This window comes from Catonella sp., from assembly GCF_057250765.1.
This window is the reverse complement of the sequence record NZ_DBHIEC010000008.1, coordinates 57,672-115,342: the sequence shown is the minus strand read 5'-3', so window position 1 is coordinate 115,342 and position 57,671 is coordinate 57,672. Positions and strand designations below refer to the sequence as shown.

40 protein-coding genes and 1 tRNA gene (2 of these 41 cut by a window edge) are annotated in these 57,671 nt (G+C 41.3%); 34 read left to right on the top strand and 7 right to left on the bottom strand.

Going from position 1 to position 57,671, the window contains the following annotated elements; translation table 11 throughout:
* Positions 1 to 874 carry the 5' portion of a helix-turn-helix domain-containing protein gene (locus tag ACO6HM_RS05980; RefSeq protein WP_485390222.1) on the bottom strand. It extends 317 nt beyond the left edge of the window, so 874 of the gene's 1,191 nt are visible here — the first part of the coding sequence; its start codon is at positions 872 to 874; its stop codon lies off the left edge, out of view.
* A gap of 271 nt (positions 875 to 1,145) precedes the next feature.
* Here ACO6HM_RS05980 and ACO6HM_RS05975 point away from each other — a divergent pair, with 271 nt between their 5' ends.
* From ACO6HM_RS05975 to ACO6HM_RS05950, 6 genes are read left to right on the top strand one after another with little or no spacing between them, the layout of a single operon-like run.
* Positions 1,146 to 2,636, top strand: coding sequence for an MFS transporter (locus ACO6HM_RS05975; RefSeq protein WP_485390221.1), 1,491 nt, complete (start codon positions 1,146 to 1,148; stop codon positions 2,634 to 2,636).
* A 12-nt stretch (positions 2,637 to 2,648) separates the two neighbouring features.
* The gene (locus ACO6HM_RS05970) at positions 2,649 to 4,865 is read left to right on the top strand and encodes a glycoside hydrolase family 2 protein (RefSeq protein ID WP_485390220.1); all 2,217 of its coding nucleotides are present in this window, start codon (positions 2,649 to 2,651) and stop codon (positions 4,863 to 4,865) included.
* 34 nt (positions 4,866 to 4,899) lie between these two features.
* Positions 4,900 to 6,213 carry a glycoside hydrolase family 1 protein gene (locus tag ACO6HM_RS05965; protein ID WP_485390219.1) on the top strand — a complete coding sequence of 438 codons (1,314 nt, stop codon included), beginning with the start codon at positions 4,900 to 4,902 and terminating at the stop codon, positions 6,211 to 6,213.
* Positions 6,206 to 7,999 carry a family 43 glycosylhydrolase gene (locus ACO6HM_RS05960; RefSeq protein WP_485390218.1) on the top strand — a complete coding sequence of 598 codons (1,794 nt, stop codon included), beginning with the start codon at positions 6,206 to 6,208 and terminating at the stop codon, positions 7,997 to 7,999. The genes ACO6HM_RS05965 and ACO6HM_RS05960 overlap by 8 nt, the downstream gene beginning before the upstream one ends.
* A gap of 41 nt (positions 8,000 to 8,040) precedes the next feature.
* Positions 8,041 to 8,892: a sugar phosphate isomerase/epimerase family protein gene (locus tag ACO6HM_RS05955; RefSeq protein ID WP_485390217.1), complete on the top strand. Its 852-nt coding sequence runs from the start codon at positions 8,041 to 8,043 to the stop codon at positions 8,890 to 8,892.
* A gap of 17 nt (positions 8,893 to 8,909) precedes the next feature.
* Complete coding sequence (locus ACO6HM_RS05950) at positions 8,910 to 11,564, top strand: family 78 glycoside hydrolase catalytic domain (RefSeq protein WP_485390216.1); 2,655 nt, start codon at positions 8,910 to 8,912, stop codon at positions 11,562 to 11,564.
* Positions 11,565 to 11,604: 40 nt separating this feature from the next.
* Here the strand turns inward: ACO6HM_RS05950 and ACO6HM_RS05945 are convergent, their stop codons facing one another.
* Both ACO6HM_RS05945 and ACO6HM_RS05940 read right to left on the bottom strand, forming a co-directional pair.
* On the bottom strand, positions 11,605 to 11,994 hold the full coding sequence (locus tag ACO6HM_RS05945; RefSeq protein ID WP_485390215.1) for a helix-turn-helix transcriptional regulator: 390 nt from the start codon (positions 11,992 to 11,994) through the stop codon (positions 11,605 to 11,607).
* 227 nt (positions 11,995 to 12,221) lie between these two features.
* Complete coding sequence (locus ACO6HM_RS05940; protein ID WP_485390214.1) at positions 12,222 to 13,550, bottom strand: MATE family efflux transporter; 1,329 nt, start codon at positions 13,548 to 13,550, stop codon at positions 12,222 to 12,224.
* Between the two features lie 130 nt (positions 13,551 to 13,680).
* Between ACO6HM_RS05940 and ACO6HM_RS05935 the strand changes: the two genes are divergently transcribed.
* Positions 13,681 to 14,283, top strand: a complete 603-nt coding sequence (locus ACO6HM_RS05935) for a TetR/AcrR family transcriptional regulator (protein ID WP_485390213.1) — start codon at positions 13,681 to 13,683, stop codon at positions 14,281 to 14,283.
* Positions 14,284 to 14,298: 15 nt separating this feature from the next.
* Here ACO6HM_RS05935 and ACO6HM_RS05930 read toward each other — a convergent pair whose 3' ends face one another.
* Positions 14,299 to 14,913, bottom strand: a complete 615-nt coding sequence (locus ACO6HM_RS05930) for a TetR/AcrR family transcriptional regulator (RefSeq protein ID WP_485390212.1) — start codon at positions 14,911 to 14,913, stop codon at positions 14,299 to 14,301.
* Positions 14,914 to 15,115: 202 nt separating this feature from the next.
* Here ACO6HM_RS05930 and ACO6HM_RS05925 point away from each other — a divergent pair, with 202 nt between their 5' ends.
* The 9 genes from ACO6HM_RS05925 to ACO6HM_RS05885 all read left to right on the top strand — a co-directional run bounded on the left by ACO6HM_RS05925 (position 15,116) and on the right by ACO6HM_RS05885 (position 31,494).
* Positions 15,116 to 16,018, top strand: coding sequence for an alpha/beta hydrolase (locus ACO6HM_RS05925; protein ID WP_485390211.1), 903 nt, complete (start codon positions 15,116 to 15,118; stop codon positions 16,016 to 16,018).
* Positions 16,019 to 16,139: 121 nt separating this feature from the next.
* Positions 16,140 to 17,369 carry an AraC family transcriptional regulator gene (locus ACO6HM_RS05920; protein WP_485390210.1) on the top strand — a complete coding sequence of 410 codons (1,230 nt, stop codon included), beginning with the start codon at positions 16,140 to 16,142 and terminating at the stop codon, positions 17,367 to 17,369.
* A gap of 123 nt (positions 17,370 to 17,492) precedes the next feature.
* A complete protein-coding gene (locus ACO6HM_RS05915; protein ID WP_485390209.1) occupies positions 17,493 to 19,094 on the top strand; it encodes a GH35 family beta-galactosidase in 1,602 nt (533 codons plus the stop codon).
* Positions 19,095 to 19,111: 17 nt separating this feature from the next.
* Positions 19,112 to 20,926, top strand: coding sequence for a family 43 glycosylhydrolase (locus ACO6HM_RS05910; RefSeq protein ID WP_485390208.1), 1,815 nt, complete (start codon positions 19,112 to 19,114; stop codon positions 20,924 to 20,926).
* A 153-nt stretch (positions 20,927 to 21,079) separates the two neighbouring features.
* Positions 21,080 to 22,570 carry an MFS transporter gene (locus ACO6HM_RS05905; RefSeq protein ID WP_485390207.1) on the top strand — a complete coding sequence of 497 codons (1,491 nt, stop codon included), beginning with the start codon at positions 21,080 to 21,082 and terminating at the stop codon, positions 22,568 to 22,570.
* An 84-nt stretch (positions 22,571 to 22,654) separates the two neighbouring features.
* Positions 22,655 to 24,946 carry a glycoside hydrolase family 2 protein gene (locus tag ACO6HM_RS05900; protein WP_485390206.1) on the top strand — a complete coding sequence of 764 codons (2,292 nt, stop codon included), beginning with the start codon at positions 22,655 to 22,657 and terminating at the stop codon, positions 24,944 to 24,946.
* Positions 24,947 to 24,952: 6 nt separating this feature from the next.
* Positions 24,953 to 27,601: a hypothetical protein gene (locus ACO6HM_RS05895; RefSeq protein ID WP_485390205.1), complete on the top strand. Its 2,649-nt coding sequence runs from the start codon at positions 24,953 to 24,955 to the stop codon at positions 27,599 to 27,601.
* Positions 27,602 to 27,629: 28 nt separating this feature from the next.
* A complete protein-coding gene (locus tag ACO6HM_RS05890; protein WP_485390204.1) occupies positions 27,630 to 30,134 on the top strand; it encodes a glycoside hydrolase family 2 TIM barrel-domain containing protein in 2,505 nt (834 codons plus the stop codon).
* A 43-nt stretch (positions 30,135 to 30,177) separates the two neighbouring features.
* Positions 30,178 to 31,494, top strand: coding sequence for a glycoside hydrolase family 1 protein (locus ACO6HM_RS05885; RefSeq protein WP_485390203.1), 1,317 nt, complete (start codon positions 30,178 to 30,180; stop codon positions 31,492 to 31,494).
* A gap of 319 nt (positions 31,495 to 31,813) precedes the next feature.
* Here the strand turns inward: ACO6HM_RS05885 and ACO6HM_RS05880 are convergent, their stop codons facing one another.
* Positions 31,814 to 32,788 carry an AraC family transcriptional regulator gene (locus ACO6HM_RS05880; RefSeq protein WP_485390202.1) on the bottom strand — a complete coding sequence of 325 codons (975 nt, stop codon included), beginning with the start codon at positions 32,786 to 32,788 and terminating at the stop codon, positions 31,814 to 31,816.
* Between the two features lie 288 nt (positions 32,789 to 33,076).
* Here ACO6HM_RS05880 and rhaB point away from each other — a divergent pair, with 288 nt between their 5' ends.
* The 6 genes from rhaB (at position 33,077) to ACO6HM_RS05850 (ending at position 41,698) form a co-directional block, all read left to right on the top strand.
* Complete coding sequence (gene rhaB / locus ACO6HM_RS05875) at positions 33,077 to 34,477, top strand: rhamnulokinase (RefSeq protein WP_485390201.1); 1,401 nt, start codon at positions 33,077 to 33,079, stop codon at positions 34,475 to 34,477.
* Positions 34,478 to 34,504: 27 nt separating this feature from the next.
* Positions 34,505 to 35,926 carry an arabinose isomerase gene (locus tag ACO6HM_RS05870; protein ID WP_485390200.1) on the top strand — a complete coding sequence of 474 codons (1,422 nt, stop codon included), beginning with the start codon at positions 34,505 to 34,507 and terminating at the stop codon, positions 35,924 to 35,926.
* Between the two features lie 98 nt (positions 35,927 to 36,024).
* Positions 36,025 to 36,846: a rhamnulose-1-phosphate aldolase gene (gene rhaD, locus ACO6HM_RS05865; RefSeq protein ID WP_485390199.1), complete on the top strand. Its 822-nt coding sequence runs from the start codon at positions 36,025 to 36,027 to the stop codon at positions 36,844 to 36,846.
* A gap of 174 nt (positions 36,847 to 37,020) precedes the next feature.
* A complete protein-coding gene (gene argS / locus ACO6HM_RS05860) occupies positions 37,021 to 38,817 on the top strand; it encodes an arginine--tRNA ligase (RefSeq protein ID WP_485390198.1) in 1,797 nt (598 codons plus the stop codon).
* Between the two features lie 90 nt (positions 38,818 to 38,907).
* Positions 38,908 to 40,245, top strand: coding sequence for an ATP-binding protein (locus tag ACO6HM_RS05855; RefSeq protein ID WP_485390197.1), 1,338 nt, complete (start codon positions 38,908 to 38,910; stop codon positions 40,243 to 40,245).
* Positions 40,220 to 41,698, top strand: a complete 1,479-nt coding sequence (locus tag ACO6HM_RS05850; protein WP_485390196.1) for a SpoIID/LytB domain-containing protein — start codon at positions 40,220 to 40,222, stop codon at positions 41,696 to 41,698. The genes ACO6HM_RS05855 and ACO6HM_RS05850 overlap by 26 nt, the downstream gene beginning before the upstream one ends.
* Positions 41,699 to 41,752: 54 nt before the next feature.
* Here the strand turns inward: ACO6HM_RS05850 and ACO6HM_RS05845 are convergent, their stop codons facing one another.
* Entirely contained in the window at positions 41,753 to 43,060 is a 1,308-nt protein-coding gene (locus tag ACO6HM_RS05845; RefSeq protein ID WP_485390195.1) for an HlyC/CorC family transporter, read from the bottom strand.
* Positions 43,061 to 43,269: 209 nt separating this feature from the next.
* Between ACO6HM_RS05845 and ACO6HM_RS05840 the strand changes: the two genes are divergently transcribed.
* The 4 genes from ACO6HM_RS05840 to ACO6HM_RS05825 all read left to right on the top strand — a co-directional run bounded on the left by ACO6HM_RS05840 (position 43,270) and on the right by ACO6HM_RS05825 (position 48,551).
* A complete protein-coding gene (locus ACO6HM_RS05840; RefSeq protein ID WP_485390194.1) occupies positions 43,270 to 44,748 on the top strand; it encodes a UDP-N-acetylmuramoyl-L-alanyl-D-glutamate--2,6-diaminopimelate ligase in 1,479 nt (492 codons plus the stop codon).
* 9 nt (positions 44,749 to 44,757) lie between these two features.
* Positions 44,758 to 46,593, top strand: coding sequence for an asparagine synthase (glutamine-hydrolyzing) (gene asnB / locus ACO6HM_RS05835; protein WP_485390193.1), 1,836 nt, complete (start codon positions 44,758 to 44,760; stop codon positions 46,591 to 46,593).
* 87 nt (positions 46,594 to 46,680) lie between these two features.
* Positions 46,681 to 47,871: a carboxylate--amine ligase gene (locus ACO6HM_RS05830; protein ID WP_485390192.1), complete on the top strand. Its 1,191-nt coding sequence runs from the start codon at positions 46,681 to 46,683 to the stop codon at positions 47,869 to 47,871.
* On the top strand, positions 47,871 to 48,551 hold the full coding sequence (locus ACO6HM_RS05825; RefSeq protein WP_485390191.1) for an aspartate/glutamate racemase family protein: 681 nt from the start codon (positions 47,871 to 47,873) through the stop codon (positions 48,549 to 48,551). Before ACO6HM_RS05830 ends, ACO6HM_RS05825 begins: the two co-directional genes overlap by 1 nt.
* A gap of 3 nt (positions 48,552 to 48,554) precedes the next feature.
* Here the strand turns inward: ACO6HM_RS05825 and pheA are convergent, their stop codons facing one another.
* Entirely contained in the window at positions 48,555 to 49,685 is a 1,131-nt protein-coding gene (gene pheA / locus ACO6HM_RS05820; protein ID WP_485390190.1) for a prephenate dehydratase, read from the bottom strand.
* 120 nt (positions 49,686 to 49,805) lie between these two features.
* On the opposite strand from pheA, the gene ACO6HM_RS05815 reads away from it, so the two are divergent.
* The 8 genes from ACO6HM_RS05815 to pyrF form a co-directional block, all read left to right on the top strand.
* Positions 49,806 to 50,861: a DUF5050 domain-containing protein gene (locus tag ACO6HM_RS05815; protein WP_485390189.1), complete on the top strand. Its 1,056-nt coding sequence runs from the start codon at positions 49,806 to 49,808 to the stop codon at positions 50,859 to 50,861.
* A gap of 12 nt (positions 50,862 to 50,873) precedes the next feature.
* Positions 50,874 to 51,761, top strand: coding sequence for a glycoside hydrolase family 191 protein (locus ACO6HM_RS05810; protein WP_485390188.1), 888 nt, complete (start codon positions 50,874 to 50,876; stop codon positions 51,759 to 51,761).
* A 134-nt stretch (positions 51,762 to 51,895) separates the two neighbouring features.
* Positions 51,896 to 53,419, top strand: coding sequence for a S1C family serine protease (locus ACO6HM_RS05805; RefSeq protein ID WP_485390187.1), 1,524 nt, complete (start codon positions 51,896 to 51,898; stop codon positions 53,417 to 53,419).
* A 386-nt stretch (positions 53,420 to 53,805) separates the two neighbouring features.
* Positions 53,806 to 53,878 (top strand) — tRNA-Gly (locus ACO6HM_RS05800).
* 169 nt (positions 53,879 to 54,047) lie between these two features.
* Positions 54,048 to 55,004, top strand: coding sequence for an ion transporter (locus ACO6HM_RS05795; protein ID WP_485390186.1), 957 nt, complete (start codon positions 54,048 to 54,050; stop codon positions 55,002 to 55,004).
* A gap of 133 nt (positions 55,005 to 55,137) precedes the next feature.
* Positions 55,138 to 56,064 (top strand): exopolyphosphatase, encoded by a 927-nt coding sequence (locus ACO6HM_RS05790; RefSeq protein WP_485390185.1) that lies wholly within the window; start codon positions 55,138 to 55,140, stop codon positions 56,062 to 56,064.
* A 123-nt stretch (positions 56,065 to 56,187) separates the two neighbouring features.
* A complete protein-coding gene (locus ACO6HM_RS05785; RefSeq protein ID WP_485390184.1) occupies positions 56,188 to 57,483 on the top strand; it encodes a dihydroorotase in 1,296 nt (431 codons plus the stop codon).
* A protein-coding gene (gene pyrF, locus ACO6HM_RS05780) for an orotidine-5'-phosphate decarboxylase (protein ID WP_485390183.1) crosses the window boundary here: on the top strand, positions 57,484 to 57,671 show its beginning. The gene runs 730 nt beyond the window's last position; the window shows 188 of its 918 coding nt (coding positions 1-188); its start codon is at positions 57,484 to 57,486; its stop codon lies beyond the right edge, outside the window.

Sequence of the window (57,671 nt, the reverse complement as noted above, 5' to 3'; positions counted from 1 at the left end):
ATTTTCCGGATTTTGTGATATGTTCATGTACAGCCTTTGTCAGTTCCAATATCATATCACGTATATAAGAAAACTGTTCTGAGGAGCTTCGTCCGGAAGCAGCCAATTGGGCGTGGCGCTCGGTGATTTCATCTATGACTATGACTGAGAGTCCGGACTTTTCCGCAGCTTTCCTGACCAGAGTTCTTAAAATTGCTCTAGAAGCCTGGGGGTTACCCTTGTACAGAGAGTCAATACCGCTGTCTACACCGCTTTTTCGCATTTCTAAAAAGGCATTGCCTACCTGTTCTACATTTCCGGAGGAAATCATATTAAGGAAATGATTTTCATAGTCATAACGACGTAAAACCTCCTTATAGTCAGCTGGCTCAGAATGAATTTTTATTATAGGCTTATTTTCGTCAAACAATCCGTGCAGTTTTCTGAAAGAGTAAAGGGGCGAGGACGGTAAAAAGGAACGGATACAGGCTTCAATTTCTTTTTGTGCATGAAAGGAGGAAAGCAGGGGAAGCGAGGTATAGTACAGCTTTAATGAAATGGCATGGGAGGCTAAAAGGCCACGCTCAGCGAGAATAGTCTGCATTTTAATATCATTGTAATCATTTTTTACATAAGGACCCACAAGAAAGGAGTATCCGCAGAATCTGAAAAAAAGCAGGCTGATATCAATCCTGTCAGTAATCTCATAAATGGTGTTCTCTTGTAAGGAATTAAGAAGAAATTCAAGAGCCTGTGCTGTAAATATAGGCTGAAGAGCTTCATTAAAGCAAAATTTACTTTCAAACTCGATTAAAACTTTTTTATCTTCTGTTACAGATAGTACGTTTGCACCAAGAAGATTAGAAACAAGCAGAGCAAAAAGGTTTAAATCCATAAGTATTCTTCCTTCACTTGAAATATGAACAATGCCAAAGCACAATCATTAATATTTTATAGAAAATATTTTCAAATAACGGTATATATTTTCTATCTAATACTATACTACAAAAATTATAATAAATAAAGAGGGTAAAAATAGAAAAAATATACTATAATTAACTTGATTTTTCTAACATGTTTGTATAAAAAAAGCTATAATTACTTCATAAATCCCAGCTGGGATAAATGATTTGAGATAATCGGGGTTTTGGAAAACGGAGGTAAATATGGCTAAGAAACCTACTATGAGCGAAATTGACGGCGTAGCTTACCGTCGGGCGAAATTATGGCAGATTATTTTGTTTGCAGCGAATGGGCTGTGCGGCTCAACTGTATTCATACTGATTAATCAGGCGAGTTATGCTGCTAGCATAGGCTTTGGAGTCGGAACGGCTTTAATCGGAGTTATTCTAACTGCGACACGAATACTGGATGCAGTTACAGATCCACTGTTCGCCTTTGTTTATGACAGGGTGAATACTAAATTTGGAAAGCTAAGAATCCTTATAATGTTAGGATTTCTGATAGAAGCGGTTGCACTTTATCTTATGTTCGATTTGTTTGTGGGTAAGGGTTTTGGAACGCCGGTATTTGTAGCACTGTATATTATGTATGTTATCGGATATACTGTTATAAATATGACAATACAGACCATTCCACCAATGCTTACTAATGATCCGAAGCAGCGCCCTTCAATTGGAGTCTGGATGACAGCGGTTAATTATGTCGTACCTATGACTCTCGGCATTGTCTTAAATGTAGTAATCCTTCGTATTGCGGGAGGAGCCTTCAACGAAGCCTATCTCAGTATGGCGGTAAAACTGGTGCTGGGCCTAGGTTTTATAGGAAATATTCTTTGCTGTATAGGAATAAGTGGTATAGACAAACCGGAGAATTTTAAAGGAACAAAAAACACGGAATCTCTTAAGCTAAAGGATATGATAGACGTGCTTAAGCATAATAAGCCTCTGCAAAGCTATATAGCTGCGGCGGCATCAGATAAGATAGCCCAGGTTACGGCAGGTCAGAGCATAATAAGCACTTTGCTTTACGGAATAATGATAGGTAATATGGGGATGAGTGCTATTCTTGGTATGGTTTCCATGGTTCCAGCTATAATCTTTGCAGCTCTGGGAGCAAAATACGCAGGAAAACATGGAAGTCGCAAGGCGATTGTGGACTGGACGGTTGGGTGTATGGCAGTAGCAGCAGTGCTTACGGTGTTTTTCCTGGTTGTTAATCCTGCGAGCATAGCAAAGCCGGGAATCACAATGTGGGCTTATGTAATCCTTAATTTCGCGTTAAATGGCTGTAAGATGTGCGTTTCTACAGCAAATGCCTCTTTTATGGCGGATACCATAGACTATGAGCTTGACAGAAGCGGACGTTATGTGCCTGCCGTTGTTTCGGGAGTGTATAGCCTGCTCGACAAGATTATATCCTCCTTCGGAGCGGTTATAGCAACAGCTGCGGTAGCGGCGATAGGATACACTCATACAGTTCCCCAGCCGGGCGATCCTTTAACACCGGGAGTTGTGGAGATAGCGTTAAGTGTGATATACGGACTTCCTATAGCAGGCTGGATAGTTACCTTAATAGCGATGAAAAACTGCGGTCTTACAAAGGCTGAGATGGTAAATGTGCAGAAGCGTATAGCCGAAAAGAAGGAGAGCATGAGGCATGAGTTTATTGAAGCGGAGCTTCACAAAGCTGATTAAAGAGGTATGAATATGAGAAGAATATACAATATAAATGATAATTGGACATTTTTTAAGGAAGGGGCACCGGAAACGGTGCACCTTCCTCATACATGGAATGCCGTGGACGGGCAGACGGGACCTGCACCTTATTACAGGGGAGAGTGTCTTTATAAAAAAGAATTCGGCAGACCGGAAACCGATAAGGGAGAACAGGTTTATATCGAGTTCAGAGGAGTAAATTCCTCCGCGAGGGTGCTTGTAAACGGAAAGGAAGCAGGAAAGCATGACGGCGGCTACTCTACCTTTCGCATAAATATAACCGATAAGCTTGAAGCTTACAATATAATGGAGGTCTATGCGGATAATACTCCGAATGACCGTGTATATCCGCAGAGAGCGGATTTTACGTTTTACGGCGGAATTTACCGCGATGTATATATGATAATTACGGACGGCGTTCATTTTGACATGGAGGATCACGGCGGTAGCGGATTCTACATTACTCCTCATTTATGCGGAAAAGATGCTTTCGTTACCTTTGAAGCTCATATTACAGGGGCTGCAGATAGGGTGACGGTGTTGGTAGAGGGAGTGGGAGAAACGGAGTTGTCTTTAGCCGAGATAAACGGAACGAACCGTGCGGGACAGGGTTCAATTAAAATAACCGACGTTCACAGGTGGGACGGAGTAAAGGATCCCTATCTTTATACTGCCACGGCGACCGTTTATAAAAATGGCAAAGAGGTAGACAGGATAAGTGACAGGTTCGGCTGCAGGGAGTACAGTTTCGATCCCGAAAAAGGATTTTTCTTAAACGGAATGAGTTACCCTCTTCACGGAGTCAGCCGTCATCAAGACAGAGCGGGGGTGGGAAATGCTCTTACAAAGGAGATGCACGAAGATGATATGGAGATAATTCTTTCCATGGGAGCGAATTCCATACGTCTTGCACATTATCAGCACGACCAGTATTTTTATGATTTATGCGACGAAAAGGGCATGATTGTGTGGGCGGAAATTCCTTATATTACGGTTCATATGGAAAATGGACGCGAAAATAGCATAGAACAGATGAAGGAGCTTATTCTTCAGAATTATAATCATGCCTCGATAATATGCTGGGCGATTTCAAATGAGATTACATTGCAGGGAGTAACAGATGATTTGATGGAGAATCACAGGATTCTTAACGAGCTTATTCATAAAATGGATCCGGGCAGGGTTTCGGCGATGGCGAATCTATTTCTTTTGGAAACTGACAGCCCTCTGGTTACGCTTCCCGATATAAGGGGGTATAACCTTTATTACGGATGGTATGTAGGGGAGGTTACGGATAATGACACATGGTTTGACGATTTTCACGCTAAATATCCAGATACGGTCATAGGACTTACCGAGTACGGGGCGGATTCAGTTATTACCTTACAATCGCCTAAGCCTGAGAAGGGCGATTATACAGAGAGCTATCAGGCGGTTTACCATGAACACATGCTTGAAATGTTCTCGGAAAGGCCTTATCTTTGGGGAACCTATTGCTGGAATATGTTTGAATTCGCTGCGGCGGGAAGAGATGAGGCGGGAGATCCGGGCAAGAACCATAAAGGACTTGTCACCTTCGACCGCAAGCAGAAGAAGGACGCTTTCTACATTTATAAGGCGTGGTGGACTGAGGAGCCGTTTATTCATCTTTGTGGCAGAAGATATCATGACAGGCTTGAACCCGTAACGGAAATTAAGGTATATTCCAATCAGAAAGAGGTCACTCTATATGTGGACGGTAAAGAAGCGGGAAGGTTAAAGGGTGAGCACGTATTTAGGTTTGAGGTGCCTATAAGCGGGGTTCACAGAATAAAGGCGAGTGTCTCCGGGACGGATATAACGGAAGAGATGGAGATAGCCAAGGTTTCGGAGCCTAATCCTATATATTTCGCGTCAAAGGATAAGGTTAAGAACTGGTTTGACGAGCATTCCGAGGAAGAAGCGGATAACGGTTATCTTTCGATTAACAGCACTATGGGAGAGATTCAAGCGGTTTCTGAGGGGGCTGCCATTATCGAGAGAATAATGGAGAGTATGAAAAGGAGTACGGCAGGAGGAATGGGTGCTGACGTTAAAATTTCTCCGGCAATGCAGGCAATGGTGGCAAGACAGCCGCTTAAGAAGCTGTTGCAGCAGGGAGGTATGGATATAGGAAGCGAAGATGTCACAAGGCTTAATGAGGCGCTTTCGAGGATAAAAAAGAACTGATTTATAACTAAGATAAGAAAGAAGGAGTGACTTGATGAAAAATTTTTTAGTGGGAGCAGCTACGGCGGCACATCAGGTGGAAGGAAATAATATACACAGCGATTATTGGCTTATGGAGCAGATGCCTCATTCTAATTTTACGGAGCCGTCGCTTTCGGCAGTCGATCATTACAACCGCTATGAGGAGGATATTAGGCTGCTTGCGTCTGCAGGACTTACGGCGTACAGGTTTTCCATTGAATGGGCGAGAATAGAGCCGGTGCAGGGCTGCTTTGACGAAGCGGAAATTGAGCATTATCGTAATGTGATAAGGTGCTGTAAGGAAAACGGAGTGGAGCCTGTCGTTACAATGATACATTTTACCTCGCCTGCATGGTTAATTAAAAACGGAGGCTGGGAGGACGAGTCTGTTATTGACGCTTTCGCCAAATACTGCGAATATGTCATAAAACAGCTTGGAAGCGAGATTAAATATGTTTGCACAATAAATGAAGCTAATATGAGGTTACAGGTGGCAGCTATCTCGGAGCGTTACAGGAAGCAAATGTTAGCTAAGACCGAACAGTTTAAGAAAATGGCAGAAAAATCGGGAGAAAACGCTGAGGGAATAGCTCAGATAGGAATGAATTTTAATTCCATGATGGAAAATATGAAGTATCAGCGTGAAGAGAATATAGAGGCGTTCGGAACGGAAAATCCCGCATATTTTGTTTCGCCCTGTACCGAAAAAGGCGATATTATAGTAATGAAGGCGCACAGAGCGGCAAAAGAGGTTATGAAAGCTCTAAATCCGGATTTAATAATAGGGCTAACGATTACCCTAAACGATGTTCAGGCGCTTAAGGGCGGAGAGAAAAAGGCCCAAAAAGAGTGGGATGACGAGTTCTCACATTATCTTCCTTATATCAAGGACGACGATTTCTTTGGATTACAGAATTACTCACGTATACAAATAGGTGCAGACGGAATTATTCCGGTTCCTGTGGGAGCAAAAATCACACAGATGGAATATGAAAATTATCCTGCTGCGCTGGAGAATGTAATAAGACGGGTTAATGAGGAATTTAAGGCAAATGGTGTCGATATGCCTATTATGATCACTGAAAACGGAATAGCTACGGCTGACGATGATGAAAGACAGGAATTTATCAAAGAAGCTGCAGACGGAGTGAAAAGCTGCATTAAGGATGGAATTCAGGTAATAGGATATATGTATTGGTCGCTTCTTGACAACTTCGAGTGGCAAAAGGGTTTTTCCATGACCTTCGGTCTTATCTCGGTGGATAGAAGCAACATGGAAAGAAAGCCTAAGGGAAGCCTTAAAATCTTGGGAGAATGTTATGAATAATTATTTTTGCAATCCGATAAATATCTGTTATCGTTACCAGTTTAATGCGGATCAGAGGAAAAACCGTATTGCGATATGCAGAGAGGCTGCGGATCCTTCGATGATTTATTTTAAAGGGAAATATTATATTTTTCCTTCGATGAATCTAAGCGTATGGGTTTCGGATAATCTTGCAGAATGGGAAAGTCACGTACTTCCGGAAAATCTCCCTCTATATGATTACGCTCCGGATGCAAGGGTCATGGGAGAATATGTGTATTTTTGCGCTTCCAAGAGGGGCGGGATTTGTAATTTTTACAGGACAAAGGATGTATTAAACGGTCCGTATGAGGAGATTAAGGGTTCGTTTGATTTCTGGGATCCGAATTTGTTTGTGGATGATGACGGAAGAGCGTATTTTTATTGGGGATGTTCTAATGCTACACCTATCTGGGGAGTGGAGCTAGATAAGGATACGATGCTTCCGATAGGAGAAAAAAGAGAGCTTATCTTCGGCAAGTCTGAAATCTACGGCTATGAGAGAGTGGGGGAGGATAATGAGAGATTGCCTAAGAGCGATGAAGAGGTGGAGGCAGCGTTTTTGGCTTTCTTAAATGAAGGAAACAAAAAGTCAGGGGATATACCTTCCGAATATGTGCCGTTGATAAAGGGGATGTTTTCGGACAGGCCTTTCATTGAGGGGGCCTGGATGGATAAGCACGACGGAAAATATTATCTTCAATACGCATTTGCGGGCACACAGTACAATACCTATGGAGACGGGGTGTATATAGGAGATTCGCCGTTAGGACCTTTCAAGCCTGCCAAGAATAATCCTTATTCGTATAAGCCGGGAGGATTTATACCGGGAGCCGGACACGGCTCGACAATGAGGGATGAAAAGGGCAGACTTTGGCACGCCGCCACCATGAGAATCAGCGTAAATCATGATTTTGAGCGCAGGGTGGGACTTTTTCCTGCGGGCTTCGATGAGGACGGAGAGCTGTTCTGCAATCAGAGATACGGGGATTGGCCTGTAAATGTGAAAGAGGACAATCCTTGGGCGGAGCCTGACAGCTATCTGCTTTCATACGGAAAGAAGATGATGGCTTCTTCTTATGAGGATGGTCATGAACCGGGAAAAGCGGCTGATGAGAATGTAAGAACCTGGTGGATGCCTGTAAAAACCGACAGCGAGTCCTGGCTTTTAACAGACCTTGGCGAGACTTATGACGTGAGAGGAATCCAGATAAATTTTGCCGATGATGATATAGACATTCCGGTTCCTGGAGAGATAAGGGGAACCACGCAGGCAAGATATATAGATGAGAAGGTTTATTCCACCCGCTGGCTTTTGGAGGGTTCGATTAACGGTAAGGACTTTTTCGTAATTAAGGATAAGAGGGAAGCGGATACCGATTTACCCCATGATTTTATATATATGGAAGACGGCATTAAGGTACGGTTTTTAAAATTAAGCAAAATGTCGGTGCCTTACGGACAGATACCTGCAGTTTCGGGGCTTAGGGTTTTCGGAAAAGGTAACGGAAAGAAGCCTGAAGTGCCTGAGTTTACGGCGGTTAGAAAGAATGAGTTAGATATGTTAATTGAGATAGACAGTAAGGACGATAAGGCGACCGGCTACAACATTCTTTGGGGACACGCGCCAGAAAAGTTGTATCACAGTTACATGACTTTTTCAAAATCCCAGCGAGTAGGAGCTCTTGTGGCTGGAGAGAAGTATTATGTGAGGGTGGACGCTTTTAATGAGAATGGAATAACAGAGGGAACGGTTCGGGAGCTGTAAGAGTTCAGAGTTTAAAAGGATAAGCAGCGTGAGGTATAAAGATGGCGATAAAAGCGATTCAGCAGATAATGCTCGGAACGGTAACAAGGACGGAAAGGGAAGCTGCGGAGGCTTTAAAGAGGATTAAGAAAGCTGGGTATGACGGCATTGAGCTGAACAGCTTTATGATTAACCATACGCCTTTCATTGTTAGATTTTTAACAAAAATGGCAGGTATGCCGGTGGGGAAGGGCGGAAATTTTAACTGGAAAAGGCTTGTGAATGATGCAGGACTTTCAGTGACTGGGATACATACGGATTTAGGCGGTCTGGAAAGGGATATGGATAATGCGGTTTCGGAAGCAAAAAAATACGGTACGGACAAGCTTATCATTACCGGTATGTATCGTTTTAATTATTCGGATAAGGCTGAGGTTGTGAAACTTGCGAAACGCCTTAACGAAGCGGGAAAACGCTTAAAGGAAGTGGGAATCACGCTTTGCTACCACAATCACAACGTGGAATTCCTAAAGCCCGATGGAGAACGCACGGTGATTGACATATTGATAGAAGAAACTGAGGCTTCCAATTTATACTTTGAGCCGGATACCTATTGGGCTGCGGAGGCGGGAGTCGATACGATAGGATTTTTAGAAAAACTAAGAGGGCGGATTAAACTGTATCATATAAACGACAGGGGTACGAAGTTAGCTAAGCCTCCTTTAACGCCGATTTTAAAGTCGGACAGTATGGAACTTGGTTATGGAAATATGCCGCTTAAGCGTCTGGTGGATATTGCGCTTTCGGAGAACGCGGATGCCGTGGTGCTTGAAAGCCATAAAAATTGGCCTGAAAAGTCACCGCTTCTTTCCATGGAAAAGTCGGCGGATTTTATGAACAAATATGTGAGATAGAGAAACTGAGGTAAGGTATGAGAGCGATAAACTGCAAAACGGAGTATATGACAAATCCCATAGGGCTTGATACCGAAAGCGTCCTTCTTTCGTGGAACTGCGAGGACGGAAGCTTCCAGACGGCATATCATATAGAAGCAAAGGAAGACGGTAAGCCGTTTTTTGACACCGGAAAGGTGAGTTCAAATAAGACAAGCTGTCTTATTGAAAGGCAGCCGGATTCAAGAGCTAGAGTTACGTGGAGAATCCGACTTTGGAACGAAAATGATGTATGCGGAGAATGGAGTGAAATTAACAGTTACGAGATGGGTCTGCTAAAGCCGGAGGACTGGCAAGGAGCATTTTGGATAAGCCATGAAACAGGCGCTCCTATAGAGGACGGAATTGAATTTGACGATGAGATGAACCGTCTTGCAAGAAAGGCTTTTAACGAGAAGAAGAAAGAAGAATCCGAAAGATATATACCTCATCTGCCTGCGGGGTATTTAAGAAATACCTTTGATGTAAAAGGAGCAAAGGAGAACGCCAGGCTGTATATAAGCGCTAAAGGTGTTTATGAGGCTTATATTAACGGTAAGAGAGTAGGAGAAGAGGTACTTACTCCGGGAAACAGCAACTATAATTATCAGATTAAATATCAGGCGTATGATATAGCGAAGTATTTAAAAGTCGGAGAAAATAATATAGAGATTATATTAGGCGACGGCTGGTACAGAAGCACATCAGGAGTGGACGGAGACAGAAATATATACGGAGATACGATTTCGGTAATAGCAAGGCTTGAAGTGGAGAGAGAGCCAATCGCAGTCACTGACGCCTCATGGGAGGCCTCCTCATCGGGACCGCTTGCTCAAAACGATATGGAGCAGGGCGAGATTTATGACGCGAGGAAAGAGGACTACGGCAGTAAAAAAGAATGCTGGTATCCGGCTTACGTGCTTGGGGCAGACTATAATCTTCTTTCGGCAGGAAATATGATTCCGGTCACAGAGAACGAAACGTTTACAGGGAAAATTATAACTACTCCTGACGGAGAATGTGTTATAGATTTTGGACAGAATATAGCGGGATATGTGGAATTTACCCTTACAGGAGAAAAGGGAAAGACGATTACATTAATTCACGGTGAGACCCTTGATGAGAACGGGAATTTTACCGAAGAAAATTTTCAGGACAGGGTGCGGCATAAAGAAAGCGGCGTATACCAGATGATATGCTATACCTGTAAAGCCGGTAAAAATCACTATAAACCTAAATTTACCGTAATGGGCTTTAGATATGTGAAGGTGATAACGGAGCTTGACCTTAGCGAAGCGGTATTTACTGCTCATGCCGTATATTCGAAAATGGAGCGTACCGGAAGCTTCGTATGCGGAAACGCTTTGGTAAACCGACTTGTTGAGAACGCATTATGGAGCCAGAAGGGCAATTTCTTAGATATACCTACAGACTGTCCTACCAGAGAAAGAGCAGGCTGGACGGGCGATGCGGGATTGTACGCGGATACCGGACTTACGCTTATGGACTCGGTTACGGTATTTCGCCATTGGTTAAAGCAATGCAGGTACGGGCAGTATGAGGACGGGCGTATAGCAAACATCGCTCCTCCAAACAATAGACCGGGCATGATAAGTAAAATGCTTGCAGGCTCTGTCGGGTGGGGAGACGCCTGTATAATCGTTCCCTATGAAATATATAAAAAAACCGGTGATGAGCGTATTTTGAGAGATAACTATGATATGATGAAAAAATGGTACGATTTTCTCACAAAAACCGCAAAGGAACACGGGGAGAAAGAATTTGCCAAAGACAAGAAATATAGGGATTATACCTTTGAAACGGGTATAAATTACGGAGAATGGTGCGAACCGGGAACCAATCCCGCGCAGAGCATGAGGGACGGAAACTATGACGTGGCGACTGCCTATTTCAGCCATTCAGGAAAGCTTTTGTCGGATATTGCGGATATTTTGGGACTTGAGTCCGATTCAGCTTATTATAAAGAAATGTCGGAGAATGCGAAAAAGGCTTTTGTAGAAAGCTTTACAGTAAAAGGCGATATAGAATCAAAAAGACAATGTCAGTATGTAAGACCTATTATATTCGGGCTTCTTTCGAAAGAGAAGGAAAAAGCGGCGGCAGCCGGGTTAAGTAGGCTTGTAGAAGAAGCAGATTATCATTTAAACACCGGTTTTTTGACCACTCCCCATATATGCGAGGCTCTGGTTAAGCACGGTTATACAGATGCCGCGTACAGGCTTTTGCTTCAGGAGGGTATGCCGGGATGGCTCTATTCAGTAAAAAAAGGAGCAACAACCATATGGGAAACCTGGGAAGGCATAAATGAGAAAGGAGTGCCTAAGGAATCATTGAATCATTATTCCTACGGAGCGGTAGTGGGCTGGCTTATCAGTGGGGTATGTGGAATAAAGTATTCTCAGAATGAAACCGTAATAAAGCCTGTACCGGATAAATCATTGGGATATGCCGAAGCAAAATACCTCTCCCCTAAGGGGCTTATAAAAAGCGGATGGCATTATGAGGGAGAAAAATGTATAATAGAGGTCGAAATACCGTGCAATATGAAGGCAAAGGTAATCCTCACTGACGGAAGCGAGTATGTAGTGGAGCCCGGAAAGAAAGTATTTGAAGAAATAATGAAAGATGCATAACAAAGATAAAGGCTTATCACCTGAGTCTGAATCAAACAAATTAATTCACCATATTTAGCCTATACTCATTAGGTGACATGCCGTATTTTTCACGGAATTTTCTGTGGAAATAACTGCTGTTGTCATAGCCTACGGCAGCCATTATTTTTTCGACGGTAAGTGTACTTTGCTTCAGCAGGAAAACAGCCTGCTGGAGCTTTCTTTCTTGTAAGAGCTCTTTAAAATTCTTGTTTAAGTGTTTCTTTAATAAACGGCTCACAAAATAGGCCGGTTCATTAATTTCGGCTGAAATTTCAGTTAGGGTGCCATTCTTATATCGGGTTTCTATATATTTTAACACTGTAAACATCATATTTTCATCGTATCTGTCAGGTAGTCCCTTATTTATATTTTCTGCAAAGGCGGAAAGATTCATAAGTAATAGTCCCATGGTGGTCTGTACTATACTGTTTGCGGACCTGGTCTCTTCCGCCTAAGTACTGTTCCTCTTCTGGAGTAATTTTTTTCAATCTATCTAGAAGTTCTTTTTTCATATTACCCACCTTTTGTCTGCAAATAAGGTCCCTATTCTTTGCATGAAATGACCTAAAAATACTGATAAGAATATTATAAGATGATGTGAGTGTCAAAAGTCTTTTTAAAACCGACTTTTGACACCTACATCATTTTATGGTAATAATATAATGCTAGTATTTCTGTAATTAGAACAGAAACCGCATCTGCGACAAGATTGGCAATTGGTAGTCCTTCCAGCTGGAACAGACCACTAAAAAGATATAATAATGGTATCAGAAGGAGTCCCTGCCTGAGAGCAGAAGCGATGGAGGCACTGGGTGCATTGCCACTTGCTTGTAAAAAATTAGTGGAAAGATAGTAGATACCGATGAATGGTCCCATCAGAATCTGATAAGTTACCAGATGTGCTCCGAGTGCAACAACAGAAGGGTCCTTGATGAACAGACCAATCACCCATTCCCTGCCCAAATATATAGAAACAGTAAGCATGGTACCAATCACCATAGTAAGAATTGTGACTTTTTGTAATATCTCTTTTAATTTTGTGTAATCCTTTCCACCATAGCAATAAGCTAATAATGGCTGAATACCCATACAAATTCCCATCTGAATCATCGTTACCAGCATAATAGCTTTTCCAGCAGCCGCCATTGCAGCCACTGCTGCAGTACCATATCCCACCAGAATATGGTTGCTGAAGGTACCGGCAAAGCCGCCCAGGATGCTGCTGATGGCATTTGGGAGTCCGAGAGCGAGAATACTTCCCAAAGCTTTTATATCATGCGCATAAGAAGGGCGCAATTCAATAATGCAATGTGTCTTACCTTTTATTTTATATATGAAATAATAGATAACCGCGATGACATTTCCTAGGACAGTAGCGATAGCAGCACCGCTTACACCAAGTTTAAGTACAATAATGAAAAACGGATCTAAAATGATGTTGGAAATGGTTGCAAGCATTCCACCCAGCAATCCCGCCTTAATCTCCCCCTCACCGCGCAGTGCTCCGCCGATACTGTGATTTAGCAGAATAATTGGGGCACCAATCGCAAGGATTAACAGATAAGATTTTGTATAATTCCACATTTCTTCATTGGCACCAAGAAAATGTAATAATGGTGTACAAAAAAGAAAACAGGCTATGGCAAAAATAATTCCCAAAATAATACTTGACCAGACACAAAGGGCACTGTAGCTGCGTACCTGTTGCTCATCATGTTGTCCCAATGCCTGTGCAATTCTCGTACAGCCGCCATTGCCAATCATAGTGCTGATTGCCATTAAAATAGAGAAAACAGGCATAACAAGGGAAACAGAAGCAACCTGTGAATAATCGCCAAGCCAGCTGACAAAATACATGTCTGCCATATTATAGAACATCATTACAACAATGGAAATAAGGGCGGGAATACTAAGAGAAAAGATAGCCTTCCATACAGATTTTTGAAAAATAGCTTCATTTTGCATAGATGTAACCTCCAAAATAAACGTCATCTGTTGATTTTCTTTCGCATTTCTATTATAATTTGTAGAAATATGTAAAACAACCATCAATATGTGATAGAACGAAAGATAAACAACGGTTTGAAGAAAAGTGTTGAATAAAAAAGAAAATGTAAATAGTGAGGTGCTTGGAATGAAAACGGATGCAAGAGTCAGATATACGCGAATGAGAATCAGGGAAGCATTTTTTGAGTGCTTAGAGAAAAAGCCGATTAATAAAATTACGGTAAAGGAAATCTGCGACATAGCAGAGATTAACCGTGCTACTTTTTACACGCATTATGCAGACCAGTTTGAATTAATGCAAAAGCTGGAGGAAGAGGTACTGGAAGGAATACAGCAAAGTATCAAAGACAGTTGTGAAAGTACATCCCAGGGATTATTAATTAAAATCATTAAGGGAATGATGAACAAAGAGAATTCGTATGCGCTACTTACTTCTCCCAATGGTGACCCGGGCTTTGCTACACGTATCTCAGAATTATTCTATCGGGGATGCAGACCACGTCTGGCACAGCATATGCCCGGATGTGCTGAAGAAGAAAAAGATGCAGCATATCTGTTTGTTGCAGGTGGTTGCGGACATCTGATTTCTGCATGGATGAAAGAAGGAATGCAAACTCCACCGGAAGAGGTTGCAGAGAGACTGAGAAAAATCTGTTCTACCTTTTTGGAAGCATATGCTCAGCAGAAATAAATCTGTAACTTATGCTTAACAGGTGTTGCTTTTTCCGGCATAAGTGTCAAGCAGATCAAGAAAGGCCTCCTGTGCGTTCTGATTTTGCTCAAATCGGAAGAAATGCAGTGATATTTTATAAAAACTCTCAAAGAGCAGTGTGGAATAATTCTCTGCCGCCATGTCATGTTCCAGACAGTAGAGAAAGAAATCAAGCCAGAGACCGGACATCAGATAAGCTTCTAGCTCGTAAATACTGTCAAAGCTTTTCAGAAAATAATCCGTAAACAGAGCACGCAGCTGTTTGGCAATATCTACATGTTCTGTTTTAATATGCAGCAGATTGCGTAAGGTTCCACGATTTTTTAAAAAATAGGTTTCAAAAATCCGATCAATCTGTTTTAAATCACTACGGTTCTGTATCTGTATATTATGTACGATATCTGTCAGTTCTGCTACATATTTTTGCTGGAGTCTTTCCAAAATTGCATATTTGTCCTGAAAATGCTGATAGAAGGTGGAGCGGTTAACCATTGCAGCATCAATGATATCGGAAACAGTTATCTTTTCAAAAGCTTTGGAACCTAAAAGGGATAAAAAGGCATTCATAATATCCCGGTCTGTACGTTCAAACTGATTGATTCGTTTCATCGCGTATTTCCTCCTAATGTATATATTCATAGTAACATAATGAAATACGAAATACAACACTGTGTTTGATTAACAAACAATTTTGCTGTAATGTCTGTTAATGCAACATTGATTAAAAGATGTCTGTGGCATGCAAAAAGGATATTTGTTATTTTGTAGATAGCAAAAAAGTTATAACAATCATTTTTTAGGAGGTTTTATTATGGCAAGTGTAGAAATGGAACAGTTAAAAGTTGGGATGAAAATGATGATGGAGAAGGGGTTTGCAGTAACCTTTGATGGTTCTATGGACCCAATCCAGCTTCGCAACACCATTCAGGCAGCACAGGAACGTATGCCTTATGAACCGGGTGTTACATTTATTCCGGAAAAGTTTGGGGATATGGATGCAGAACTTTCCATGCCTGAAGGCGCAAGAGAAGATGCGATTATTATTTATATTCACGGAGGCGGATTGATTTGTGGAGATGCTTTTTCATCCAGAGGATATGCCTCTATGCTGGCAGGTGAGACGAAAATCCCTGTTTATGCATTTTCTTATCGTCTTGCTCCGGAAAACAAATTCCCTGCGGCAATTGATGACTGCTTTGAGGCGTACAAGGCAATCCTTGCAAAAAATCCGGACAAGCCGATTTTTTTAATTGGAGAAAGCGGAGGCGGATACTTAAGCATTGTAACAGCGATGAGAGCACGTGACAATGGGATTAAAATGCCTGCTGGGGTGATTCCATATTCACCTGTCATTGATATGAGTGGTGCATTAAACCGAATCAGAGAAGGAAACAAGGATTTTACGGTAACACCGGATGGGCTGTACTGGTTATTGGAATTATATTGTAAAGAAGAGGAAGTAAAAAATCCGTATGTTTCTCCATATTATGATGATATGCATGATATGCCGCCAATGCTTCTGGCATGGGATGAAAGCGAGACGTTATCGGTGGATTCTGAAGATATTGTTGCCAAATTAGAGAAAAACGGCATTGAGTGTCATGCAAAATCTTATCCGGACTGTTTCCATGCATTTGCGACATCAGGGCGTGGAACACCGGAGAGTATGGCGGTATTACAAGATACGGTAGCATTTATCAATGCGCATATTTAGATATAGATTATATGTAAAAAGGCTGGGACAGAAGGAACAGTCTTTTCTATTGTAACGCTTCTTAATTTTTGATATAATGAAAATATATTATTTATCTCATAGGGTATGGGGTGAGAAGCGTATGCAGGTAGATTTAATCAGACAATTAGAAGAATTAGTGAATGCATTTGGCATCAATGTCAAGTGTTTGAGCAGTCAGACGAATCCGGATATCGAGTATGACCAGGGCCTTCGTAGGTTTTTGCAATATCCTGATGATATTTTGCGCCAGATAGGAAATATGGAGCAATGGTATGAGGAAAAAATACTTTATATCGTGCGGGATTCCTTTGAGGAGTATTATATGAGTTTTTTGATTCCGGAAGAATACAGAAAAGGAACAGAAAAGGAATTCCTATTGATTGGTCCTTATATTATGGAGGAGCCGGAATACATTGTGGAGAAGATGATACAACGGAATCAACTTTCGCTTTGTCTTATCAATGAACTTAAGGAATACTATTATAGTGTTCCATTGCTGATGATTTCGGATGCAATCGAAGGCATCGTTCTTACGCAGATGGGTTATATTTTTCATGATAGGGAAGGGCTGCAAATCAGGAGAACGGAAGATGCCTATAGAATTAGGATGGAATCGAAAAACATGAATCTTGGAGAAGAACATGGGTTATCGATGGCTGCGATTGAGGAGCGCTATCTTTATGAAGAAATGATGATGGCTGCTGTCCGCACGGGAAATATGGAAAAGGTGATTGAGGTTGATAAGAAATTCCAGCATTACCGTCTGAAACCAAGAAGTCAGGATACCCTTCGGGATGTGAAGAACCTCATGATAGTTTGGAATACGCTTTTGCGCAAGGCTGCACAGCAGGCAGATGTACATCCGGCGTATATTGACCGTGTTTCTGAAAATTTTGCAAAGAATATAGAAAACTGTATACATATCAATGAGTTGGCTTCTGTAAGCAGGGATATGGTGCACAAATATTGTCTCCTGGTGCGAAATCACTCGTTACAGGGACATTCTCTTATGGTGCGGGATGCGCTAAACTATATTGATTTTCACATCAGGGAACCTCTGTCATTAAAACTTATTTCGGAGCAGGTAAATGTGAGCTCCAGTTACCTGTCTGTGCAGTTTAAAAAGGAAACGGGCAAGACACTGACGGATTATATAAATGAAAAACGGATACATGAGTCACTGGTGCTTTTGGCTGCTACGGAAATGCCAATTCAGGAGGTTGCGGAGCGCGTTGGTATCTATGACGAGAATTATTATGCACGTTTGTTCAAGAAATATCAGAACCAGACAGCCAAGCAGTATCGCAATATGATGAAGCTGACAAAATAAAAAAGTAAATTTGTGCTAGTTTTCTTAAAAATTATTCTAAGAAGAAAAGACAATATTTCTTATAATTATCTTATAAGAGATATTGTTTTTTTATGGAAGTTTTTAAGAGGAGAGTAAGATAAGATGAGTAGGATACATATCGTGGAACAAAACGGAAAAAAGATGCTGATGGTAGGTGACAAGCCTTTCATAATGCTTTCAGGTGAAGTTCACAATTCCAATTCTTCTTCGGTGGAATACATGGAACAGGTGTATGACAAGGCAGATGCTTTGGGCTTGAACAGCCTGCTGCTGCCGGTGACGTGGGAGCTTATTGAACCCGAGGAGGGGAAATTTGATTTCTCGTTGGTGGACGGCTTAATTATACAGGCGAGAAGACGTGGGAAAAAACTAGGTCTTTTGTGGTTTGGAGCCTGGAAAAATGCACAGTGTTATTATGCGCCGGAATGGGTGAAAACAGATTTAAAGCGCTTTAAGCGCGCTCAAGTAGAGAAGGGAAAGAATTTTATTCGAAGGAAGGACTTCTATGGTATGCCTTATACGACGCTTTCTTATCTGTGTGAGGAGACAAAGCAGGCGGATGCGAAAGCTTTTTCTATGTTGATGAAGCATATCAGAGAGATAGATAGTGAAAGCCAGACCGTGATTATGGTTCAGGTGGAGAATGAGACAGGACTTATGGGTACGGCAAGGGAAAACTCAAATGAGGCGGATGCAATTTTTTCTGCAAAAGTGCCAAATGAGTTTGCTTCTTATATGAAACAGCATACGGATACGATGGTGACGGATGTAAAATGGGAAGTAGAAAATGGTGCACATGAGGGAAGCTGGACAGAGGTATTTGGAAACTGTGCGGAGGAGATTTTTAGCGCTTATTATACTGCAAGCTATGTGAATGCAGTAGCTAAGGCAGGAAAAAGAGAATACTCAATTCCGATGACGGCAAACTGCTGGCTTGATAAGGATGGAGCACCCGGAACTTATCCGGCGGGAGGACCGGTGTCTCGGATGATGGAGGTATGGGCCTACTGTGCACCAAATATTGATATTATTGCACCGGATATTTATGTGCAGAATTTTTTGGAAATCTGTGATGAATATACAAGAAGAAATACGCCTTTATTTATTCCGGAATGTGCGACGCACAGCTATGCAGGGCCGAGAGAGGTGTACTGTATCGGACATTATCATGCACTCTGTTATTCTCCATTTGGATTTGAGGATATGGGACAGCCGTTTTCTGCAATACAGTCCTATCTGTTTGGGGTGGATGTGGAAGATACGGCATTGAAAACGCCTATGAACGTGGAAGAATATGGATGGTATACCCGTACGCTGCAGGAGATGATGCCTTTATTGACTGAAAAGTATGGAACCTCTGATTTGCAGGCTGTTTCCTGTGAGCGCAAAGAAGAAGATAAGATGCTATTTGGAACTTTTGGTTTCCAGATTGCACTCGATACACCAATGATTGTCAGAAAGGATAGCGTCTGCATGATTTTAATGGAGTCAGAGGACACCTTTTATATTCTGATTCATGCAGCGGCATTTGGATATTTTTCCACGAATTCAGACAGACCGAATGTAGATGTGCTGGCTCTTGAAGAGGGACATTTTGAAAATGGAATTTGGATTCCGGGACGCAGACTTAACGGTGATGAGGTGGTCAATACAATGTATCAGGAGCCTACACTTTTAAAACTTAAACTATTTGCCTATTTATAGAGAAGGAGAAATATCATATGAAACGTCAAACATTTTGTAACCCACTGGATTTATCCTACCGCTATCAACATATGTTGATTCAGGGAGAGCGCAGTGCCTTCCGTGAGGGTGCGGATCCAACCTTGATTTTTTATAAGGGAACCTATTATATCTTTGTATCCATGGCATCCGGATTCTGGTACAGTAAGGACCTGTTGGACTGGAAGTTTCATGGAAATAAGGATTTATTGATTTATGATTATGCACCGGATGCAAGGCAGGTGGGAGATTATCTTTATTTCTGTGCTTCCAGAAGAGGGGTGAACTGCCCAATTCTGCGCTCGGCAAATCCGCTTGAGGATGATTTTGAGGAGGTATCTGCACCTTTTGATTTCTGGGACCCTGATATGTTCTGTGATGATGACGGACGGGTATATTTTTATTGGGGCTGCAGTAATATGGACCCAATTTTTGGCGTGGAGATGGACCTGGTGACAATGACTCCTATAGGAGATCCGGTGCCATTACTGGAAGGACATGAGGATGTATTAGGATATGAGCGCGCCGGTGAAAATGGCGTTGTGCTGAAAGAAGGCGGGCTTTATGAGTTTATTGCAAGCTGCATGAATCCGGAAACAGGAGAGTTTGAACTTCCGGAGCACATGCCGGACACAGCAGGATTTACCAGAGAGCGGCTTATGCGTATGGTAAAATCTGCAGGACGTCCTTATATCGAAGGGGCATTTATGACGAAGCATAATGGTAAATATTATCTTCAATATGCGGTTCCGGGAACCCAGTTCAATACTTATGCAGATGGTGTCTATGTATCGGACACACCGTTAGGACCATTTACGGTGCAGTCCAGCAATCCTTATTCCAGTAAGCCTGGCGGATTTATTCATGCTGCAGGTCACGGAAGCACGATAGCGGATGCTTATGGAAATTACTGGCATGCTTCCACGATGCGCATCAGTGTCAACCACAATTTTGAACGCAGGGTCGGTCTGTTCCCAGCCGGTTTTGATGAGGATGGAATCCTGTTTTGTAACCAAAATTTTGCAGATTATCCGATGCGGATTCCGGAGGGAAAATTTGATCCTTGGTCCATAAAACCGGAATGGATGCTTTTATCCTATCAAAAACCGGCGACAGCTTCATCCACAGCAGAGGGCAGCAATGTGAAGCTTGCAGTGGATGAGGATATTCGGAGCTGGTGGAGTGCTGCAACAAATAAAGAGTCTGAGTGGTACTGTGTGGATTTGGAAAAACAATCCGAGGTACATGCAATTCAGGTGAATCTGGCTGATGAAAATCTGGCTGTGGAATATCCGGAGGATATCTATGGGGGTTCTCTTGGGGAAAAACGGTATATCGAACAGAAGCCGGTGACATCTTCCTATCGCATTGAAATGAGTCTTGACGGAGAAGCGTGGAGTGTGCTTGAGGAAGTGTCAAGAGAATGCTCCAATGGTTATTACGAGTATCCGGATGGTATTATGGCACGTTATATTCGTATTACCGGGGCAAAGCTTCCATATGGACAGCCGCTTCGCATCAGCGGACTGCGTGTTTTTGGAACTGCAAACGGTTCAAAACCCGAAAAGGCGAAGGCAAAAGCCGTCCGAACGGGAGACTTAGACGGACTAGTGAGCTGGGAGCCGATTGATGGAGCGCAGGGGTGTAATGTGCGCTATGGCATAGCACCGGACAAGCTCTACTGCAGCTGGATGGTATACGGGGCGACAGAGGTGAATCTGTCAACGCTTATTAAAGGACAAGAGTATTATATCTGTGTGGACAGCTTTAATGAAAACGGAATTACGGAAGGCGATGTGATTCTGATGATGTAGAGTGATATGGAGTAAAGATTTTATGGTTTTTTTAGAGAGAACTAAAAATTGTGCTACTAAACAAAAAAATCATTCTAAAGCAAATCTAGTGAGAGGCTTATAATAATAAAAAAAGCACATGTTAAGTTTTACAATGCAATAGGAGGAGGGAAAATGATGAAAACAAAGGAAACAAACGTACAGGTGGAACAAAATGATGTTTTGTATCGCAGGGCGAAGACATGGCAGATTGCGCTATTTACTTTAGTAAATGGTGCTAATATGGCATTTTATGTGTTGATGACTTATGTTAGTTATCTGGCAAATGCAGGATATGGAATCGCAGTTGCAGTTACAGGCGTTATTATGACAGTCACCCGATTATTCGATGGTGTGACAGACCCACTTATTGCGCTGTTTGTTGACCGGTTTAATACAAAATTCGGTAAAATACGAATCCTTATGTGGATTGGATGGGCAATAGAATCAGTTGCATGTCTTGCAATGTACAATTTTGGAAGCAGCGGAAAACACGGAATTGTATTCTTTGTCATTGCATATTTACTGTACATAATTGGATATACAGTATTTGGTGTATCTACTAATATTGTTGGACCTGTAATGACAAACGATCCAAAACAGAGACCAATGCTAGCACGCTGGGGAACGATGTATAGTTATTTATTTCCTATGATTATCAATGTAGTTGTTACTATGGTAATCCTTCCAAGATATGGGAATGAATATAACGTACCGATGCTGGCAACTACGTGTATTTTTACTATTGTATTTGCAGCAGCAATGATAGCATTAACCTGTGTCGGTGTAAGTGCATTTGATAAACCGGAGAACTTTGTTTCTATCAGTGCAGACAAGAAGGAAGAGAAAAAAGTAGGCTTTAAAGATATGTTGGCTTTGTTAAAGAGTAATAAAGCATTTCAGATGTATGTAGTTGCTGCTGCATCCGATAAACTTGCATTGTCTACAGGAGGACAGGCGGTTGTTGCAACCATGTTTTATGGAATTTTGATTGGAAATATGCAGCTAGGAACGACTTTCTCTGTTATTGCCATGCTTCCGTCTATTGTATTCCTATTCATTTCTACCGGTATGGCAGCGAAGAAAGGTAATAAGGAATCCATGGTAACCTGGACGTGGGCTTGTATGGCTATCGCGGTGATAGCGGTTATATTCTGCGCAGTGGTTGATATGACTTCGATTATGAGAGCAATTGTTCCGACCGCAATCTTTTTTGTCATCATGCTTTTATTTGGAGGGGTTAAGATGGGTGTTTCCGCCTGTACCGGAGCAATGATGCACGACATAGTTGATTACGAGATGTCGCGGACATCTACTTTTATGCCGAGTACTGTGGCAGCTACATATTCTTTTTTAGATAAAGTGATTTCAGCTTTATCATCAACAGTTGCAGCCTGCTGTGTAGCCCTTATCGGATTTAAGGAAGTAATGCCTCAGCCTACAGATGCTGCAACAGCACCGATATTCTGGATGACAATGTTCCTGATGTTTGGATTCCCACTCATTGGCTGGATTTGTACCATCATTTCCATGAAGTTCTATCCATTGTCAAAAGAGAAGATGGTGGAGGTTCAGAAAAAGAATCAGGAAATCAGAAAAGCACTAGAAACCGATGCTGAGAATTAATACCACACCTATAGCAGCACCGCCTTATTAAAAGGCGGTGCTTTGCTAAATCAAATAAGTAAAAATAGATTGGAGAAAAAAAGAATGCGACAGACATATAAAATAAATGATGACTGGATTTTTATAAAAGAGAATGTGGGCATGGAAGCAGCAATGACAGCAGTAGGAGAACATATTTCCCTTCCACACACATGGAACGCAGAGGATGGACAGGATGGAGGAAATGATTATTACCGTGGCACCTGCTGGTATGTGAAAAAGTTTGTAAGACCGGAACTTATGGAAGAGGAAGAAGCATGGATTGAATTCCGCGGTATAGGAATGAGTGCAAATGTATATGTGAATGGACAGAAGCTGGCACAGCATGAAGGTGGGTATTCTACATTTCGTGTTAACATAACAGAAGTATTGCAGGAAGAAAATGTGCTGGCTATTTCAGTAGATAATGGCGTAAACCGCAGAGTTTATCCGCAGAAGGCAGATTTTACCTTTTATGGTGGAATCTATCGGGATGTATATCTGATTACGGTACCAAAAGAGCATTTCGCATTAGGTTATTTTGGAGGAAATGGAATAAAGGTTACTCCGCAGGTGACATTGGGAAATCCGGATGCTAAAATTAAAATAGAAGCATGGACGGAAAATGTGACATCAGAAGGGAAAACAGTAATTACCATCCACGATGCAGACAAAAATGTGGTTGCTTCAACAGAAACCGATGTGGTGGAGAATCATTTGGAAGCAGAGCTTACAATAAAAAATGTGTCTCTATGGGATGGATTAGAAAATCCATACTTATATACGGTAACCGTGCAGCTTTTTGAAATGGATAAGGCAATTGATGAGATTGACACCAGATTCGGTTGCCGTACCTATTCGGTGGATCCGGAAAAAGGATTTTTCTTAAATGGCAGAAGCTATCCGCTCTGTGGTGTGGCCAGACATCAGGATCGAAGAGATGCTGGAAATGCACTTACAAAAGAGATGCACCGGGAAGATATGGATATTATTTGCGAGCTTGGAGCAAATACCATTCGACTGGCACATTATCAGCATGATCAGTATTTCTATGACTTGTGCGACGAGCGTGGTCTGATTGTGTGGGCTGAAATTCCTTATATTACGGAGCATATGCCGGAAGGAAGGGAGAATACCATCAGTCAGATGACAGAGCTTGTAATTCAGAATTATAATCACCCATCCATCATCTGTTGGGGGCTTTCTAACGAAATTACTACAAGCGGAGGCGTGACAGAGGATTTGATGGAGAATCATGTGATTCTAAATGAGCTTTGTCACAAGCTGGATGCAACACGTCCGACTACCATGGCAAATGTATTTATTTTAGACACCGCGGAGTCCCTTGTGAAATTACCGGATATCCGTTCCTATAATCTGTATTATGGTTGGTACGTAGGAGAAAAAGAGGAAAATGATACATGGTTTGACAGCTTTCATGCGAAGTATCCGGATACTGCCATTGGTTTGTCTGAATATGGTGCAGATGCAACCATCTGTTATCAGACAGGAAAGCCGGAAAAGGGAGATTGTACGGAAGAATACCAGGCAGTCTACCATGAACATATGTTGAAGATGTGGAAAGAGCGTCCTTATATCTGGGCAATGCATGTATGGAACATGTTTGATTTTGCGGCAGACGGCAGGGAAGACGGTGGAGAAAAGGGAGTGAACCATAAGGGACTTGTTACCTTCGACCGAAAAATAAAGAAGGATGCATTTTATATCTATAAGGCATATCTTTCTAAGGAACCATTTGTCCATGCGTGTGGCAGCCGCTATATTGACAGGGCAGAAGATATAACAGAGGTAAAGGTGTATTCCAATTTGCTGAAAGTAACACTTTTTGTGGATGGAGTGGAAGCTGAAGCAAAAGAGGCGGATAAGATTTTTGTATTTGAAGTACCGATTAACGGAGAGCATATCATTGAAGCAGTAGCTGAAGTGCCGGATACATTGGATGGAGTAACTGCAAAAGTGACTGACAGTATACGCATCCGTAAGGTATCTGAACCAAATCGGTCTTACATCCTGCCAAGAGAAACGATTGTCAACTGGTTTGAACGTGAGGATATGCAGACTCCGGTGGGATATTTTTCCATTAAGGATAAAATAGTGGATTTAAAAGCAAACCCTAAGGCTGCAGTCATTCTTGCTAAAGCGATGGAAAAGATAGCAGAGAAAACCATTGAAAAGTATGGAGATGTGGCAAAAAATACAAAGGTATCCGATGAAATGCAGCGTCAGATGGAACAGATGTCTTTAGAGGCGCAGCTTAAAATGGCAGGAGGCGCGATTCCAACGGAAATAGTAGTGGAAGTAAATAAAATGCTGAATCAGATTCCTAAAGAGGAGTAGCAATCTATGAAAGATAAGATGAAAAAAATATTACAGGGAAATAGTGAGAATCATCTGCTGCCATTTTTCTGGCAGCATGGTGAGGACGAAGCTATATTACGTGAATACATGGCAGCAATCGACGGAGCGAATTGCCATGCGGTATGTGTGGAAAGCCGTCCGCATCCCGATTTTTGTGGGCCGAAATGGTGGGCTGACATGGATGTGATTTTAGATGAGGCACGTAAGCGAAATATGAAGGTCTGGATTTTAGATGATAGTCATTTTCCGACCGGATTTGCAAATGGAGCGGTGAAAAATGCGCCTCTTAAGTTGCATCGTCAGAGTGTGTGTGCCAATGTTGTTTCCTATACAGGGGCTGCAGAAGAGATTACAGTGGAATTAGCCGGAATGATTCCACCGGAGTTTAAACCGGCTAATATGATGGAACAGTATGTAATCCCAGCTATGCTAAAGGAGGCACCGCATTTTGAAGATGATACCGTACTGGCGGTTACTGCAGTAAATACTTCAACGGGTGAGGTAGTGGCACTTCCACTGCCTGCGGATGGAGAAAGGCTGCATTGGTATAAACCGGAAGGTGAATGGAATCTGTACGTAGTTGGATTGAGTAGGAATTGTGGCCCACATCGGGAGTATATCAATATGCTAGACCCGGATAGCTGCCGGTTACTGATTGATGCAGTATACGAGACACACTGGGCGCGTTATTCTTCTGATTTTGGAAAGACGATTGCGGGATTCTTTTCGGATGAACCGGAGTTAGGCAATGGACACATGTATCTTTACGATAATCTTCTTGGTACAGACCAGGATTTGCCATTTGCGTCGACTATGCCGGAAAAACTGCAGGATTTACTTGGTGACAATTGGGCAGACCAGCTATTCTATTTGTGGTGTAATGATGGAGATCCGGCTAAAACAGCACAGGTACGATATGCTTACATGGATGCGGTAACAAAACTGGTAAGGAAACATTTTTCGCGTCAGCTGGGAGAGTGGTGCCATGCACACGGCGTACAGTATATCGGCCATATGATAGAAGACAGCAATGCTCATGCACGTACCGGTTCCAGTCTGGGACATTATTTCAGGGGACTGGATGGACAGGACATGGCAGGTATTGATGATATTGGAGGTCAGGTACTTCCGCAGGGGGAAGATGCACCGGATGTGGGAACGCTTGGCAGTAAGCGTGACGGTGAGTTCTACCACTATATGATGGGAAATCTGGCAGCCAGTGCGGCTGCAATTGAACCGAAAAAGCAAGGAAACGCACTGTGTGAAATTTTTGGAAATTATGGCTGGGCAGAAGGCGTACAGCTTGAAAAATATCTGGCTGACCACTTCATGGTCCGCGGCATCAATCATTTTGTACCGCATGCATTCAGTCCGGCACCATTTCCAGATTCTGACTGCCCGCCGCATTTTTATGCACATGGGCACAACCCGCAGTATCGTCATTTCGGAGAACTTATGAAATATATGAACCGGATAAGTACATTAATTTCCGGTGGACGTCGCATTGTTCGTGCAGCAATCTTGTATCATGGTGAATCAGAGTGGATGGGGAATGCGATGCTGACACAAAAGCCGGCAAGAAAGCTGGCAGAAGCACAGATAGAGTTTGATACCATTCCTTATGATGTTTTTTTAGAGCCTGAACATTACAATACGAAACTGGGAAATCCGCTGCAGGTGAACACACAGGAGTATCGTGCGTTTATCATTCCAAAAACTCAGTTTATGACAACCACTATAGCAAAGGCTATAGTGGAGCTTCATGATTTAGGTCTTCCTGTTATTTTTATTGACAGTCTGCCGCAGGGAATCATAGAGGGTGATGATGATTTGCTGAACACTTTGTCAGAGTGCATGGTGCTTTCACTGGATGAACTTGTAGAGACCATGATAAAATTATCCGTACCGGAAGTACAGTTTGCACCGGAAAGTACCTATTTGCGGGCAATGCACTATGCAGGCGAGGCAGAACTGTATTACTTTGTAAATGAAGCAGCGACAGTCTATCATGGAACGGTTCGCTTACCGGTTTCCGGTCCTTGTTATTGGTATGATGCATGGACAAATACAATCTATCCGGCAGAGGTTTTGGATGGTGAAGCCGTGGTAACCATTGAGCCTCGAAAGAGTCTTATTCTGATATTGGATGAAGCTGATTCTGATATGTTTGCGGAACCGATACGGTGTGAAGGCGACATGACAGAAACGGCGCCTTGGAGTAGGGCAGTCTGTGCCGGAATTAACTATCCTGATTTTGGAGAAGCTGTTACGGTTGTGATGCCGGATCAGCTGACTAAGGAGCAGCCTGCATTCTCCGGATTTGTCCGGTATGAGAGCAGCTTTGCAATACCACGGGAAGGAAAGGTAGCTTTGGAAATTATGGATGCGTCAGAAGGAGTAGAGGTATTTGTCAATGGTAAGAGTGCCGGTATCCAGATTGTGCCGCCATACCGCTATGATATTTCAGCGCTGGCTCATACGGGAGAAAATACAATTGCGATTGAAGTGGCGACAACACTGGAACGTTATTGCTATGATCTGACGAAGGATGATATACGTATGAAGTTTCGTGGTTTGCAGACTCCTGTGTGTGGTAGCGGTGTTACAGGAGATGTGCACATTTATTTTAAATAGGGGCTAAGAAAAGGAGATAATTTTAAAAATGAGAAGAGACTGTATTGATCAAAGCTGGGAATTTATGTTTGGAGAACCGTCCAATATTCCGGGGATGCCTAAGGAAACAAGAGAAGTGAACCTTCCGCACGATTTTATGATTGAAACAGATGTAAAATCGGATTCTGTCAATGGTGCCAACACCGGATATTATGATGGCAGTACAGCTACATATACAAAATATATTGATGCACCAAAAGAGTGGGAAAATAAAAGAGTTCTCGTGGAATTTGACGGAGCATTTCGTGATGTAACCGTAAACTTAAATGGGAGTATTATGGGAAGACATCATTATGGTTATACACCGTTTATCATCGATCTGACTTCACGAATGAAGCTGGGAAAAAAGAACCGCCTTGCGGTTACTGTGAGCAATGATATGGAACCGAACAGCAGATGGTATCCGGGAGCCGGAATCTACCGTCACGTTCACTTACTGACTGCTCCAAAGCTTCACATTGCACCACATGGAATATTTGTTTATACAGACCATATTGTGGGAGAGGATGCATTTGTAATTGCAGAAATCACGATTGAAAATCATACAGCAGAGGATCAGGATGTATGGATCAATCTGTTACTTGCACAGGTGAGTGACAACGAGGCACAGCTCAAAAAGAACGCAGGTTCAGTCAAAGTGCATGTGCCAGCAGGAGGTACTGCGGTTGCAAGAACGCAATTTATGGTAGAGCAGGCAAAAATTTGGGATATTGATTCGCCGAATCTGTATCAGGTTACAGCGCAGCTGATGGAATACCGGCCTGCTAAAGACGAAATTCCAGATGATAGTAAGGTCCTTGACTGTGAACAGACAAATTTTGGAATTCGTACCATTTCCGTGGATGCAAAGAATGGATTTATGTTAAACGGCAGAACAGTGCATTTAAAAGGAGGATGTGTTCACCACGATAACGGAATTTTAGGAGCAGCTTCTTTTAGGGATAGTGAATACAGAAAGGTAAAACTTCATAAGGACAATGGATATAATGCTTTGCGTTTTGCACACAATCCGGTATCTACAGATATGTTAGACGCCTGTGACAGACTTGGTATTGTGGTTATTAATGAAGCTTTTGATACATGGAACATGTCGAAAAACACCCATGATTATTGCGGACATTTTGCCAGGGAGTGGAAGGCTGAGCTGACAAGCTTTGTAGTAAGAGACCGGAATCATCCATCTGTTATTTTCTGGTCTATCGGAAATGAACTTCCGGAGCAGGGCGGACTGTCAGACGGATATCAGACCTCTGCAATGCTGTCTGAGCAGGTGCGAAAGCTGGATCATACCCGCTTTGTTACAGGTGCCTTGTGTTCCTTCTTTAACGGATTAGATGATGAAGACAGAGCAAAATTCTGGCAGTCTCTGATGCAGGAAGCACAGTTAAACGGTGGAGCGTTGAATAATCTGGATGGTAAGTTTGGCCGTGAGATTTGGAATGATTATACGGAAGGCTTTGTGGCACCATGGGATGTGGTGGGATATAATTATTTGAATTATCACTACGAAGAGGCTTTGGAGCTGTTCCCGAATCGTGTAATCTGCTGCACAGAGAGTAAACCAAGACAGATGGAGGAGTACTGGGAGGATGTTCTTCGTCTGCCAAACGTTATTGGTGATTTTGAATGGACCAGTCATGATTATATCGGAGAAGCAGGCATCGGAAAACGTATGTATGTGGAACCTGAGCAGGCTGTCACTGCAGGCCAGGTAATGCATATGGCGGGTTACCCATGGCGAACCGCCGGAGCAGGAGAATTTGATTTGTGCGGATTTGAAAAGCCACAGCTGGCATATCGCAGAATCATCTGGGGTTCGGATGAAACCTATATTGCCTGCCATAATCCGCAAAATTACGGAAAGGTAGAGCTTTTAGACCGTTACGCATGGCAGGATTGTGCAAATAGCTGGAGTTGGCCTGTAGAAGAAGGCAGCCCGATACGTGTGGAGGTTTATTCCGCAGCAGAAGAAGTAGAACTTATCTTGAATGGTAAGTCTGTCGGAAAAGAAAAAGCCGGAAAAGATAATCACAGGAAAGTATGTTTTGAATTAAAATATGAACCGGGTGTATTAGAAGCTATCAGCTATACTAACGGGCAGGAGGTATCGAGAGACCGGGTAGTGTCTGCAGGAAAACCTGCAGGATTACGAATTACTACGGATACCAGAGCCTTGCATCATGAGAGTCTTTCGGCAGACGGACAGTCATTGGCTTTTGCAATCGTTGAGGTTGTAGATGAGAAGGGAAATCCGGTGCCATATGTAGAAACAGAAGTAACAGCACAGGTGGAAGGAGAAGCTGTGCTGGCAGCGTTTGGAACCGGAAGGACCATTACAGAAGAAAATTATACCTCTGGGAAAGTAATTACATATCAGGGAAAAGCGCTTGCTATTATTCGGGCAGGTCAGTCAGAAGGTGTTGCAAAGCTTACTGTGAAAGCAGAAGGATTAGGCGAACGGCAGCTGGAATTGCCTGTAAAAAATGAAGTATAAAAAGCGAATAAGATGATTTTGGTTAATTAAGGAGAAAGTAGATATGAGTAAATTGCCGAAAACATTTTTGATTGGAGCATCAACAGCAGCACATCAGGTAGAAGGAAATAATATTCACAGTGATTACTGGGCAATGGAGCAGATGGAACATACAAGTTTTAATGAGCCTTCTTTGGATGCCGTAGATCATTATAACCGTTACGAAGAGGACATTAAGCTTATGGCAGAGGCGGGCTTAAATGCTTATCGTTTTTCTATTGAATGGGCGAGAATTGAGCCGAAATGCGGTAAGTTTGATGAGACAGAAATTGCACACTACCGAAAAGTCTTAGAGTGCTGTAGAGCAAATGGAATCGAGCCAATCGTAACTATGCACCACTTCACATCCCCAAAATGGCTGATAGCACAAGGCGGTTGGGAAAGTGAAGAAACCATTGGTGCTTTTGCAAAATATTGCGCTTATGTGACAGAACAGCTTGGTGATTTGATGCATTATGTATGTACTATCAATGAGGCAAATATGGGACTACAGGTTGCAGCAATTGCAAAGCGTTATATGAAACAGATGCAGGCAGCTGCTGCAAAAAGTGAAGCAGAGCGAAAGGAAGAACGTGCAAAAGCAGAAAGCTCTGTTCAGGTGGGTATCAACCTTGAAGCGAATCCAATGATGGAAAAAATGAAAAAACAGGCAATGGAAAATGCTGTAGTATTTGGAACACCCCAGCCACAGACTTTTGTCAGCCAGCGGACAGAAGCAGGAGATATCCTTGTTATGAGGGCACATCAGGCAGCAAAGGAAGCGATGAAGGCGATAAAGCCGGACCTTCAAATTGGTATTACTTTATCACTACACGATATTCAGTCACAGGAAGGCGGAGAGGAAGAGGCAGCAAGAGAGTGGGAAGAAGAGTTTATGCGCTATCTGCCATATATTAAAAATGATGATTTCTTCGGACTTCAAAATTATACACGTACCTTAATGGGAAAAGATGGTTCTCTGCCCTGTCCTGAGGGCACCGAAACGACACAGATGGGTTATGAATTCTATCCGGAAGCACTTGGAAATGTGATTCGAACCGTACATAAGAGTCTTTCTATTCCAATTATGGTTACGGAAAATGGAATTGCAACGTCAGACGATAACAGACGTGTGGCATTTATTGAAAGAGCTTTAAAGGGTGTCGAGGACTGTGTTGCAGATGGAATCAAAGTCATCGGATATATGCACTGGTCATTACTGGACAATTTTGAGTGGCAGAAAGGATTTTCCATGACCTTTGGATTGATTGCAGTAGACAGGACAACACAGACCAGACATCCGAAAGAAAGTCTTAAAGTACTGGGCAGTTATCGCAAATAGTGAGAAAGAAATATATGAAAATAGAGAAAATTCTATTATGAATATAGAAAAGTAACAGAAATTAAAAATGGAAGTTTGCTCGTAAGGGTAAGCTTCTTTTTTGTGTAGAATAATATTGCAGAGTATCCATCCCCCGTATGGCATTATGAGGGAGAAAAATGTATAATAGAGGTCGAAATACCGTGCAATATGAAGGCAAAGGTAATCCTCACTGACGGAAGCGAGTATGTAGTGGAGCCCGGAAAGAAAGTATTTGAAGAAATAATGAAAGATGCATAACAAAGATAAAGGCTTATCACCTGAGTCTGAATCAAACAAATTAATTCACCATATTTAGCCTATACTCATTAGGTGACATGCCGTATTTTTCACGGAATTTTCTGTGGAAATAACTGCTGTTGTCATAGCCTACGGCAGCCATTATTTTTTCGACGGTAAGTGTACTTTGCTTCAGCAGGAAAACAGCCTGCTGGAGCTTTCTTTCTTGTAAGAGCTCTTTAAAATTCTTGTTTAAGTGTTTCTTTAATAAACGGCTCACAAAATAGGCCGGTTCATTAATTTCGGCTGAAATTTCAGTTAGGGTGCCATTCTTATATCTGGTTTCTATATATTTTAACACTGTAAATATCATATTTTCATCGTATCTGTCTGGTAGTCCCTTATTTATATTTTCTGCAAAGGCGGAAAGATTCATAAGCAATAGCCCCATGGTGGTCTGTACTATACTGTTTGTACCAGGATGCTTCTCGTATATTGTCCATATCATGTTTTCAAGGAGATTCTGTACAGGTAGGATGTCCTTTGCTGAAAGATGAAGGAAGCTAAGCAATGAATCGCCGCCTGAAAGGGTGGAGAGAAGAAAATCACGGAGCACATTTTCTTCTTGCATCATTGAAAAAGATACATTGAAGAATTCTGGTAGGATTACAAAATTAACTGCAATATCAGACTCTGCAGCAGGAAGGATCTCTTGGGTTGCATTTTGATTTAAGAAGAGGAGGTCACCTTCTTTTAGCACTATGGTTTCCTTATCATTTATGATATGTGTAGTGCTACCACTGCACATATATACGAGCTCTACATAGTTATGACTATGCTTTGGGAAGTGTACAAAACGGGTATGAGGGCGCAGCTCTATAAGCCTCCCCTTATCAAGCAGCTTACTGCTATCAACTATGAACTGTCCGCCCATAGCCTCTGTATAAAACTCTGTGCGGACCTGGTCTCTTCCGCCTAAGTACTGTTCCTCTTCAGGAGTAATTTTTTTCAATCTATCTAGAAGTTCTTTTCTCATATTACCCACCTTTTATCTGCAAATAAGGTCCCTATTCTTTGCATGAAATGACCTACAAATATTGATAAGAATATTATAAGATAAATATATAAATATACAAGTGGAAACTATAAAAAATCAAATAGTGTACTCACACAAGCTAATTCGCTATCATTAAACTTGTTGAAAATACAATAAGTAAGCATTTTTGAAAAATAGAGTGAGTACAAAGTACTGTTGCAAACTTGGTTTATTACAGCGATTAAATGATGAGGTTTACTTATATCAAAGAAAGGGTGATGGTTGCAAATGAAGTATTGGGTTGCTATAGACATTGGAGCGTCTGGAGGAAGGCACATATTAGGCTATCTAAAAGATGGGAAAATAATCACTGAAGAAGTGTATCGCTTTCCCAATGCTCTTAAAGAAAAAGATGGTAGGCTTTGCTGGGATGTAGACGAGATTTTTGACCATATCATTAAAGGGCTTGCAAGATGTAAGGATATAGGCAAGATTCCTTCATCAATAGGCATAGATACCTGGGGAGTAGATTTTGTTCTGATTGATAATGCTGGCAAGAGAATAGGAGATGCTGTAGGTTATAGGGATGGACGCACCAAGGGAATGGATGAAGAGGTATATAAAATCATTTCTGAGATAGAGCTTTATAAGAAGACGGGAATACAAAAACAGATCTTCAACACGATTTATCAGCTGATGGCAATTAAGAAAAACTCTCCTGAATATCTTAAAGAAGCAGAAAGGCTCTTGATGATACCGGAGTATTTTAACTACCTATTAACAGGAAAATCTGTATCAGAATACACCAATGCCACTACCACTCAGCTTGTAAACTGTGAAACAGGAGAATGGGACGAGGATATAATTAAAAGGCTAGACTATCCTAAGAAAATATTTGGCAAGCTTTACCTGCCTGGAAGCCCTGTAGGCATATTGAAAAAGGAAATACAAGAAAAAGTGGGATATAGTGCTGAAGTAATTCTTGTAGGAACTCACGATACGGCTTCTGCGGTTATGGCTGTGCCAACTGATAAAGATGGTGCTGTGTATATTAGTTCCGGAACCTGGTCATTGATGGGGACGGAGATAGCAAAGGCTGATAACTCAGATGAGAGCAGACAGATGAACTTTACCAATGAAGGCGGTTATGACAGGAGATATCGTTACTTAAAGAATATAATGGGACTTTGGATGATTCAAAGTGTGAGAAAAGAAATAGCCTCCGATATGGATTTTGGAGAAATATGTGAAAAAGCTTCAAAGGCGGACATCTCTTCACTTGTTGACTGCAATGATGCAAGGTTTTTAGCGCCAAAGAGTATGACAGAGGAAATAAAAAAGAGTTGTAAGGAAAGCGGACAGAAGGTACCTTACGGTATAGCCGAAGTTGCCTCTGTGATATACAACAGTCTTGCAGATTGCTATGTAAAGGCTTTAAGAGAGTTAGAGGAAAGAAGGGGAGAAGAATATAAAGGAGAGATATATGTAGTTGGAGGAGGTTCTAAAGCTGAGTATTTGAATGAGCTTCTTGCAAAGAAGTCAGGAAGGGTAGTGAAGGCAGGTCCTTCTGAGGCTACTGCTATAGGCAATTTGTTAGCCCTAATGTTAGCAGACGGAGCTGTAGCCGGTTTGTTTGAAGCCAGAAAGATGATAGAGAATTCATTTGAAATAAATACATATTTACCATAAACATCATAAGAGAAAAGGAGATAGACTATGTTAGTAGAGACAAAGGCAAAGGCGGGGGTTTTTTCCATAGCACTTGGAGCTTATTTGGAGCAGTTTCCAGCTCTTAGAGAGGAATTTTTATCACAGTATGAGGACTTCAAGAAGAGCCTTCCTGATACCGTTGAGGTAGTAGACGGAGGGATGATTACTACAAAGGAAGAGGCTATGGTGGCAGGAGATAAGTTCAGGGCGGCTGATGTAGATATTGTATTCTTACAGATGCTTACTTATGCCACCTCTTACAATGTGCTTCCTGTGGTTAGAGACCTGAATGTTCCTGTGGTGGTTGTCAATATCCAGAAGATGAAGGCACCTGACTACAAAAAGACTGATATTCCTACTTGGCTTGGAACCCTCTATGCCTGTGGCGCAGTGGGTGAAGCAGCTGCAGACCTTGAAAGAGCAGGGAAGAGATATGCGGTAGTGACAGGAGTGGCTGAAGGTGGAGACGCGGAAGTAGCAAAGGAAATCAGTCAGTGGTGCAAGGCTGCTCAGGTTAGAAGGAGATTTAGACAGACCAACATAGCACAGATAGGACGTCCATATCCCGGAATGATGGATTTGTATATAGATGAAACCAACCTCTACAACAGAATGGGGCTTTACACAAAGCAGTTTGACTGGGAAGATATGTGGTGTATGGCTGACGATATCACAGACAAGGAAGAAATAGAGAATAAAGCAAGGGAAATCCTCGATACCTTCGAGATAGAAGGTGGAGGAAGTATAGAAAAGGTCTGGGAAATGGCTAGATATGTGGTTGCCTTTGAAAGATGGGCAAAGAAAGAAAGCTTAGCCCTCGTAGCCTCACATTATGCAGGTAAGGCTACAGGACAGGCAGGCATACTTGATTCTATGCTTATTCCTGCATTCTCTATGCTTATCAAGCAGGGAACTGCCTGTGCAGTAGAGGGAGATATTAAGGTAGCTATGGCTATGAGCATACTTAAGACGATAGCAGGTACAGGGCAGCTCTCAGAAATGTACTCGATAGATTTTAACAAGGATATATGTATAATAGGTCACTCTGGTTCTGGAGATGCTGATATATCTAAGGCTCATAAGCCTACTATGAAGATAGTTGAAGTCTTTCATGGTAAGGTGGGCGGCGGTTATCTTACCCAGTTTTATCCTCCTGCAGGAGATGTAACCTACCTTGCCATCACTCAGGACAAGGATGGTAAGTTCAAGTTTGTAGTAGCAGAGGGAGTGAATGAAGAGGGAGACATCTTTACCTTTGGAGATACCAACATGAGAACCAGGTTTAGCTGTGGTGCGAGGGAATTTGTAAATCGTTGGAGTGAGGCAGGTCCTACCCATCATATGGCAGCAGCCATAGGAAGGCATACAGATGTCATACTTAAGGTGGCAAAGATATTAGATATACCGGTAGAAGTGGTAACAAGATAAAATGATAAGCAAAAAGTATGAATAAGTATCTATAATTATAAAAGATGGGCAAAATATAAAAATTAAATTAAATATTGGTGAATGGAAAGAGGAAAATGATGAGATTTTTAGATGCAGAATTTGTAAAAGGCTTTATGAGAATGGCAACTGACGGCTGGAATATGGGCTGGCATGAAAGAAACGGAGGCAACCTCTCTTACAGGGTTAAACCTATTGAAGTAGAGGAAGTAAAGGAAGAGCTAAGTCCTAGAGAGTGGAGGGAGATAGGAACTGAGGTCCCTCACCTTGCAGGAGAGTATTTTCTTGTGACAGGCTCAGGAAAGTTCTTTAGAAATGTAGCAGATAGACCCGAAGACTCTATCTGCCTTATAGAGCTTGATGAAAAGGGTGAGAAGTACCGCCTCCTATGGGGACTTGTAAATGGCGGAAGGCCTACATCTGAGCTTCCAAGCCATCTTATGAGCCACGAGGTAAAATTCCTTAAGAATCCTGATTACAGGGTAATATATCACACGCATACTACTAACATCATTGCCCTTACCTTTGTGCTACCTCTGGATGAGAAGGTATTCACAAGAGAACTATGGGAAATGGCTACAGAGTGCCCTGTGGTATTCCCTGACGGAGTAGGGGTGGTGCCTTGGATGGTTCCCGGTGGACGCGAGATAGGAGTAGAAACCTCCGAGCTTATGAAGCAGTATGACATTGTAATCTGGGCTCATCATGGCATATTTGTAGCAGGTACCGATTTTGATATTACCTTCGGTCTTGCTCATACCGCTGAAAAATCAGCTGAGATTCTTGTAAAAACTCTGTCAATGAGTCCAAATAAGCTTCAGACAATTACTCCACAGAATTTCAGAGATTTGGCTGTTGACTTTAAGGTAACACTGCCTGAGAGATTTTTGTATGAAAAGTAGTGCTTCGTTGACAGTTGTCTTTTTCCTATAAAAATGCTAAAATGAAATAATGGTTAATGTGTAAATCACTTTGATTTTACTGTTAAAAAGGCCATCTTGCAGATACCCCGTCCTTTTATAGAGGATGGGGATTTGCAAGATGTTTTAATTAAATAAAGTATGAGGAGAGTTGTAATGAAGAAGATATCTGTTGTGATAAAAGAAGCAGTTGAGAATGCTTTTGTAGACTTAGGCTACGATAAAAAATACGGAATGGTTAGTATATCTAACAGGCCTGACCTCTGCCAGTACCAGTGTAATGGGGCTATGGCAGCAGTTAAGGAATATAAGAAGGCTCCACTTGTTATAGCAGAAGAGGTGGCAGATAAACTGAAGCTCTCTGAAGAAGGAAAGATATTTGAGAAGATAGAGGCAGTGAAACCTGGCTTTATTAATCTTACACTTAAAGATGAGTTTTTGGCTGACTATGTAAATGAAATGGGAGGTAATGACAACTTTGGCTATGAGACAGAGGGGAAACCAAAGAAGATAGTGATAGACTATGGCGGCCCTAATGTGGCTAAGCCTTTACACATAGGACATCTCCGTTCTGCAATTATCGGAGAGAGTATAAAGCGAACTGAGAGATTTGCAGGAAATGAGGTTATAGGTGACGTACACCTTGGTGACTGGGGACTTCAGATGGGACTCATTATAACCGAGTTAAAGCATAGAAAGCCTGAGCTTGTTTACTTTGATGAGAGCTTTACCGGAGAATATCCTAGTGAGGCTCCATTTACCATAGGTGAACTTGAGGAAATCTATCCTGCTGCAAGTGCCAGGTCAAAGGAAGACGAGGAATACAAAAACGAGGCTCTACAGGCTACAGCCCTTTTACAGAGTGGAAATAGGGGATATCTGGCACTTTGGAACCATATTTTGTCTGTGTCTGTGGCAGACCTTAAGAAGAATTATGAGAACCTCAATGTAAGCTTCGACCTTTGGAAAAAAGAAAGTGATGCACAACCCTACATACCTGATATGGTAGAGAAGATGAAGGCTGATGGCTTTGCACATACCAGCGAGGGCGCTTTGGTAGTAGATGTGGCTAGGGAGGATGATAAGAAGGAAGTGCCTCCTTGCATCATCCTTAAGTCAGATGGTGCTTCTCTTTATAGCACTACAGACCTTGCTACAATTGTAGAAAGAGTTAAGCTTTTTAACCCTACTGACATCCTCTATGTGGTAGATAAAAGGCAGGAAATGCACTTCGAACAGGTATTTAGAGCAGCTAAGAAGACAGGAATTGCACCTCCTGAGCTTAACCTTACATTTTTAGGCTTTGGTACAATGAATGGCAAGGACGGAAAACCTTTTAAAACCAGAGAGGGCGGTGTAATGAGGCTTGAGAGGCTCATTGCCGAGATTACTGAGGAAGTGGAAGCTAAGATGGCTGACAGGGAAATGGATGAAGAGACCAAGCATACTGTGGCAAGGCAGGTTGGACTTGCGGCGCTTAAGTATGGTGATTTATCCAATCAGGCGAGCAAGGACTATATTTTTGACCTTGACAGGTTTGCTTCCTTTGAGGGAAATACAGGACCATACATCCAGTATACAGTCGTTAGAATCCGCTCCATCCTTGATAAATTTTTAGCTGAAAAAGGCATAACAAAGGCAGAGCTTGACAGCTTCTTTGCAGATAAGAAGTTGGTTAAGGCAGCTACGGTCTCAGAAAGAGAGCTGGAGCTTGTTATTGCGAAATTTTCAGATATGATAAGCCTTGCTGCGGCAGAGTATGCACCCCATAAAATCTGTGCCTACATCTATGAAGCCGCTAACTGCTTCAGTGCATTTTACCATGAGAATCACATACTTACTGAGCAGGATGAAGCAAGAAAACATTCACTCTTAAAGCTGTCATACATTACTGAAAAAATCATCGTAAAATGCCTTGACTTGCTTGGTATAGATGCCCCAGAGCGTATGTAGATAGTGCAGAATTAAGAAGAAATCAATGTAGTTTGGTATAGACACCACTGATCTCATGTAGGTAATACAGATTAGATAAAGGAGAAATCAATGTCATTTGGTATAGAGAAGCTGATAGTCTATAGAAACCTCGTTAATGATGAGATTCTTAAGGAAACAGCGGATATCATCAGGGAATTTGAAGCTGATGCCACGGACAGGGATGAACTTATAAGCCGTATTTATAACTGTATCAACAAACTCCTTGCGGTAAGTACTGAGAACGGCTTTGATCATAATCTATGGCAGAACTACCTTACCTACCTCCTTGTTATGGATGAAAACCCATTTGCACTTTCCTGTGAGAAAGAGGGAGACAGGGGAGGAAGCGTTGTAAGCTTTGTGCTTGGCGACTTTGCCATTATAAAAGGGCTTTTTCACTATGACTTTACAAAGGCCCAAGAGGAGCTTGGAATTAACTGCTTTAGCGTGATTACTAACTATAAAGCCATCAAAAAGGCAGATACAAGGATAAATAAAAATGTATCAGACAAGGTAAAGGACTTGTCCCGTCTGTTAAATGCGGCAAAAGATGAAAATGAATTCTACGAGAGAGTTACTGAGTTTTATAAGACATTTGGTGTCGGAAAGTTTGGTCTTAACAAGTCGTTTAGGATATCTGAAAAGGATGGCAGCATTATTCCGATTACCAATACTGTGGAAATAAAGCTTCACGAGCTGGTCGGATATGAAATACAAAAAGAGAAACTGATAGCCAATACCAAAGCCTTTGTGGATGGAAAGAGAGCCAATAACTGTCTCCTATATGGAGACGCAGGTACAGGCAAATCTTCAAGTGTAAAGGCTGTGCTTAACAGGTTCTACCCTGACGGACTTAGGATGATAGAGATATATAAGCATCAGTTTGTCTATCTTTCGGAGATTCTGTCTCAGATAAAGAACAGGAATTACAGATTCATCATCTATATGGATGACCTTTCTTTTGAAGAGTTTGAGACTGAATACAAGTACCTAAAGGCTGTGATTGAGGGCGGACTTGAGGTAAGGCCTGAAAATGTACTCATATACGCCACCTCAAACAGAAGGCATCTGATAAGAGAGCTTTGGAGTGACAGGACGGATATGGAGCATAACCAGGACGTACATCACTCTGATACGATGCAGGAGAAGCTTTCTCTGGCAGACAGATTTGGTATAACCATAGGTTATTTTGCACCAAATCAGAATGAATATTTTGATATAGTTTCAGGGATTGCGGGCGAGTATCCGGAGCTTAAACTAGATGAGGAAGAGCTTCATAACGAGGCAAGGAAGTGGGAGATAGCAAATGGCGGACGCTCGGGAAGAACTGCCAGACAGTTCGTGGACTATCTCCTTGGAAGTAAACAAAGCGGTGGTATAGATGAAAAAGAGAAGAATAATAGTTAATCTGCTTTTATTTCTCTTAGTTTTTGAGATGGTGCTCTCTAGGGGGATGGTCATAAAGGCGGCCATACCCGAGGGAGAGAATATGGTAAGGGTTGGACTTACAAAAGAGTATTATAATAAACCGTCTATAAGGCTAGATAATTCTGTTCTGAAAATAGGCTTTTCAAAGCAGGATGTTTACTATCAGGCAGATGTGCTACGGAGTAATACAGGGATAAGCATATCAAGGGATTATGGCTCTTACAATGTCTATGGAGGAAGCTTTACAACCTACGCTAAGGCTGCTTCAGAAGCGGCTAACTTAAAAGCCTTTAACAAAACCCTTACTGCAGTTCCTGCCCTTATCGACCTTGATAAAAACGGCAGGGGAGTGTGGAAGCTCTACGATGCTTATTCTGCCGATGCTTCGCTTAATACCAATGATGTGTATCAGGTGGCTTCAAAAAATAAGAGCAGTAAGTATCTTTTGTCAGTGAATATAGGAAGCAGCAGATTTTTAGTGGATGTGAAGGAGGCAGGTGCCAATCCCCAGTTTGAACCGTTAAACAGGGCTGAGGGTGTGTCTGTGAACAACGAAAAGCGCTACAGAGGCAGGATTGAGGTAGGTACCTATGGAAGAAGCGGGGTGACTCCCGTCAATGTGGTAAATCTGGAAGAGTATATAAGGGGCTCAGTTCCCCTTGAAATGAGCCACAGCTGGAATATATCAGCACTCAAGGCACAGGCTGTATGTGCAAGGAGCTTTGGTGCAGCAGTCTCAGGCTTTGGTTCAGATGGCGATATTATAAAGGGGTATAAGCTAACCGATACCATTTCTCATCAGTCTTACGGTGGTATGAAGGCTGAAGAAAAGGAGACAGATAAGGCCTGTAAGGATACTGAGAATGAGTTTGTAACTTACAAAAACAAGGTAGTAAAGACAACTTATTTTTCTACATCAGGTGGATATACGGAGAGCTCTGAAAATGTCTGGGGAGGTAAGAAGCCCTGGCTTAGGTCGGTACCTGATCCTTATGAGAACAAACCTGAGAAAAAGCCTTGGACTATTGGCTATACCAGGGCGGAACTTCAAAATATGCTAAGAGGCTATGCTGCAAAGAAGGGAGTAAGTCTTGGAAGCATTGAAAAGCTTACGATAACAAACAGGTCAAAGTCGGGCAGGGCACTTTCACTTCTTGTAAAAGGCAGCAGAGGAAGGCTGGTACTCAATAAGCAGGAGATAAGAAAGGCCTTTAACCTCTATAGTACGAAGATAAATATCTATTCTGCTTCTGACTCGGTTAGAAGTCTTAGCTTAGATGGTGGAAAAGTAAAGGGTGACTTTATATTTTCAGGAAGCGGATACGGACACGGAGTAGGACTTAGCCAGTCAGGGGCAAGAGGAATGGCAGAGGCAGGCTATGGCTACAAGAGAATAATCATGTATTACTTTACCGGTGTTGAGGTACACTAAAAGCGTAACGAAAATTTGATGTTTTCATTACGCTTTATTTCTTTATATATTATATTATTCTGAAGCTTCACCAAAGTCAGACTCTGCATAATCAGAACCCTCATCAGCACTTGGAAGCTTCCTTACTCTAACCTTCTCTATTCTTCTATGGTCAACAAATTCAATTAAGAAGGAAAGAGAGCCGTCTGTAATTGCATCACCTTTATCAGGAAGTCTTTCAAAAAGCTCAATAAGCTTACCTGCGATGGAGTCATAGTCGTCTGATTCGTATTCAGTGCCAAAGAACTCGTTGAAGTCATCAAGTCTGGTAGAGCCAAGAACCATGTACTCATCCTGGTCTAATTGAACTATATCATCTACTTCGTCACCGTCATACTCGTCACGAATCTCTCCGACTATCTCTTCAAGCAGGTCTTCAAGAGTAATGAGACCTACAGCGGCACCGTACTCATCAAGCACTATACACATTGAAAGCGAAGATTTTCTCATTTCTATGAGAAGTTCAGAGGTCTTCTTAAACTCATAGGTAAAGTTAGCCGGACGTAGAATCGACTCGATCTTAAACCCTTGTTTATCACCCTTGTAAAAAGCCACATCTTTCAGGTAGACTATACCGATTATGTTATCGTAATTCTCCTGATATACCGGAAGTCTTGAGTATTTATCCTTTTCAAAGGCAAATAAAAGCTCATCATAGCTGATATCGTCATTTATCATATACATATCAACCCTAGGCACCATTACATCTTTAACCAGAGAATCACCAAAGTCAACCACGTTGGTTATCATTTCTTTCTCTTCGTTCTCGATGATACCCTCCTCGTGGCTTACTTCCACATAGGTTAAAAGCTCATTTTCGGTAATTCCTGTAGTTATCTTGTCAGGATCGATGCCAAAGATTTTAAGTATTCCGCCTGATACCAAATTTAAGAGAAATACCAGCGGTGTAAACAACTTCATTAAAAACAGCAGTATAGGTGCGTAAGCAAGAGAAAGCTTCTCTGCGTGGATAGATGCAATCGTCTTTGGGAGAACTTCTCCGAATACAAGTATAACCATAGTGAGGATACCTGTACCTATACCGACGTAGACATTTCCAAATAGCCCAAGCACAAAGGTGGTTGCAAGAGCAGAAGCTGAAATATTTACCACGTTGTTGCCTATTAGCACCGTGCTTATAAACTTCCTCGAATCCTCGGTTATTTTCGCTACAAGAGCAGCATTCTTAACCTCTTCTTCTACCATAGAACGGATTCTAATCTTGTTTACCGATATTATTGCTGTTTCAGCCGATGAAAAAAATGCTGAAAGCAGAACTAGCACAAAAAGCACGATAATATTTATCGCGTCACTGGGGTCCAAATCATCATCTCCTTAGTTAAATAATTTTAAAATAGTGCAAAAATACCCCTATATCATACTAGAATAAAGGGTTTCTGTCAAGAGTACTAGACAAATTAGAGTAAATGATTTACACTATAACAGATATTGCATACAGCAAAGAAGTTATAACTAAAGCTGGTATGATAAATGTAAAAAAGTCGTATGACAGGTAAATTAGGAGTTTTAATATGTTAGCAAGTGAATTATTGGCTTACATAAAAGTTAAGAAAATCTATGGTGATATAGAAAACATCGATATAAAATATATTTCACAGGACAGCAGAGATATAAAAGAAGGAACTGCTTTCATCTGTATAGAGGGAAGCCAGGTAGATGGACACACCTTCGTAGAAAGTGCGGGAGATAAGGGGGCTAGCCTCTTCATCGCAAGTAAAGATATCTCTGATAAGGCGGGAAATACCCCTGTGGTATATGTGAAAGACACCTTGAAGGTGATGGCGCTTTTGTCAAACGTACTCTTTGGAGAGCCTAGTGAAAAGCTCTTCATGGTAGGTATAACGGGTACCAACGGGAAGACTACTACGAGTTACCTGATTAACCATATTTTTGAGGAAAGTGGACAAAATACCGGACTGATAGGAACCATTCATCATAAGATAGGAAAGAAGGTTATTCCTACCAAGAATACCACACCGGTATCAGTTACCCTTCAGGGTCTGTTAAAGGATATGGTAGAGGAAAACTGTGACTCCTGTATTATGGAGGTTTCGTCCCACGCACTTGCGCTTGACAGGGTGATTGGCTGTGATTTTGATGTAGCGGTATTTACCAATCTATCCCATGAGCATCTGGACTTACATAAGACAATGGAAAACTATGCCCGCACCAAGGAGCTTTTGTTTACGCAGCTTGGGCATACTGTTAAAAACGGGAGATTAAAGACAGCGGTACTAAATATAGATGATGAGCACTCGAGGGAATACAGACTCCATACTCCTGCAGAGGTGATTACATACGGAATAAATGATAAAAGTGCAGATTTTTATGCGGACAATATAAGCTTTGATGACTGGAAGATGAAGTTTGATTTGCATTTTTTAGGCGATGTATATAAGATAGAGACCCACCTGGTTGGCGTATTTAATGTTTACAATGTGCTTGCGGCTATATCTGCTGCCTATGCGAAAGGAATAGGGATTGAAGAAAGCGCCAAAGCCCTGAAGAGCTTCACCGGAGTCGGAGGAAGGATGGAAGTTCTTCATACGGACAAGGGCTATAAGATAATTATAGACTTTGCACATACCCCTGATGGACTCTTAAATGTGCTTGAAACTTTAATCAAGGTGCCGCATAAGAGGATAATTACCCTCATAGGGCATAGCGGTGGCAACAGAGACTCCAGTATGAGACCGGATTTGGGGAGGATTGCCCTTGAGAACTCAGACGAGGTTGTATTTACGGCTGACAACCCTAGAAATGAGAGCATAGCCCACATTGTAGAGGGCCTCATTTCAGATTGTGATAAAACAAATTACACTGTAATAGAAGATAGAAAAGAAGCCATTGAACACGCCTTAAAGATGGCAGGTGAGGGAGATATAGTACTGCTTGCAGGTAAAGGGGTTGAGCCTTATCAGGTAATAGGAAACGAATATCTGCCATACAGCGAGATAGACACGGTAAGAGAGATTCTTGGCAGGATGTAAGGAGAGAATATGTGTGGATTTGTAGGATTTTGCAGTAAGGATGTAAAAGATAAAAATGTAATAAAAGAGATGAATAACCAGATTATTCACCGTGGTCCTGACAGTGATGGTTATTATTTTGACAAAGATGTTAACTTTGGCTTTAGAAGACTTAGTATCATTGACTTACACGAGGGTTCTCAGCCTATATTAAATGAAAGCGGCGATACAGCCATCATATTTAACGGAGAAATCTATAACTATCAGGTGCTTAGGGAAGACCTTGTGGCTAAGGGCTACAAGTTTAAGACACATACGGATACTGAGGTTATCTTGCATGGCTATGAAGAATACGGCGAAGAGGGAATTTTAGCTAAGCTTCGCGGGATGTTTGCTTTTACTATCTGGGATAGTAAGAAGGAGAAGCTCTTTGGTGCAAGAGACCACTTTGGTATCAAGCCTTATTATTATGCTTTACTTGATGGAGACTTCCTCTTTGGCTCAGAGGTTAAGTCCTTCCTTAAGTTCCCGAAGTTTAAGAAGGAAGTAAACGAAAAGGCACTTAAGCATTATCTGGTTTTCCAGTACAATCCTCTAGAAGAGACTTTCTTTAAGGGAGTTAAGAAGCTTAGGCCGGGGCATTATTACATATACGAAAATGGGAAAATGGAGATAAAGACCTACTATAATCTTACTCTTGATTATAAGGACATGACCTTTGATGAGGCTGTGGGCAAGATAGAAAAAGAGGTAGAAGAGTCGGTTAAATACCATAAAATCAGTGATGTAGAGGTAGGCTCCTTCCTCTCAGGTGGAGTGGACTCAAGCTATGTGGTTGCAACTGCTTTGCCTGACAAGACATTTTCAGTGGGCTTTGACAACAAGGGCTTTAATGAAACTATGTACGCAAAGGAGCTTTCGGACAGCCTTGGCATTAAAAACTTTGCAAAGCTGATTACTCCTGATGAATTCTTTGAAGGCATCAATAAGGTGCAGTATTATTCTGATGAGCCGCACGCAAACCTTTCCTCAGTGCCTCTATACTTCCTCTCAAAACTTGCATCTGAGCAGGTAAAGGTGGTGCTCTCAGGAGAGGGTGCTGACGAGCTTTTTGCAGGCTACAATGACTATGCAGATGCACTCCCTCAGAGGATGTATAGGAAGCTTCCTTTTAGCCTTAGACATAAGCTCTACTTGAAGTACAAGGATAGGAAGCATTTTAGGGGCCAGACCATCATATTGAAATACGGTCAGAAGGTTGAGGACAGATATATAGGGCCTGCAGAGATTATGACGGATGAACTTGCGAATTCCCTTGTCACCTCTAAGTATAAGAATGCTGAGACCTCAAGGGATTTGACTAAGAAATACTATGACGAAGTTAAAAATATGGATGATGTCTCAAAAAGGCTTTATCTGGATATGAAGATGTGGATAGTAGAGGACATCCTTCTTAAAGCTGACAAGATGACTATGGCAAATTCCATCGAGCTTAGAGTGCCTCTTCTTGACAAAAAGATGTGGGAGCTTGCAAGAACCATCCCTGTTAAGCATAAGGTTCATAATGAGATAACCAAGTATGCTTTTAGAAGGGCAGCCAAGAATAAACTTCCGGAAGACTGGGCAAAGCGCAGGAAGCTTGGTTTTGTCGTGCCTTTTGTGTTATGGATTAAGGAAGAGAAGTATTATAAAATAGTAAAGGAAATCTTTAACAAAGACTTTGTAAGTGAGTTCTTTGATAAAGATAAGATAAACAAGCTCTTAGATGACCATTTTAACGGCATAACCAATAACGGACGTAAGGTATATACTATCTATACCTTCTTAAAATGGTATGAAATCTACTTTAAAGGAGCGGCAGCATAAGACTTGTAAGAAGGCAAATAGCAGCAATGCTGCACTGTAAGGAGCTATACTTTTGGTATTAACATCAATATATACGAGGTAGAAGCAATGAATAAGGCAGTAGTATTAGGATGCAATTATTATATCGGACTTAGCGTAATTAGGTGCTTGGGCAGGGAGGGCGTTCACGTCGTAGCTTGTGACTACGACTTAAAGAATGCTTATGGAGCAAAGTCCAAGTTCGTATCTGAATTCTTAAAGATTGATAATCTGAACAAGTTCGGAGAAGAAGCCTTTACCGGTCTTGTGGAGTATGGAAAAAAGCAGTCAGAAAAGCCTGTTCTTTTGCCGACACACGATAAGTATGTGGAATTCATAGACAAATACTATGATGAGCTTTCACAGTACTACTTAATCAGCCAGGCAAAGGGGCTTAATTCCAAGCTTCTTGACAAGTGGACCTTACACGATATAGCTCTTGAAAATGGAGTGAAAATCCCTGCAACCATCAGCGTAAACGATGAGAATCTTGTGGAAAAGGTAAAGAATGAAGTAGGTTTTCCTTGTATAATAAAGCCCTTTGATACAGTTAAGTTCACCAAGGTATTTAGAAACAAGGTATTCATCTGCAAGAATCTTGAGGAGATGGAAGCAGGCATCAAAAAGGCAAAGGATAATGACATTGAAATCTTTGTACAGGAGATAGTACCGGGCTTTGATGACTGTATGCTGACCTACGATTTTTATATTGCAAGGAGTGGAAAGACCACCCATTATTTAACTGCACAAAAGCAGCGCCAGTGGCCTATTAACTTTGGTGCTTCAGTATTTACTATCCAGAAATACAACCCAAAGCTTGTTGAGATATCAAAGCCTTTCCTTGAGAATATAGGCTATAGGGGCTTTGGAGAGATAGAGTTTAAGAGGCACGAAAAGACAGGAGAGATTTACCTCATTGAGATAAATGCAAGAACAACCAACTTTAACAACATGATATATAAATGTGGTATCAATATGCCTTACATTGCTTATCTTGACCTTACAGGAGGATTAAAGGAGAGTGACACCAAGTTCATAAATTATAATACAAGATATGCGTTTATATATGGTTTTGAGGATATAGTTGCCATCCTTAGGTATAAGAAGACAGGGCAGGTAGGCATCTTAAAGTCCTTAAGGATATCCTTTTCAAGAAAATGGGCTCCTGCCATCTTTGCCACAGATGATATGGCACCTTGGTTCTTCTTTAACAAACGACTGCTTGGCAAAGCCTTTAAGAAGATATTTAGGAGGAAATAGTGTATAAATTAGGAGTTATCGGAGGCATGGGGCCTTTGGCTACAGTAAGCTTTTATGAGAGAGTTGTGCTTAATACAGCAGCTAAGTGTGACAATGAGCATATAGACATGGTGGTTTTAAGCCATGCATCCATGCCTGACAGAACGAAATGCATTATTGAAAATAAAGGCGGAGAGTTTTTAGAGGTTATAAAGAAAGATTTTAAAATACTTGAGGATATAGGTGTAGAGGCGGTTGCAATTCCCTGCAACACAAGTCACTATTTCTTTGATGAGTTTAAGAAGTTTACCGGTCTTAGGATAATCAACATGATAGAGGAGACTATCCTTGAGGTTAAGAAAAGAGGAATAGAGAAGATTGCTGTTTTTGGAACTCTTGGTACCCTTAACTCTAAGGTATATGAGAAATATGCCAATCAGCATGGTCTTCTTGTAAAGGAAGTATCTCCAGAGGATAAGCAGGCAGTTATGGATATTATCTATGATATCAAGGAAACTAATTGTCTGGACGGGCGAAGGTTTGTGGATATACTTAGCAGGTATTGTGATGATGAAACCGTAGGCATAATAGCCTGTACAGAGCTAAGCCTCCTTGATATTCCACGGGATATTAATACAATCGATGCCTTAGATGTATTGGTTAAGAGAAGCATTGAACTAAGCGGAGCGGTGGTGAAGTAAATCTTACTTTTTATCAGCCCCTACATAGTTGCCAAGCAGAGTAAAGCTATCAGCTTCAGCCTTAAGACCTGTGATGGCGTTTATTACTCCTGCATCATTTAAGTTGCCGTCAAAGTCAACGAAGAAACGGTACTGCCAGCGTCTCTTAGGTATAGGCCTTGATTCTATATTTGTCATATTGATATTGTTGTATATGAAGTTTGAAAGTATGCTGTAAAGTGAGCCGGTTTTATGAGGTATCTCAAAGCTGATGCTAATTTTATCTGCATTTTCAAGGTAGTTACCGCCTTTTCCTATTACTATGAAGCGGGTAGCGTTAAGGGTGTCATTGGCAATATTTTCTGCAAGCACCTTAAGCCCGTAGAACTCTGCATTTGCCCTACTTGCAATGGCGGCTTGGTTTATCTTGCCGTCATTTTTTACCTTTAGTGAGCTTTTTGAGGTGCTTCCATAGGCAAAGGTATTCCAGTCAGGGTACTGTAAGAGGAAGTTAGAGCACTGCAGCAGTGGCTGAGGGTGTGAATATACCTCTGTTATGTCAACGAGGTTTGCCGAAGGAAGTCCTAAGAGAGCATGATCGATAGGCTCAATTGCCTCTCCTAATATATGAACCTCATACTCCATAAGTAAGTCGTAGATATCTGATATGCTTCCTGTGGTGGAGTTCTCAATAGGAAGCACACCATACTCTATACTTCCATTACCTACAGCCTCACAGACCTTCTTAAAGCTATCAAAGGATTTCGCCTTGGTATCATTTCCAAAGAAGTCCTTCATAGCCCTTTCAGTATAGGTACCGCTGCCCCCAAAGAAGCCTATGTTATCTGATGAATAAGAAGTAACGGAGGAAGAAGTTTTGGATACGTCTGCAATCTTCCTGTACTGATACTTGCGGCTTATTGACATAATCTGAGTAAATAACTCTCTGAGTGCTGTTTTGCTAAAATCATCCTTGCCAAAGCCCTCTATAACCTCGAGTTTTTCTTTTTCACGGACAGCATCATATACAGGCTTTCCTGTGGCTATTTTATAGTTGGCAACATCATCTGCAAGCTTCATTCTCTCGCTAAATAAGGAGATTATCTTACTGTCTATTTCATCTATTTTTACCCTTGTTTCGCTTAAATCTATCATTGGTCATCCTTTCAATATTAATAATCACCTTTAATTATATTGAAATAGATTCAAAAGGCAAGTATAATTGTAATGATAAGGAAGTGTACACCACGTACTCATATGACAGGGAGGCAATAGATGCAAAAGAGAAAACTGGGAAGCATAAAGTCCAATATACTGCTGCTTTTAGTTTTGGTGACAATAGCTACTATATTTGTGGTAGCAAAGTATTCGGGCAGAGTTATACCAAATGTCGAGGGAGCAGTTGGCAACACAGCCTGTAACCTATACAATGGAGGACTTTTCTGTGCTGATGATGACAGGATTTATTTTAGTAACCTAAACGATGGCGGGGCACTTTATTCGATGTCTAAAGACCTCGCTGACTTCGAGTATATGCAGGAAGACACAGTCGGTTACATCAATAATACGTCAAATTATGTGGTATATTCGAGGCTTAACTATACAAGAAATGACAGCGTGAAGCATGTACTGCAGTTTTCCTATTCAGGTATATACAGGGTGAATAAAAAGGGAAGCCACTCAATAGGAGGCATATATGCCTATGATGTGGGTGCCGTAAGCCTTATAGGCAATGAGGTATACTACCAGAAACACGAAAAGGATGGCAATATGAATCTTTACCGTGCAAGCCTTGATGGTAAGAAGGATGAACTCTTGCTTGAAGAAAAGGTTGTACCTGGAACACTTACAAGTACCAAGATATACTATGCTGGAGCTGAGGGAGACCATTATATATATTCTTTTGATCCTGATTCAAAGCAGAAAGTGGTTATATATAAGGGAAACTGCTATCAGCCTGTACTAATAGGCGGCAATATCTACTTCATCTCACTGTCTCAGAACTATAACATAGCCAAAATAGATGAGCTTGGACAGAATCCTACCATACTTGTAGAGGAGAAATGTTCATATTACAATGTAACTCCTGATGAACAGTATATAGTTTATCAGGTAGATGACGGGAAGAAAAACAGGCTTGAGGTTATGGATCTTTCTACGCGTAAAAAGACAGTTGTCAAGGAGGGAGACTACAACGGTATAAGCATAATCGGAGACAGGGTGTTCTTTAGGGAGTTTGGAACTGATGACGAATACTATTTTTCGTTAAATGCACCGGATGTGGTGGAGAGTTTTAATCCGCCTGACCTTACTGAAGACAAGAAAAAATAAGGAGGAAAGACAATGGAAGTGATGAATGATAAGGAAAGAGAAGAAGAAGTAAAGAAGCAGATAAGGAGTCTCAGGCGCATAGCCTTAGCTATCTTCATTGTACCTATGATTATCTTTCTTATCATCTTTGCATTTTTAATAAAAACCAAGGCTGCTGATTATGACTATGATAAGCGCTTTGGGGTATTTATAGGAATTGATAGAAAAGACATAGACAAGCTTAATGACTATCAGACAGTGATTATAGATGCAGAGCTTTTTACTAAGGCTGACATTAAAAAGCTAAAAAAAGCGGGTAAGAAGGTATATACCTATCTAAGCATAGGCTCACTTGAGGACTATAGGCCTTACTATAAGAAATTCAAGAACTTGGCTCTTTCTGAATACGAGGGCTGGAAGGGTGAGTACTGGGTGAATGTAGCTGATAAGGGCTGGCAGAAAGAGATGCTAAGGCTTGCTAAGGCATATAAGAAAAAGGGAGTTGACGGCTTCTTTATAGACAATACAGATGTCTACTATCAGCATAAGAAGAACAGTATGTATAAGGGGCTTGTTAATATACTAACAAGCATAAAGAAGATGAATACCGCTCTTATAATAAATGGCGGAGATGAATTCGTGACAAAATATCTTAAAGAGAATAAAAGTCTTAAAAAGATAGCTGATGGAGTAAACCAAGAGGAGGTATTCTCACTTTTGGACGGAGAAAATTCGGGTACTCAGAAAGAGGATGTGACAAAGTATTATACGGATTATCTTACGAAGCTTTCCAAAAAAGGAGTTCATATTTACCTTACTGAATACGTGGAAAATGATGATGAACTAGAGGAGAAGATAGCTAAATACTGCGAAAAACGAGGTTGGGATTACTATATTTCAGATGATTTAAAACTTGACTAGAAATCACATTTAGTTCAAAAGTCCTTCACAAAGTCAACACAAATAAACTTTATTATAATGACATAACAAATGAGACAGATGTTTTAAGTGTTAAAAATAATAAAAATTAAATTGTGTATCTAAGGAGGCAAATTATGGACAATTATAACGGATTGAATGAAAACACAAATAATAACCAAACTAATAACGGTTATTATGGAACCTACCCTGTAAACGATGGAAACCCAAATGGCAGCGGACATGGAAATAATGTTAAGAAGAAAAAGAAATCCCATCCGATGGCATTTGTGCTTGTAGCGGCACTTCTTATCGGTGGTTCAGCAGGAGGCGGAGTTTACCTTGGTAATATGCTCTCAGCAAAACAGGCCGTGGCAAATAAAGCCTTAGAGTCTACCGCTACTGCAAAAGAAGCAGAAACTAAGAACACAGTGACTCTTGCTACTACGAAGGATAGTGGAAATGAGGTTGCAACTGCTTCAGATGTTTCGGGAGTAGTTGAAAATGTAATGCCATCTATAGTCTCTATAAGTAACGTGTATGACACTGTTGCAACCAACGTATTTGGTCAGACATACAAAGGCCAGAGTGGTGGAAGTGGCTCAGGTATCATTATCGGACAGAATGATAATGAAGTGCTTATAGTAAGTAACAACCACGTAACTAAAGCAGAGACAGGTGCTAAAAATCAGAAGATAACAGTTACATTTAATGATGAGACTACTGCTGAAGCAACAGTTAAAGGTGCAGATGCAGGTGCAGACCTTTCAGTACTTTCAGTAAAGATGTCTGATATAAAGAAAGACACCCTCTCAAAGATAAAGGTTGCTACCATAGGTGATTCTTCAAAGCTTAAGGTTGGGCAGATGGTTATAGCCATTGGTAATGCACTAGGTTACGGTCAGTCAACCACAGTTGGTTATGTAAGTGCTCTAAACAGAGAGATAGCTGATGAAGACTATACTATGAAGCTCATCCAGACAGATGCAGCCATCAACCCTGGTAACTCAGGCGGTGCCCTACTTAATGCTAAGGGTGAGGTTATCGGTATCAACTCTGTAAAGTATGCTGATGAAAAGGTAGAAGGCATGGGCTTCTCCATCCCTATCTCAACAGCCCTCCCTATAATTAACGACCTTATGAACAGAGAAGTAATTCCTGAGAATGAGCAGTCTTATCTTGGAATTATGGGCAGGGATATAACAAAGAACTACAACCAGATTTACGGTATGCCTATAGGTGTATATATTACCAATGCTACAAAGGGCAGCCCTGCTGAAAAGGCCGGACTTAAGATGGGTAATATAATTACAGGCTTTAACGGAGTAGAGGTTAAGACCATGGCTGAGCTTCAGTCAAAGCTCTTATCTGTTAAGGCAGGAACAGTGGTTAAGCTTACCATAATGCAGTATGTAAACGGACAGTATGTGGAGAAGGAGGTTCAGGTAACCTTAGGTAACAGGTCTGAACTTAAGAATTCTAATTCTAAGTCCGAGGACTCTTCAGAGTATCGTAACAACAACGATAATAACAATAACAGCAATGGAAATAACGGAAATGACGGAAGCAACGAAGGTGGAAACAACTATTTTGAATCACCATTTGGCGGCTCAGACGGTGGCTCAGAGGAGAATCCTTTTAACTTCTTCTTTAACCACTAAATATTAATTGATAGACTGCAGAACTTGCGGAGAACCATGTGTTTCATGGTAATTCTCCTTTGATAACTGCCACATATACAGATAATATGTGTATGTGGCACTTTTTTATATGATAGGAAATTTCTCATAAATTACCTATCACATAAAAATCTCTCCGAGGGCTCGAACTGCTGCGGATATGTAGATGCCGCTATCGACACTGTAGGCGGTGAACCAAGCAAGGTAGATTCTTTATTATGTGAATTGCATGTAAATGTGTATGCAATTTATACAAATAAGATAAATTGTTGAACTTATAAAAAACTGCAAAAACTTGTTGACTATAGTGAAGGACTGTGGTATACTTCTTTCTGCAAGTGAGGTGCCAAACACAATCCTTGTAATAAGCGCGAGTGGCTCAGTTGGTGGAGTACAACCTTGCCAAGGTTGGGGTCGCGGGTTCGAGTCCCGTCTCGCGCTCTTTATTATTTTAAAGAATTGTAAGTCTTATTTTGGTGGTAGAAAACCAAAGTAAGGCTTCTTTTTTTGCCCCTTTTCACTTCTCTGTTATATGTGATATACTCCTATATAGGGTTGTGTTGCTCTTGTGGCCACAAGTTTTCTAACAATCAAAGATACGGAGAATTATATGATTAAATCCAAGCCAATCAAACAAAGGGTATTTGAAATAATTCAGATAGGAAGCAGGGAGGATGTGCCAAGCAGAATAGGAGATTTCATCATAGTCGTTTCTATTTTGCTAAATATTTTAGTATTGTTTCTTGGTACCTTTGAAGAATTAAAACGGTATTTTGGGCTTTTTAAGGTTATAGAAACAACTACCATTATTATATTCAGTGTTGAATATGTGCTTAGAATCTGGACTGCTGAATATATATATACAGATGTGGGGAAAATGAGGGCAAGGTTTAAGTTTCTTGTTTCTCCTGAGGGCATAATAGATTTACTAACTATCCTGCCATTTTTCTTTTTTTACGGCTTTGCTGCCTTTAGAATGCTTAGGGTAGTTAGGATATTTCATCTTTTTAGGCTGAATGTAAACTACGATTCTTTTAATGTAATTACCTCAGTTTTACTTGAAAAGAAAAACCAGATTTTATCGTCTGTATTTATCATAGTAGTGCTTATGCTCGCTTCCTCGCTTTGCATATATGGAGCAGAGCACGATGCCCAGCCTCTTGCTTTTAAGAATGCTTTTTCAGGGATATGGTGGAGCCTCTCAACCATATTTACAGTGGGATACGGAGACATATATCCCATAACTGTTGTAGGTAAGATTATGGGGGGTATCATCACCTTTTTAGGAGTAGGTTCTGTAGCCATACCTACAGGTATAATCTCAGCAGGTTTTGTGGAAAACTATACCGAAATGCAGAGAAACCGTCTGAATGAAGCCAAAAATAAGACAACAGGCAGTATTACCATAGAGAAGAAGAGTGAAGATGTAGGAAGGTTTATAAATGAACTTGAGCAAAAATACGGAGTTGACATAGTTGTCATCTTAAGGGACGGAGTGATGGTAATGGCCGAGGACAAAGTGAGGGCTAAGACCAATGATATACTCATATACAGGGAAATTATTTAAGAAAATTCCTAAGAATTTGTGCGGAACATAGGAGATAAAGTTTGTGAATGGTTTAGCATAATTATTGAACATAAAATTAAATCATGATATAATGAATAAATAAGGCTTATTGAGTTGTTATCCGGAGGATATTATGGGGAAAATGAGATTGGTCACAAGAAGTGACTTTGACGGGCTTGTATGTGCAATGATTCTTAAAGAGCTCGACATAATTGATGAGATTAAATTTGTACACCCTAAGGATGTACAGGATGGGAAAATTGAGCTTACTGAAAATGATATAACCACAAACCTTCCTTACGATCCAAGAGTGGGGCTTGCATTTGACCACCATGAGAGCGAACTTAGCCGCGTAAATGCGGTAGAGGCAAGCGAAAAATTTATTATTGATGGTTATGCAAAGTCAGCAGCCAGAGTGGTTTACAACTACTATGGAGGATCTGAGAGAATAAAAAAAGTTTCTTCTGAGATATTGGCTGCAGTTGATAAGGGAGACAGTGCAGACTTTACGGTTGATGATATTCTTGAACCGGAAGGCTGGACCTTACTTAACTATGTCATGGATGCAAGGACAGGACTTGGAAGATTCCATAATTTTACAATATCAAACTATGATTTGATGATGAAGCTTATTGATTACTGTCTCAATCATTCTATCGATGAGATACTTGCTCTTCCTGATGTAAAAGAAAGGGTTGATCTATATTTTGAACAGCAGGATTTATTCAAGAAACAGCTTAAGCGTGTTGTAAAGGTAGAGGGTAAGGTTGCCCTCATTGACCTTAGAAATGAAGAGACAATATACGCAGGAAACAGATTTATGGTTTATGCTATGTATCCTGATGTTGAGATTTCGGTTCATGTTGTATGGGGTTATCAGAAGCAGAATACTGCGGTTATGATTGGTAAGTCTATTATAAACAAGGAATCTAACGTAAATATAGGCGATATCTGTCTTGAATATGGCGGGGGAGGTCATGCAAATGCAGGAACCTGCCAGCTTGACAATGACAAGGTTGATGCCGAACTTCCGAAGATTTTGGAGAAACTAAATAAATAGTATTTTAAAGATAAGCATCCATTAGGATGCTTTCTTTATGAAAGACAGCGATATTGCTGTAATACTGTATCTCAGGTTATCCAATTATTTTGGTATACTCATAAGAATAAGTTAGGAGGCAAGATGGGAACAATTGTTAAAAACGGACATCTGGTAGATGTAGAAGCAGACAGAGACGGACTATTTGACCTTTATATAAATGATGAGGGAAAGATAGAAAAGGTGGGTATAAAAGGAGAGCTTGACGGTTTTATAAAAGAAGATACTGAGGTGATTGATGCAGACGGTAAATATGTACTTCCGGGCTTCATAGACCTTCACGTGCATTTTAGAGAGCCTGGAGGGGAATATAAAGAAACAGTAAAAACAGGGAGCTTAGCGGCCGCAAGAGGAGGCTATACTACTGTTGTAACTATGCCTAACACTAAGCCTGTTATGGATACGGTAGAGCACCTAAAGCTTCAGCTTGATGCCATAAAGAAGGATGCAGTTATAAATGTACTTCCAAGCGGAACCGTTACTATGGGGCAGGAAGGAAAAGTTCTTTCCGATATGGAAGGAATGAAAAAAGCTGGGATTGTCGCCATAAGTGAGGATGGCAAGTCTGTAATGGACCCTGATATCCTTAGAAAGGGACTCATAGAAGCTGCAAGGCTTGGACTGCCTTTCTTTGACCACTGCGAGGATGCAAACCTGGTAAATGGCGGGGTTATGAATGCAGGCGAAAAATCAAAAGAACTCGGTATGCCGGGTATAACCAATGAAGTTGAAGACAGTATAGCAAAGAGAGATATAGAAATAGCTGCCGAAGTGGGGGCAACCATCCATCTTTGTCATTGCTCCACAAGGGAGACTGTAAAGTATGTAAAAGAAGCTAAGGAGAAGGGATATTCTGTAAGTGCGGAAGTATGCCCTCATCACTTTACACTGGCTGATGAGGATATAGTAGAGGATGACGCAAACTACAAGATGAACCCTCCCCTTAGAAGCAGGGCTGATGTAGAAGCCCTAAGAGAAGGGCTTAAGAGTGGCATAATGGGTATGATATCCACTGACCATGCCCCACATTCTAAAGAAGAGAAGAAAAAGAGTATAAAGGATGCACCGTTTGGCATAGTTGGCCTTGAAACCTCGTTTGCACTTACAGTAACTGAACTTTTGGGTAAATACCTTGATATGAAGGCTCTTGTGGAAAGAATGAGTCTAACCCCTGCTAAGCTCTTAAAAAACGGCAGAGGAACTCTTAAGGAAGGTTCTGTAGCCGACCTTGTGATAGCAGATATAGACCATGATTATGTTATTGACTCTGATAAATTTTTATCAAAAGGCAAAAATACGCCTTTTAATGGTAAAAAGGTGAGAGGAAAGGTTCTATATACATTGTGTAACGGAAAAGTTGTATATAAGGAGGAAAATTAAATGATAGAGAAATTAGTTGAAAAGATTAAAAAGCTTGAAGCCCCTATAGTTGTGGGACTTGATCCAACACTTAATTTTGTGCCAAAGTTTCTTTTAGATAAGGCAATTAATGAAAAGGGTGAGACTCTTGAAGCTGCGGCTGATGCAATATTTGAATTTAACAAGAAGATAGTTGACGCTATCTACGA

What these genes read in the sequence shown, in the direction of transcription:
- ACO6HM_RS05975 (WP_485390221.1), top strand. Translation starts at nt 1,146, where the DNA reads ATGGCTAAGAAACCTACTATGAGCGAAATTGACGGCGTAGCTTACCGT.
- ACO6HM_RS05970 (WP_485390220.1), top strand. Translation starts at nt 2,649, where the DNA reads ATGAGAAGAATATACAATATAAATGATAATTGGACATTTTTTAAGGAA.
- ACO6HM_RS05965 (WP_485390219.1), top strand. Translation starts at nt 4,900, where the DNA reads ATGAAAAATTTTTTAGTGGGAGCAGCTACGGCGGCACATCAGGTGGAA.
- ACO6HM_RS05960 (WP_485390218.1), top strand. Translation starts at nt 6,206, where the DNA reads ATGAATAATTATTTTTGCAATCCGATAAATATCTGTTATCGTTACCAG.
- ACO6HM_RS05955 (WP_485390217.1), top strand. Translation starts at nt 8,041, where the DNA reads ATGGCGATAAAAGCGATTCAGCAGATAATGCTCGGAACGGTAACAAGG.
- ACO6HM_RS05950 (WP_485390216.1), top strand. Translation starts at nt 8,910, where the DNA reads ATGAGAGCGATAAACTGCAAAACGGAGTATATGACAAATCCCATAGGG.
- ACO6HM_RS05945 (WP_485390215.1), bottom strand. Translation starts at nt 11,994, where the DNA reads ATGGGACTATTACTTATGAATCTTTCCGCCTTTGCAGAAAATATAAAT.
- ACO6HM_RS05940 (WP_485390214.1), bottom strand. Translation starts at nt 13,550, where the DNA reads ATGCAAAATGAAGCTATTTTTCAAAAATCTGTATGGAAGGCTATCTTT.
- ACO6HM_RS05930 (WP_485390212.1), bottom strand. Translation starts at nt 14,913, where the DNA reads ATGAAACGAATCAATCAGTTTGAACGTACAGACCGGGATATTATGAAT.
- ACO6HM_RS05925 (WP_485390211.1), top strand. Translation starts at nt 15,116, where the DNA reads ATGGCAAGTGTAGAAATGGAACAGTTAAAAGTTGGGATGAAAATGATG.
- ACO6HM_RS05920 (WP_485390210.1), top strand. Translation starts at nt 16,140, where the DNA reads ATGCAGGTAGATTTAATCAGACAATTAGAAGAATTAGTGAATGCATTT.
- ACO6HM_RS05915 (WP_485390209.1), top strand. Translation starts at nt 17,493, where the DNA reads ATGAGTAGGATACATATCGTGGAACAAAACGGAAAAAAGATGCTGATG.
- ACO6HM_RS05910 (WP_485390208.1), top strand. Translation starts at nt 19,112, where the DNA reads ATGAAACGTCAAACATTTTGTAACCCACTGGATTTATCCTACCGCTAT.
- ACO6HM_RS05905 (WP_485390207.1), top strand. Translation starts at nt 21,080, where the DNA reads ATGATGAAAACAAAGGAAACAAACGTACAGGTGGAACAAAATGATGTT.
- ACO6HM_RS05900 (WP_485390206.1), top strand. Translation starts at nt 22,655, where the DNA reads ATGCGACAGACATATAAAATAAATGATGACTGGATTTTTATAAAAGAG.
- ACO6HM_RS05895 (WP_485390205.1), top strand. Translation starts at nt 24,953, where the DNA reads ATGAAAGATAAGATGAAAAAAATATTACAGGGAAATAGTGAGAATCAT.
- ACO6HM_RS05890 (WP_485390204.1), top strand. Translation starts at nt 27,630, where the DNA reads ATGAGAAGAGACTGTATTGATCAAAGCTGGGAATTTATGTTTGGAGAA.
- ACO6HM_RS05885 (WP_485390203.1), top strand. Translation starts at nt 30,178, where the DNA reads ATGAGTAAATTGCCGAAAACATTTTTGATTGGAGCATCAACAGCAGCA.
- ACO6HM_RS05880 (WP_485390202.1), bottom strand. Translation starts at nt 32,788, where the DNA reads ATGAGAAAAGAACTTCTAGATAGATTGAAAAAAATTACTCCTGAAGAG.
- rhaB (WP_485390201.1), top strand. Translation starts at nt 33,077, where the DNA reads ATGAAGTATTGGGTTGCTATAGACATTGGAGCGTCTGGAGGAAGGCAC.
- ACO6HM_RS05870 (WP_485390200.1), top strand. Translation starts at nt 34,505, where the DNA reads ATGTTAGTAGAGACAAAGGCAAAGGCGGGGGTTTTTTCCATAGCACTT.
- rhaD (WP_485390199.1), top strand. Translation starts at nt 36,025, where the DNA reads ATGAGATTTTTAGATGCAGAATTTGTAAAAGGCTTTATGAGAATGGCA.
- argS (WP_485390198.1), top strand. Translation starts at nt 37,021, where the DNA reads ATGAAGAAGATATCTGTTGTGATAAAAGAAGCAGTTGAGAATGCTTTT.
- ACO6HM_RS05855 (WP_485390197.1), top strand. Translation starts at nt 38,908, where the DNA reads ATGTCATTTGGTATAGAGAAGCTGATAGTCTATAGAAACCTCGTTAAT.
- ACO6HM_RS05850 (WP_485390196.1), top strand. Translation starts at nt 40,220, where the DNA reads ATGAAAAAGAGAAGAATAATAGTTAATCTGCTTTTATTTCTCTTAGTT.
- ACO6HM_RS05840 (WP_485390194.1), top strand. Translation starts at nt 43,270, where the DNA reads ATGTTAGCAAGTGAATTATTGGCTTACATAAAAGTTAAGAAAATCTAT.
- asnB (WP_485390193.1), top strand. Translation starts at nt 44,758, where the DNA reads ATGTGTGGATTTGTAGGATTTTGCAGTAAGGATGTAAAAGATAAAAAT.
- ACO6HM_RS05830 (WP_485390192.1), top strand. Translation starts at nt 46,681, where the DNA reads ATGAATAAGGCAGTAGTATTAGGATGCAATTATTATATCGGACTTAGC.
- pheA (WP_485390190.1), bottom strand. Translation starts at nt 49,685, where the DNA reads ATGATAGATTTAAGCGAAACAAGGGTAAAAATAGATGAAATAGACAGT.
- ACO6HM_RS05815 (WP_485390189.1), top strand. Translation starts at nt 49,806, where the DNA reads ATGCAAAAGAGAAAACTGGGAAGCATAAAGTCCAATATACTGCTGCTT.
- ACO6HM_RS05810 (WP_485390188.1), top strand. Translation starts at nt 50,874, where the DNA reads ATGGAAGTGATGAATGATAAGGAAAGAGAAGAAGAAGTAAAGAAGCAG.
- ACO6HM_RS05805 (WP_485390187.1), top strand. Translation starts at nt 51,896, where the DNA reads ATGGACAATTATAACGGATTGAATGAAAACACAAATAATAACCAAACT.
- ACO6HM_RS05795 (WP_485390186.1), top strand. Translation starts at nt 54,048, where the DNA reads ATGATTAAATCCAAGCCAATCAAACAAAGGGTATTTGAAATAATTCAG.
- ACO6HM_RS05790 (WP_485390185.1), top strand. Translation starts at nt 55,138, where the DNA reads ATGGGGAAAATGAGATTGGTCACAAGAAGTGACTTTGACGGGCTTGTA.
- ACO6HM_RS05785 (WP_485390184.1), top strand. Translation starts at nt 56,188, where the DNA reads ATGGGAACAATTGTTAAAAACGGACATCTGGTAGATGTAGAAGCAGAC.